The sequence below is a fragment of the Staphylococcus sp. GDY8P120P genome (assembly GCF_017892065.1).
GTDB lineage: Bacteria > Bacillota > Bacilli > Staphylococcales > Staphylococcaceae > Staphylococcus > Staphylococcus nepalensis.
Genome location: NZ_JAESKI010000002.1, coordinates 288,358 through 342,936, shown reverse-complemented (window position 1 = coordinate 342,936; position 54,579 = coordinate 288,358). Strand labels below are relative to the sequence as shown.

General features: G+C 33.8%; 79 protein-coding genes (1 of these 79 only partly in view). 6 read left to right on the top strand and 73 right to left on the bottom strand.

The annotated features are described in order from the left end of the window. Positions 1–43: 43 nt before the first annotated feature. Genes KA900_RS02175 through KA900_RS02165 form a run of 3 tightly spaced genes read right to left on the bottom strand, consistent with a single transcriptional unit; the run spans position 44 to position 2,240 of the window. The gene (locus tag KA900_RS02175; RefSeq protein WP_115342333.1) at positions 44–1,009 is read right to left on the bottom strand and encodes a 2-hydroxyacid dehydrogenase; all 966 of its coding nucleotides are present in this window, start codon (positions 1,007–1,009) and stop codon (positions 44–46) included. A gap of 10 nt (positions 1,010–1,019) precedes the next feature. Further along, positions 1,020–1,799: a TIGR01457 family HAD-type hydrolase gene (locus KA900_RS02170; protein WP_096811230.1), complete on the bottom strand. Its 780-nt coding sequence runs from the start codon at positions 1,797–1,799 to the stop codon at positions 1,020–1,022. A gap of 6 nt (positions 1,800–1,805) precedes the next feature. Then, complete coding sequence (locus tag KA900_RS02165) at positions 1,806–2,240, bottom strand: DUF86 domain-containing protein (protein WP_096810537.1); 435 nt, start codon at positions 2,238–2,240, stop codon at positions 1,806–1,808. Positions 2,241–2,383: 143 nt separating this feature from the next. Between KA900_RS02165 and KA900_RS02160 the strand changes: the two genes are divergently transcribed. Beyond that, a complete protein-coding gene (locus KA900_RS02160; RefSeq protein WP_096810538.1) occupies positions 2,384–2,650 on the top strand; it encodes a DUF3055 domain-containing protein in 267 nt (88 codons plus the stop codon). 253 nt (positions 2,651–2,903) lie between these two features. Here KA900_RS02160 and KA900_RS02155 read toward each other — a convergent pair whose 3' ends face one another. The 66 genes from KA900_RS02155 to KA900_RS01830 form a co-directional block, all read right to left on the bottom strand. Then, positions 2,904–3,287, bottom strand: a complete 384-nt coding sequence (locus KA900_RS02155; RefSeq protein ID WP_115342334.1) for a YutD family protein — start codon at positions 3,285–3,287, stop codon at positions 2,904–2,906. A 164-nt stretch (positions 3,288–3,451) separates the two neighbouring features. Next, positions 3,452–4,381 carry a lipoyl synthase gene (gene lipA / locus KA900_RS02150; protein WP_096810540.1) on the bottom strand — a complete coding sequence of 310 codons (930 nt, stop codon included), beginning with the start codon at positions 4,379–4,381 and terminating at the stop codon, positions 3,452–3,454. Positions 4,382–4,462: 81 nt separating this feature from the next. Further along, complete coding sequence (locus KA900_RS02145) at positions 4,463–5,782, bottom strand: bifunctional metallophosphatase/5'-nucleotidase (RefSeq protein WP_096811231.1); 1,320 nt, start codon at positions 5,780–5,782, stop codon at positions 4,463–4,465. Between the two features lie 20 nt (positions 5,783–5,802). Next, positions 5,803–6,627 (bottom strand): sulfite exporter TauE/SafE family protein, encoded by an 825-nt coding sequence (locus tag KA900_RS02140; protein WP_096810541.1) that lies wholly within the window; start codon positions 6,625–6,627, stop codon positions 5,803–5,805. Positions 6,628–6,639: 12 nt separating this feature from the next. Further along, positions 6,640–7,488 (bottom strand): DUF72 domain-containing protein, encoded by an 849-nt coding sequence (locus KA900_RS02135; protein WP_103373724.1) that lies wholly within the window; start codon positions 7,486–7,488, stop codon positions 6,640–6,642. Positions 7,489–7,681: 193 nt separating this feature from the next. Further along, positions 7,682–8,749: an NAD(P)H-dependent flavin oxidoreductase gene (locus KA900_RS02130; RefSeq protein ID WP_210139271.1), complete on the bottom strand. Its 1,068-nt coding sequence runs from the start codon at positions 8,747–8,749 to the stop codon at positions 7,682–7,684. Between the two features lie 70 nt (positions 8,750–8,819). Next, on the bottom strand, positions 8,820–9,842 hold the full coding sequence (locus tag KA900_RS02125) for a hemolysin family protein (RefSeq protein ID WP_096810543.1): 1,023 nt from the start codon (positions 9,840–9,842) through the stop codon (positions 8,820–8,822). Between the two features lie 1,805 nt (positions 9,843–11,647). After that, positions 11,648–13,375 (bottom strand): peptidoglycan recognition protein family protein, encoded by a 1,728-nt coding sequence (locus KA900_RS02120; protein WP_210139270.1) that lies wholly within the window; start codon positions 13,373–13,375, stop codon positions 11,648–11,650. Beyond that, on the bottom strand, positions 13,372–13,677 hold the full coding sequence (locus tag KA900_RS02115; protein WP_210139269.1) for a holin: 306 nt from the start codon (positions 13,675–13,677) through the stop codon (positions 13,372–13,374). The genes KA900_RS02120 and KA900_RS02115 overlap by 4 nt, the downstream gene beginning before the upstream one ends. A gap of 115 nt (positions 13,678–13,792) precedes the next feature. Next, positions 13,793–14,191 (bottom strand): hypothetical protein, encoded by a 399-nt coding sequence (locus KA900_RS02110; RefSeq protein WP_210139268.1) that lies wholly within the window; start codon positions 14,189–14,191, stop codon positions 13,793–13,795. Beyond that, complete coding sequence (locus KA900_RS02105; RefSeq protein WP_210139267.1) at positions 14,178–14,600, bottom strand: hypothetical protein; 423 nt, start codon at positions 14,598–14,600, stop codon at positions 14,178–14,180. Before KA900_RS02105 ends, KA900_RS02110 begins: the two co-directional genes overlap by 14 nt. Before the next feature lie 37 nt (positions 14,601–14,637). Beyond that, entirely contained in the window at positions 14,638–14,799 is a 162-nt protein-coding gene (locus tag KA900_RS02100) for an XkdX family protein (RefSeq protein WP_210139266.1), read from the bottom strand. A 1-nt stretch (position 14,800) separates the two neighbouring features. Beyond that, positions 14,801–15,184, bottom strand: coding sequence for a DUF2977 domain-containing protein (locus KA900_RS02095; RefSeq protein ID WP_210139265.1), 384 nt, complete (start codon positions 15,182–15,184; stop codon positions 14,801–14,803). Then, entirely contained in the window at positions 15,184–16,653 is a 1,470-nt protein-coding gene (locus KA900_RS02090) for a BppU family phage baseplate upper protein (RefSeq protein WP_210139264.1), read from the bottom strand. Before KA900_RS02090 ends, KA900_RS02095 begins: the two co-directional genes overlap by 1 nt. Then, positions 16,653–18,554 (bottom strand): phage baseplate protein, encoded by a 1,902-nt coding sequence (locus KA900_RS02085; protein ID WP_210139263.1) that lies wholly within the window; start codon positions 18,552–18,554, stop codon positions 16,653–16,655. Before KA900_RS02085 ends, KA900_RS02090 begins: the two co-directional genes overlap by 1 nt. Beyond that, entirely contained in the window at positions 18,541–18,756 is a 216-nt protein-coding gene (locus KA900_RS02080; protein WP_210139262.1) for a hypothetical protein, read from the bottom strand. Before KA900_RS02080 ends, KA900_RS02085 begins: the two co-directional genes overlap by 14 nt. Continuing rightward, complete coding sequence (locus tag KA900_RS02075) at positions 18,746–20,332, bottom strand: phage tail protein (RefSeq protein WP_210139261.1); 1,587 nt, start codon at positions 20,330–20,332, stop codon at positions 18,746–18,748. Before KA900_RS02075 ends, KA900_RS02080 begins: the two co-directional genes overlap by 11 nt. Before the next feature lie 8 nt (positions 20,333–20,340). Next, the gene (locus KA900_RS02070) at positions 20,341–21,168 is read right to left on the bottom strand and encodes a phage tail domain-containing protein (protein WP_210139260.1); all 828 of its coding nucleotides are present in this window, start codon (positions 21,166–21,168) and stop codon (positions 20,341–20,343) included. A gap of 1 nt (position 21,169) precedes the next feature. Then, positions 21,170–27,088, bottom strand: coding sequence for a peptidoglycan DD-metalloendopeptidase family protein (locus tag KA900_RS02065; RefSeq protein ID WP_210139259.1), 5,919 nt, complete (start codon positions 27,086–27,088; stop codon positions 21,170–21,172). A 28-nt stretch (positions 27,089–27,116) separates the two neighbouring features. Then, positions 27,117–27,635: a phage tail assembly chaperone GT gene (gene gpGT, locus KA900_RS02060; RefSeq protein ID WP_210139275.1), complete on the bottom strand. Its 519-nt coding sequence runs from the start codon at positions 27,633–27,635 to the stop codon at positions 27,117–27,119. A gap of 15 nt (positions 27,636–27,650) precedes the next feature. Continuing rightward, positions 27,651–28,013: a phage tail assembly chaperone G gene (gene gpG / locus KA900_RS02055; protein ID WP_210139258.1), complete on the bottom strand. Its 363-nt coding sequence runs from the start codon at positions 28,011–28,013 to the stop codon at positions 27,651–27,653. A gap of 146 nt (positions 28,014–28,159) precedes the next feature. Next, the gene (locus KA900_RS02050; RefSeq protein ID WP_210139257.1) at positions 28,160–28,771 is read right to left on the bottom strand and encodes a major tail protein; all 612 of its coding nucleotides are present in this window, start codon (positions 28,769–28,771) and stop codon (positions 28,160–28,162) included. 2 nt (positions 28,772–28,773) lie between these two features. Beyond that, positions 28,774–29,187 (bottom strand): hypothetical protein, encoded by a 414-nt coding sequence (locus KA900_RS02045; RefSeq protein WP_210139256.1) that lies wholly within the window; start codon positions 29,185–29,187, stop codon positions 28,774–28,776. Next, positions 29,187–29,579 (bottom strand): HK97 gp10 family phage protein, encoded by a 393-nt coding sequence (locus KA900_RS02040; RefSeq protein WP_210139255.1) that lies wholly within the window; start codon positions 29,577–29,579, stop codon positions 29,187–29,189. The genes KA900_RS02045 and KA900_RS02040 overlap by 1 nt, the downstream gene beginning before the upstream one ends. After that, entirely contained in the window at positions 29,570–29,902 is a 333-nt protein-coding gene (locus KA900_RS02035) for a head-tail adaptor protein (protein ID WP_210139254.1), read from the bottom strand. Before KA900_RS02035 ends, KA900_RS02040 begins: the two co-directional genes overlap by 10 nt. Then, entirely contained in the window at positions 29,892–30,191 is a 300-nt protein-coding gene (locus tag KA900_RS02030) for a head-tail connector protein (RefSeq protein WP_210139253.1), read from the bottom strand. The genes KA900_RS02035 and KA900_RS02030 overlap by 11 nt, the downstream gene beginning before the upstream one ends. 16 nt (positions 30,192–30,207) lie before the next feature. Then, positions 30,208–30,666 carry an Ig-like domain-containing protein gene (locus tag KA900_RS02025; protein ID WP_210139252.1) on the bottom strand — a complete coding sequence of 153 codons (459 nt, stop codon included), beginning with the start codon at positions 30,664–30,666 and terminating at the stop codon, positions 30,208–30,210. Between the two features lie 94 nt (positions 30,667–30,760). Continuing rightward, positions 30,761–31,987 (bottom strand): phage major capsid protein, encoded by a 1,227-nt coding sequence (locus tag KA900_RS02020; protein ID WP_210139251.1) that lies wholly within the window; start codon positions 31,985–31,987, stop codon positions 30,761–30,763. Positions 31,988–32,080: 93 nt separating this feature from the next. Then, complete coding sequence (locus tag KA900_RS02015) at positions 32,081–32,683, bottom strand: HK97 family phage prohead protease (RefSeq protein ID WP_210139250.1); 603 nt, start codon at positions 32,681–32,683, stop codon at positions 32,081–32,083. Continuing rightward, entirely contained in the window at positions 32,676–33,947 is a 1,272-nt protein-coding gene (locus KA900_RS02010) for a phage portal protein (RefSeq protein WP_210139249.1), read from the bottom strand. The genes KA900_RS02015 and KA900_RS02010 overlap by 8 nt, the downstream gene beginning before the upstream one ends. A gap of 15 nt (positions 33,948–33,962) precedes the next feature. Further along, positions 33,963–34,169, bottom strand: a complete 207-nt coding sequence (locus KA900_RS02005) for a hypothetical protein (protein WP_210139248.1) — start codon at positions 34,167–34,169, stop codon at positions 33,963–33,965. Positions 34,170–34,179: 10 nt separating this feature from the next. Next, a complete protein-coding gene (locus KA900_RS02000; protein ID WP_210139247.1) occupies positions 34,180–35,886 on the bottom strand; it encodes a terminase large subunit in 1,707 nt (568 codons plus the stop codon). Further along, entirely contained in the window at positions 35,879–36,343 is a 465-nt protein-coding gene (locus KA900_RS01995) for a phage terminase small subunit P27 family (RefSeq protein ID WP_210139246.1), read from the bottom strand. Before KA900_RS01995 ends, KA900_RS02000 begins: the two co-directional genes overlap by 8 nt. A 309-nt stretch (positions 36,344–36,652) precedes the next feature. Then, positions 36,653–37,051, bottom strand: coding sequence for an HNH endonuclease (locus KA900_RS14915; protein ID WP_210139245.1), 399 nt, complete (start codon positions 37,049–37,051; stop codon positions 36,653–36,655). A gap of 90 nt (positions 37,052–37,141) precedes the next feature. After that, positions 37,142–37,351, bottom strand: coding sequence for a hypothetical protein (locus KA900_RS01985; RefSeq protein ID WP_210139244.1), 210 nt, complete (start codon positions 37,349–37,351; stop codon positions 37,142–37,144). Between the two features lie 327 nt (positions 37,352–37,678). After that, positions 37,679–38,092, bottom strand: a complete 414-nt coding sequence (locus KA900_RS01980; protein ID WP_210139243.1) for a hypothetical protein — start codon at positions 38,090–38,092, stop codon at positions 37,679–37,681. Positions 38,093–38,105: 13 nt separating this feature from the next. After that, entirely contained in the window at positions 38,106–38,333 is a 228-nt protein-coding gene (locus KA900_RS01975) for a hypothetical protein (protein ID WP_210139242.1), read from the bottom strand. A gap of 13 nt (positions 38,334–38,346) precedes the next feature. Then, entirely contained in the window at positions 38,347–38,520 is a 174-nt protein-coding gene (locus tag KA900_RS01970; RefSeq protein WP_210139241.1) for a hypothetical protein, read from the bottom strand. A gap of 163 nt (positions 38,521–38,683) precedes the next feature. Then, entirely contained in the window at positions 38,684–39,028 is a 345-nt protein-coding gene (locus KA900_RS01965; RefSeq protein WP_210139240.1) for a hypothetical protein, read from the bottom strand. Beyond that, positions 39,025–39,159, bottom strand: a complete 135-nt coding sequence (gene rinB / locus KA900_RS01960; protein WP_210139239.1) for a transcriptional activator RinB — start codon at positions 39,157–39,159, stop codon at positions 39,025–39,027. The genes KA900_RS01965 and rinB overlap by 4 nt, the downstream gene beginning before the upstream one ends. Next, positions 39,156–39,308: a DUF1381 domain-containing protein gene (locus tag KA900_RS01955; RefSeq protein ID WP_210139238.1), complete on the bottom strand. Its 153-nt coding sequence runs from the start codon at positions 39,306–39,308 to the stop codon at positions 39,156–39,158. Before KA900_RS01955 ends, rinB begins: the two co-directional genes overlap by 4 nt. A gap of 36 nt (positions 39,309–39,344) precedes the next feature. Beyond that, positions 39,345–39,581 carry a hypothetical protein gene (locus tag KA900_RS01950; protein WP_210139237.1) on the bottom strand — a complete coding sequence of 79 codons (237 nt, stop codon included), beginning with the start codon at positions 39,579–39,581 and terminating at the stop codon, positions 39,345–39,347. Beyond that, complete coding sequence (locus tag KA900_RS01945; protein WP_210139236.1) at positions 39,578–39,721, bottom strand: hypothetical protein; 144 nt, start codon at positions 39,719–39,721, stop codon at positions 39,578–39,580. Before KA900_RS01945 ends, KA900_RS01950 begins: the two co-directional genes overlap by 4 nt. A gap of 51 nt (positions 39,722–39,772) precedes the next feature. Then, positions 39,773–40,309 (bottom strand): dUTPase, encoded by a 537-nt coding sequence (locus tag KA900_RS01940; RefSeq protein ID WP_210139235.1) that lies wholly within the window; start codon positions 40,307–40,309, stop codon positions 39,773–39,775. Beyond that, on the bottom strand, positions 40,310–40,513 hold the full coding sequence (locus KA900_RS01935) for a hypothetical protein (RefSeq protein ID WP_210139234.1): 204 nt from the start codon (positions 40,511–40,513) through the stop codon (positions 40,310–40,312). Next, positions 40,514–40,759 carry a hypothetical protein gene (locus KA900_RS01930; protein ID WP_210139233.1) on the bottom strand — a complete coding sequence of 82 codons (246 nt, stop codon included), beginning with the start codon at positions 40,757–40,759 and terminating at the stop codon, positions 40,514–40,516. It abuts the gene before it with no gap. Further along, complete coding sequence (locus KA900_RS01925; RefSeq protein ID WP_210139232.1) at positions 40,759–40,980, bottom strand: hypothetical protein; 222 nt, start codon at positions 40,978–40,980, stop codon at positions 40,759–40,761. Before KA900_RS01925 ends, KA900_RS01930 begins: the two co-directional genes overlap by 1 nt. A gap of 112 nt (positions 40,981–41,092) precedes the next feature. Further along, a complete protein-coding gene (locus KA900_RS01920) occupies positions 41,093–41,305 on the bottom strand; it encodes a hypothetical protein (RefSeq protein ID WP_210139231.1) in 213 nt (70 codons plus the stop codon). Between the two features lie 105 nt (positions 41,306–41,410). Then, positions 41,411–41,617 carry a hypothetical protein gene (locus KA900_RS01915; RefSeq protein WP_210139230.1) on the bottom strand — a complete coding sequence of 69 codons (207 nt, stop codon included), beginning with the start codon at positions 41,615–41,617 and terminating at the stop codon, positions 41,411–41,413. Further along, positions 41,614–41,823 carry a hypothetical protein gene (locus KA900_RS01910; protein WP_245337180.1) on the bottom strand — a complete coding sequence of 70 codons (210 nt, stop codon included), beginning with the start codon at positions 41,821–41,823 and terminating at the stop codon, positions 41,614–41,616. Before KA900_RS01910 ends, KA900_RS01915 begins: the two co-directional genes overlap by 4 nt. 5 nt (positions 41,824–41,828) lie before the next feature. After that, positions 41,829–42,509 (bottom strand): hypothetical protein, encoded by a 681-nt coding sequence (locus tag KA900_RS01905; RefSeq protein ID WP_210139229.1) that lies wholly within the window; start codon positions 42,507–42,509, stop codon positions 41,829–41,831. Beyond that, positions 42,510–42,860 carry an SA1788 family PVL leukocidin-associated protein gene (locus tag KA900_RS01900; protein WP_210139228.1) on the bottom strand — a complete coding sequence of 117 codons (351 nt, stop codon included), beginning with the start codon at positions 42,858–42,860 and terminating at the stop codon, positions 42,510–42,512. It abuts the gene before it with no gap. Between the two features lies 1 nt (position 42,861). Then, a complete protein-coding gene (locus tag KA900_RS01895) occupies positions 42,862–43,050 on the bottom strand; it encodes a hypothetical protein (RefSeq protein ID WP_210139227.1) in 189 nt (62 codons plus the stop codon). Positions 43,051–43,055: 5 nt separating this feature from the next. Further along, a complete protein-coding gene (locus KA900_RS01890; protein WP_210139226.1) occupies positions 43,056–43,457 on the bottom strand; it encodes a DUF1064 domain-containing protein in 402 nt (133 codons plus the stop codon). Positions 43,458–43,468: 11 nt separating this feature from the next. Further along, entirely contained in the window at positions 43,469–43,687 is a 219-nt protein-coding gene (locus tag KA900_RS01885; protein WP_096810583.1) for a hypothetical protein, read from the bottom strand. Beyond that, positions 43,688–43,849, bottom strand: a complete 162-nt coding sequence (locus tag KA900_RS01880; protein ID WP_096810584.1) for a hypothetical protein — start codon at positions 43,847–43,849, stop codon at positions 43,688–43,690. Then, entirely contained in the window at positions 43,843–44,616 is a 774-nt protein-coding gene (locus KA900_RS01875) for an ATP-binding protein (protein ID WP_210139225.1), read from the bottom strand. Before KA900_RS01875 ends, KA900_RS01880 begins: the two co-directional genes overlap by 7 nt. Before the next feature lie 10 nt (positions 44,617–44,626). Continuing rightward, positions 44,627–45,394, bottom strand: coding sequence for a DnaD domain protein (locus tag KA900_RS01870; protein ID WP_096810586.1), 768 nt, complete (start codon positions 45,392–45,394; stop codon positions 44,627–44,629). Further along, positions 45,381–46,061 carry a putative HNHc nuclease gene (locus tag KA900_RS01865; RefSeq protein ID WP_210139224.1) on the bottom strand — a complete coding sequence of 227 codons (681 nt, stop codon included), beginning with the start codon at positions 46,059–46,061 and terminating at the stop codon, positions 45,381–45,383. The genes KA900_RS01870 and KA900_RS01865 overlap by 14 nt, the downstream gene beginning before the upstream one ends. After that, positions 46,062–46,613 carry an NUMOD4 domain-containing protein gene (locus KA900_RS01860; RefSeq protein WP_210139223.1) on the bottom strand — a complete coding sequence of 184 codons (552 nt, stop codon included), beginning with the start codon at positions 46,611–46,613 and terminating at the stop codon, positions 46,062–46,064. It abuts the gene before it with no gap. A 12-nt stretch (positions 46,614–46,625) separates the two neighbouring features. Beyond that, positions 46,626–47,066 (bottom strand): single-stranded DNA-binding protein, encoded by a 441-nt coding sequence (gene ssb / locus KA900_RS01855; RefSeq protein WP_210139222.1) that lies wholly within the window; start codon positions 47,064–47,066, stop codon positions 46,626–46,628. Then, positions 47,056–47,685 carry a Sak single strand annealing protein gene (locus KA900_RS01850; RefSeq protein ID WP_103372543.1) on the bottom strand — a complete coding sequence of 210 codons (630 nt, stop codon included), beginning with the start codon at positions 47,683–47,685 and terminating at the stop codon, positions 47,056–47,058. The genes ssb and KA900_RS01850 overlap by 11 nt, the downstream gene beginning before the upstream one ends. Further along, positions 47,678–47,911: a DUF2483 family protein gene (locus KA900_RS01845; RefSeq protein ID WP_210139221.1), complete on the bottom strand. Its 234-nt coding sequence runs from the start codon at positions 47,909–47,911 to the stop codon at positions 47,678–47,680. Before KA900_RS01845 ends, KA900_RS01850 begins: the two co-directional genes overlap by 8 nt. Before the next feature lie 66 nt (positions 47,912–47,977). Beyond that, the gene (locus KA900_RS01840) at positions 47,978–48,433 is read right to left on the bottom strand and encodes a hypothetical protein (RefSeq protein ID WP_210139220.1); all 456 of its coding nucleotides are present in this window, start codon (positions 48,431–48,433) and stop codon (positions 47,978–47,980) included. Between the two features lie 3 nt (positions 48,434–48,436). Further along, the gene (locus tag KA900_RS01835) at positions 48,437–48,604 is read right to left on the bottom strand and encodes a hypothetical protein (protein ID WP_210139219.1); all 168 of its coding nucleotides are present in this window, start codon (positions 48,602–48,604) and stop codon (positions 48,437–48,439) included. A 1-nt stretch (position 48,605) separates the two neighbouring features. Continuing rightward, positions 48,606–48,815 carry a hypothetical protein gene (locus KA900_RS01830; RefSeq protein WP_108909486.1) on the bottom strand — a complete coding sequence of 70 codons (210 nt, stop codon included), beginning with the start codon at positions 48,813–48,815 and terminating at the stop codon, positions 48,606–48,608. Between the two features lie 65 nt (positions 48,816–48,880). On the opposite strand from KA900_RS01830, the gene KA900_RS01825 reads away from it, so the two are divergent. Continuing rightward, positions 48,881–49,108 carry a hypothetical protein gene (locus KA900_RS01825; protein ID WP_210139218.1) on the top strand — a complete coding sequence of 76 codons (228 nt, stop codon included), beginning with the start codon at positions 48,881–48,883 and terminating at the stop codon, positions 49,106–49,108. A 13-nt stretch (positions 49,109–49,121) separates the two neighbouring features. Here the strand turns inward: KA900_RS01825 and KA900_RS01820 are convergent, their stop codons facing one another. The 3 genes from KA900_RS01820 to KA900_RS01810 are packed head-to-tail and all read right to left on the bottom strand — an operon-like array spanning position 49,122 to position 50,337. Beyond that, the gene (locus tag KA900_RS01820) at positions 49,122–49,376 is read right to left on the bottom strand and encodes a hypothetical protein (protein ID WP_210139217.1); all 255 of its coding nucleotides are present in this window, start codon (positions 49,374–49,376) and stop codon (positions 49,122–49,124) included. Further along, complete coding sequence (locus KA900_RS01815) at positions 49,373–50,098, bottom strand: BRO family protein (RefSeq protein WP_210139216.1); 726 nt, start codon at positions 50,096–50,098, stop codon at positions 49,373–49,375. Before KA900_RS01815 ends, KA900_RS01820 begins: the two co-directional genes overlap by 4 nt. Positions 50,099–50,112: 14 nt before the next feature. Next, positions 50,113–50,337, bottom strand: a complete 225-nt coding sequence (locus KA900_RS01810; protein WP_245339142.1) for a helix-turn-helix domain-containing protein — start codon at positions 50,335–50,337, stop codon at positions 50,113–50,115. A 179-nt stretch (positions 50,338–50,516) separates the two neighbouring features. Here KA900_RS01810 and KA900_RS01805 point away from each other — a divergent pair, with 179 nt between their 5' ends. The 4 genes from KA900_RS01805 (at position 50,517) to KA900_RS01790 (ending at position 53,288) form a co-directional block, all read left to right on the top strand. Then, positions 50,517–50,870 carry a helix-turn-helix domain-containing protein gene (locus tag KA900_RS01805; protein WP_210139215.1) on the top strand — a complete coding sequence of 118 codons (354 nt, stop codon included), beginning with the start codon at positions 50,517–50,519 and terminating at the stop codon, positions 50,868–50,870. Positions 50,871–50,884: 14 nt separating this feature from the next. After that, entirely contained in the window at positions 50,885–51,379 is a 495-nt protein-coding gene (locus KA900_RS01800; protein WP_210139214.1) for a hypothetical protein, read from the top strand. 123 nt (positions 51,380–51,502) lie between these two features. Further along, complete coding sequence (locus tag KA900_RS01795; protein WP_210139213.1) at positions 51,503–52,174, top strand: DUF4352 domain-containing protein; 672 nt, start codon at positions 51,503–51,505, stop codon at positions 52,172–52,174. Positions 52,175–52,238: 64 nt separating this feature from the next. Then, the gene (locus KA900_RS01790) at positions 52,239–53,288 is read left to right on the top strand and encodes a site-specific integrase (protein WP_210139212.1); all 1,050 of its coding nucleotides are present in this window, start codon (positions 52,239–52,241) and stop codon (positions 53,286–53,288) included. 73 nt (positions 53,289–53,361) lie between these two features. Here the strand turns inward: KA900_RS01790 and sufB are convergent, their stop codons facing one another. Then, positions 53,362–54,579, bottom strand: the 3' portion of a protein-coding gene (gene sufB / locus KA900_RS01785; protein ID WP_096810600.1) for a Fe-S cluster assembly protein SufB. Its footprint extends 180 nt past the window's final position; the window shows 1,218 of its 1,398 coding nt (coding positions 181–1,398); its start codon lies beyond the right edge, outside the window; it ends in the stop codon at positions 53,362–53,364.

The window sequence follows — 54,579 nt, the reverse complement described above, 5'->3', positions numbered from 1 at the left end:
ATTTTAAGGGTTCAGTGCCATAATTCGATAACTGCTTTTTTAATTAATTTATGGTTACTGGTGTTTTAGGCTGTTTCTCATTTAATACTAACTGAATATTATCTACACAAAGTTGTACCATACGATCTCTTGTAATCACTGATGCACTCCCTATATGAGGGAGTATAGTTGCATTTTTCATTGATAATAAGGGATGCGTCGTATCAATAGGTTCTTCTCTCAAAACATCTAAACCACATGCTTTTATTTCTTCATTTTGTAATGCTGATACTAACGCTTCTTCATCAACTATTGCACCTCTACCAATATTAATGAAAACGGCGTCATTTTTCATCATTTTAAATGCTTTTTCATCAAATTTGTCTCGTGTTTCTGCTGTAAGCGGCGCGGTACAAACGATAAAGTCACTCTCTTTTAATAAGGTTTCAAATGGAACGTATAAGGCACCAAGTGCTTCTTCATCATCTGGGCGTCTTGTTCTATTATGATACATAATATTAGTGTTAAAACCTTTTAATCGTCTCGCAAATGCTTTACCAATATCCCCCATACCATAAATACCGACGTTCGCATGGAATAAATCCTTGCCCGCAAATAAATACGGACCCCAACTTTGCCATTCACCATTTTGAACGTACGATTCCGCTTCAACTACACGTCTTGCTACTGCAAGCATTAAAGTGAATCCTAATTCTGCTGTTGTTTCTGTCAAAACGCCTGGTGTATTAGTAACCACAATATCTTTGCTTTGCATTAGTTGCACATCAATATTGTCATAGCCAACTGCCATATTTGCTATGACTTTAAGATTAGGTGCAGCTTCAATAACTTCTTCATCCATTTTTTCACTCAATGTGACAAAGCATGCTGTTGCATCTTTTAAAGCAGTTAAAAATTTATCCCGCGGCATAGGCTTATATGATGCATCCCACACTTCTACTTCACCTATAGTTTCTAATTGCTTAATGAATTTTTCTGGAATCTTTCTACTCACTACAATTTTTTGCATTCAATCACTCCTATATTTCGAGTTCTTTGATTACCTCATTTAAATCTTTAAAACTGTATGTCGGTGGAACGTCTTTAAGTTTTACTTCATCTAACGAAGAAACGCCAGTTTGGACATGAATTGTATCCATATTAACGTTGATGCCAGAAAGTATATCAGTATCATATAAATCGCCCACCATTGCCACTTCAGAACAATCTAAACCTAAAATCTCCATCGCCTTATTCATAATAATAGGTTCTGGTTTACCAATAAATGTAGGTTGAACGCCTGTCGATGTGGATACAACGCTTGTAATAGCGCCATTTCCCGGTAAAAATCCACGTTCTTTCGGTATAGAAACATCTTTATTAGTTGATATAAATGTCGCCCCATTACGCACGCCTAATGTAGCAGTTGCCAATTTCTCATAAGTTACAGCTTCGTCTAAGCCAATAACTACGTAATCTACGAACTCATCATTTTTAATGACTAAACCATGATTCGTTAACGCTTGTTCTAAACCAGAGCCACCCAACATATAAATTGAAGCTCCTGGGTGTGCTTCAGCAATATATTCTGCGGTAGCTATCGCTGAAGTTACTACTTCATCTGGCTTAGCTGTCACGCCCATTGCTTTTAATTTTTCTACTACTTCGGCAGGTTCTTTTGTTGAATTATTCGTTACAAATAAATGTGGAATCTCATGTTTATTTAAATACTCAATAAACTGTGTTGCACCATCAATTTGTTCGTTACCTTTGTACATCGTACCATCTAAATCGATAAGGTACGCTTTATAATGTTTCATCAAAGCTTATTTCTCTCCTTTTTGGCCAAATGCTGTAATCGGGACATTTTCATTTTTTAAAAACTGGATAACTTCATCAATAAATTGTTGATAATAATCAAGCGTTCTATCAAAAAGTGGTACTAACTGTGTCGTTTCAAGTTCATCATAATAATGTACGAATTGTTTTCTTTCATCAACGGTTTGATTGATATTACTTTGTGTATCTTTAGAAATAACATTTTCTAATTCTAAAATATCTATAACATCTTTGTAATTTCCTGGATCTCTTAAAATAAAACCATCTATAATCATATTACCAATATCTACAGATGATTCTATCAACATTTGTGAAATTCTTTCGAATGCGTAATGGTTATCTTTATGGTTAGGATAATCATTAACTAATTCTTGTAAGTAATTTAACTTTTTATCTAACTTATCTTTATTAACAAAATACATCTACGTCACTCCTATCATTCTCATCATACCATACCTTTGCAGTCAAATTCATTTATGGTTATACTGTAAATCAAGACTTTTTGATATAGAATTGTCCTTAATAATTAAATAATCTCATAGCTCAATTGTGAAAGGATGTTTATATGATAGATATGTATCTTTATGATGATAATGAATCATCACAGGTGCAATTTGTAGGATTTGTTGGAGAATTTAGCCGTTATGATTTAATGCTTGTACAAACCGATCGCCATTTTGGTAAAACAATCGTTTTAAATATGCAGACAAATAAATTCGGCATTATTGGTACAGATGATTTAGAAGAGGAAGGTTATATTGCACATATCTTAGGGGTGACAGAAGATGAAGGCAATGAAATCACAGAATATCTTAACCAAGTTATACAATAATTAAAATAAAAATTAAACGCGTTATATGTTAAATACCAAATAAACCAAAACTATCAGATTAAAAACACAAAAAGACTACAANNNNTGTAGTCTTTTTGTGTTTTTGGTTTATCGTCCGTATTTTAAAATTCAATCATACACAGCTTTATGGGTCTAGTATACTATGATCTATTTATTTTTATAGTTACTGAATTAATCTATGATGCTAACTTAGCTATGTTGAGATTGTCATATACTTGAATATAACATCCTATTATTTTTCTGTATCTTGAATCGTCGGCTGGATTTTTACATCTTGTAATTTATTTTTTTCAAATGTTAATTTAACGTCATCATCATCTTCAATTTGAGATGGCACTTCATCCTCTGGAATTTTTTTCAAAATAAAATATGGACAACCAAAATTGCAATATTCTAATAAATAATCTTGAATCGTTGAGAATCGTTTACTCAATTCTGCCTTTTTATTTGAATCTTTATAGAAGCCTTTTAATCTTAATTGGTCATATCCAAAATCTCCGACGATATAATCATATTTATCTAAAATATCTGCGTACCGTTGCGCAAATAATTCTTCATCAAAACATTCTCGGTATTCTTCTATAATTTCAAAATAGAAACTATTCACTTTTATCATTATATTCACCCTAATTGTTATTTTTAATAAAACCATACTAAACTTACATACGAGAAGTCAGTAAAATAACTTTTCTATTGCTAATAAAGACTTAGTCCATCATTTAATTAACGGGCATCGCTAATTTCCAAAATGAACTAAGTCTTTGTATTTAATATCTATATTTAAATATTAGAATCTACACCAAGTTTTTCTTCACCTAAACGATGTCTTTCTTTTGCAGCTTCGTTAACTTGTTCATCTGCATGATAAGAACTTCTCACAAGTGGTCCTGCTTGGCAATGTTTGAATCCTTTATCCATGGCTACTTTTCTTAATTTACCAAATTCTAAAGGTGTATAATATTTTTCAACTTTTAAATGTTTACGTGAAGGTTGCAAATATTGACCAATGGTTAAGATATCAACATCATTTGCACGTAAATCATCCATTGTTTCATAAATTTCTTCGTGAGTTTCACCTAAGCCCACCATTAAACTAGATTTTGTTGGTATATCAGGTTGTAATGCTTTAGAACGTCTTAAAAATTCTAAAGTACGGTCATAAGTCGCTCTAGCACGAACTCTAGGTGTTAAACGACGAACTGTTTCAATATTATGGTTTAAAATATCTGGCTTTGAAGCCATTAAGGTTTCTAATGCTTCGTAATCGCCACCCATATCAGACGGTAATATTTCTATCGACGTATAAGGGTTACGCTCGCGCACTTTACGAACTGTTTCAGCATAAACATTGGAACCGGCATCTCTTAAATCATCTCGCGCAACTGCTGTAATTACAACATGCTTTAAATTCATTAATTCAACAGATTCTGCCACGCGTTCTGGCTCATCTAAATCTAACTCATTTGGTAATCCTGTTTTAACGGCACAAAAACGACATGCACGTGTACAAACTGCGCCTAAAATCATAAATGTAGCAGTTCGACGTTCACCCCAACATTCGTGTATATTAGGACATTTTGCTTCTTCACACACTGTATTTAAATTCTTTTCTCTCATCATTTTCTTGAGACCAGTGTAGTTTTCGTTAGTATTCAGTTTTATTTTTAACCAATCGGGTTTACGTAAAATTTCTTCATTTTTAGTAGCCATAACCGCACAATTCCTCCTGATTTGAAATCTGTAATCATTATAACGAAAATCGGATTAAATTAAAACGTAAAATGTAATATTTTAATAACCAAGTAATTTTTCTTTGTAAATATCTCTTAAAAACTCTGGCATTAAATAATCGATAGATTGTTCTTTTAAAGTCGGAAAATAACGACCGAATGTATACATATCCACTGTGCCAAGCACATAAGTTTTGTCGTCTTCAATTTCTTCACCGTTAATAAAGTATCTTGATTCAGATTCAATCAGCCCTAAATTATATAGAACGTAACCACCAAATATATCTCCTCTGAAGCCTAGGCCTTGCGCGTGTTCATGAAGGTACTCTTGCTTTTGACTTTTAATAATAACATTTTTTAATTCTAAACCATTTAATCGAATACGTACTGCATTGATAGGGTGAGGTAACATTTGATGAATATCAAATTCCGTGACTTGGTTGGCTGAAATACCTTTTACAATTAAACCCGCATTGATGATTGTGCAGTCTGCATTTGTAAATTCAAATACACTTTCAGCTAACATATAAGACGTTTGGGTTATGACATCTGTTCTTCTTGGTAAGTTAATCGGATGATCAATGACCGCGTCGCTTAATAAAGCTTTACCTTCTGCTTCGAAGTGTGTCACTACTTCTGGTAATGTTTCTACTGGATAAATCACTGCATGTTTATCTACAACTGTATCGTGTTCAATTTCTAATGTTACTTCACCTATAAAACGGCCATATTTACCTGCAGCTGCCATTAAAACACCATTATTGATTTCACCTTTTTCAAAATAATGATGCGTATGACTACCTAATATTAAATCAATTTCTGGAATTTCTTGGCATAATTTCTCATCAAAGAACACACCTACGTGACTCATAATGATTAATAAGTCATAAGCATCTTCATTAGCGCTAATTTCATCTTTAATTGCTTCTAATGGATCAGTAACGACCCAGTCTAGTGCTCTATAGAATGGTGTGAATGGTGCTGTTGCTGCAACAAATAATATACGCACACCGTTTATTTCTTTAATTATAGATGAGGTGATATTACGCGGTAATTGGCCTTGCTCATCAAAAACATTCGCACACGTCACATCAAATTTTGCATTGTCATAAAGTGTATTTAAAGCTTCATGCGAAATAGTCATACCTTCATTATTCCCAATTGTCGCTATATCACAATGTGCTTTATTTAAAAGTTCAACATTCTTTATGCCCATCGTAGCTTCTGTAACAGGGGCTGATAAATCAACATGGTCTCCAATATCTAAATAGAGCGAGGGATGATCTAATTTGGGTCTCTCTTGAGCTAAATATTCGGAAATACGTTCGTACTCATGCAAATGACTGTGAATATCATTTGTATGGTAAATAGTTAATTTCACCATGGGTCCCTCCTCTTAGTTTATAAAAATGATTTTATGATTAAATATAGTCCCATTATTAGCATAACTGTTCTTAGTAACATAACGACAGTATTTGATTTTATAGATTGATTCACTTTCACGCCTATTTTAGCGCCGATATAACTAGAGATAATTAAGACAATCGAATAAACCCAAGCTACGTGTCCTTGTGCAATGTGCCCAACAGAGCTCATCACACTTGAAAAGAAAATCATCATCATACTTGTACCGACCGCCACATGGGGAGGAAATCTGAAAACGATAAGCATTAATGGCGTCATTAACGCCCCCCCTCCGATACCAAATAAACCAGTCAGTATACCGATAAATAGTGTTGCTATAAATGCTAAAACTGGCGGTACGCTATAATGATATGTTCGACCATAACCGTCAACATATGTACGTTCATATTTAGGTTTATTAAACATCTTCATTGGTTCTATATTATTTCTAATCATGAGTAAAACAGCTACAAATATCAAGAAGACACCAAAGTATAAATTAAAGGAATCTAATGTTAAAAAACGGCTTAGTATAGAACCAATTAATGAGCCTGGTAATAAGCCGAATAAAAAGATTGAGCCATTTTTAACGTCTACTTGTTTTGTTTTCAAATAGCCTAATGTTGATGATAATCCTGTAATAATCAAAATCAATGAAGATGTACCAATTGCAATTTGAGGTGTGATACCTTGTAATAGATCATTTTCTACACCTAAATAAACTAATGTAGGGACGATAATGATGCCCCCGCCAATACCAACAAGAGATCCTAGGATGGCTGATAAACCACCAATTAAAATCAATATGATTATTGTTAACATGTTTTATCGCTCCTAAAATAATTTTAATTGTTGTGGTGCTAAGCCTTCATAATCAATACCTAATAACTTTTGGTATGTTTTTGCATTTTGAGCAGCATGACCACCAGAATTATTATTAAACACTACGTAAATATTTTTAGCTTTTTGTTCTAATAGTTTAACTTTTTGCGCTAAATCTGTAAGTTCTTGCTTGTTGTAATCATATAGATATCTTACATCTCTCCACGCTTCATCTGTCATATCTTTTTTAGTCCAACCATATATATTCCGACCGTGATAACGAACGAATGCTGTTTCATTCGTAATGCGATTAATTAGTGGTATGGAACCTTGACCAGCTTGTGGTTCATCGCATACTGCATGAATAATGTCATGGTCTGTTAAAAAACCTAAAGTTTCTTCTTTATATGTTTGATTAAACCAAGATTGATGCCTAAATTCCACACATACTGGAAAATCTTTCAACTGTTCTCGTACATAACGAATATATGTGATGTTTTGTGCAGTACAATCAAACCAAGGCGGAAATTGTACTAATACCATTGCTAATTTATGTTCTGATTTTAACGGTTCCAACATCGCTTTAAACTGATTAAACAGTGTCTGTCTCGTTTCAGCAAAATCATGATAATCTGCATGTAATGTTAACGCTTGATGAATTTTAACAATGAATTCAAATCTTTCTGGTGTTTCTCTTATCCATTTTCTAATATTTCTTTCAGGTTGTATAGCATAATAAGACGCATCTAATTCCACGATAGGAAAATGGCTCGCATATGTAATCAATTTATCTGATTTACGTTGCAAATCTTCATATAAAGTATCATGGTCACCCCAACCCGTTAATCCAATATTTATCATAGTATCACCAGTTACATGATACCATAGATCTTTTAAGAGATTCACTAGATTAAATTTATTCCTCCAATGTTTCAATCAATTTCTAGCAAGCGTAATAAAATCTCAAAAAACATGATTATTTCAATATAAAAATAAAAACAGTTGCTATACTTTTTAGAAATAGCAACTGTGCATTCAATCATATTTAAACTAATTATTTATTGAGAATACTACGTGTTTCTTTAACAATATTGTCAATCAGCACAGACGCTGATACAAATTGTGACAACCTAGGACTTTGGCCGCTCCACAAATGTGTCCATTGTGCATTACCCTTTTGAGCTGCAGCTTTACGAATACCATTCGTCAATTGATTTTGAATAGGATAATCTGGGATGTCATCGTCATAATAATCCATTTTATGTATGAACTCATTATCTATACCTCTAGCCGGTTTGCCTGTAAAAACATTAGTAATCACGGTATCTGTTTCTTTACTATGTTGTATCGCATTTTTATATAATGTAGATGCGCCACTTTCCTCTGAAGTTAAAAAGGCCGTACCCATTTGTACAGCTTCAGCGCCTAAGACCATACTTGCAACTATGCCACGCCCATCCATAATTCCACCTGCAGCTATCACTGGAATACTTACATTATCGACAACCTGAGGTATAAGTGACATTGTGCCAATTAACGGCGTATGATCACCAGAAGTCACAGTGAATGACCCTCTATGGCCACCCGCTTCACTACCTTGTGCGATAACGGCATCCATACCAGCACTTTCATTAGCAATCGCTTCTTCAACAGACGTCGCAGTACCTACAAGCGTGATTTGACGCGCATTCAACTTTTCAATGACGCTCTGCTTAGGTATGCCAAAAGTAAATGAAACCACTGGAATCCCTTTTTCAATTACAACATTAATCGCTTCATTAAATTGCTGCTCTTCACTAATATCAATGACTGGTTCTTCAAGGTTTAGTGCTCTTCTATAAGGTTTTAACCAAGCGTTCATACGTTCTACATTTTCTGGCACATATAATTGCTCACTGGGTACAAATAAATTGACAGCAAAGGGTAAATCCGTTAATTCTTGAACGTATGTTATTTCTGAATCTAATCTATTTGCAGTAAAATAACCTGCGCCAATCGTACCGAGGCCACCGCTATTGCTCACAGTTGCTACTAATTCTGGTGTCGTGCTCCCTGCCATCCCTGCTTGGATGATTGGCAACTTAATACCTAATACTTCTGTAACCTTTGAAGAAAAGTGCATATCAAACACCCCTTTATTTAAAATCAACATCTCAAATAGCACTTTAAGTTTATTAATTATTTCCTGTAATTTATGGTTTGTTATTGTACGCTTGCATCTGTGCTTCTAATTTTTCTTTTTCTTGTTCATCCATCTCATCTTCGATCTCCATACCGAGCATTTCTTCAATTAAATCTTCATGAGAGACGATAGCATCGGTGCCTCCAAATTCATCTAGTACAATGGCTAAATGTTTACGAGAAACAGTCATTTTCCTTAACACCCACTCTGCCCTATTATGTTCATTTACAAATAAAGGTTCAGAAGCGTATTGTAGAATATTATTAGACTGTGCTTTGCTCCATGCTAACAAATATTTCGAGTGAAAAATACCTATAATATGATCTATATCACCATCATAAACAGGATAACGTGTATATGGGTTAGTCAACACAGTATCATAAGCTTCTTCATACGAAATATCGGATGAAAATGCAGTCACATTGATACGCGGTGTTGTATCGATATTTGTTATTTTTAATTGTTCAAAATCCATGACACCTTGAATTCGGTTACGTTCCATTTCGTTAAAAGCACCTTCACTTCCCGCAATTGTAACCATCTGCCTTATTTCTTCTTTAGATAATCGTTGTTGATCTTCTTGCCCTTTTGAAAGCAGACTATTGATCATATCAGTTAACCAGTTTAATAATTTAGTAATTGGTTTAAATATTATGACAAAAAATGAGATTGGGGTATAAACCAGTCTAGACATACGATCTGGGTAAGTTGCAGCGATAGACTTAGGTATCACTTCTGAAATGATGATAATGGCAACAGTCGTAATTGCTGTAGCAACTCCGACATTCACACCTATATTCACGGCTAAAACAGTAACTAAAGTTGGCAGAATAATATTCGCAATGTTATTTCCTATTAATATAGTAGTGATAAATTCACTAGGTTTTGTAAGTAACTTTGATAATTTTGCAGATTTTTTATCTCCATTCTCTGCTTCAGTTTGTATTTTCATTCTATTCGCCGCAGTTAAAGCGGTTTCACTTCCCGAAAAGAAAAATGAAGCAAATAAAAGTATGATTATGGCTATAATCATATAAGCATAACTCCCTTTATATATTATGTAAAAATTTAAACGATATTTATTATTTCCCTTATTTTTTATGAAATAAACGCTATTTTAAAATTTTGAAAACGTTTTATATACTTATCAATATAAAAAAACACGAAGTGATGTACATTTGATTATACCGAAAAATACGGCACCAAAATGGCATCACTCGTGTTTTTAAATTTGATTATAGATTGCATTAGCAACTATTTAAAATTAGCCGATAGAACCTTCCATTTCAATTAAATTTAGGTTATTTCATATTTTTAGTATATTCAAAACGCCTTTAAATCAACGTTTTACATGGTTTAAATTTTATAAAAAATACGTTTCGAGATAAAATGGTATCAAAAATGGTATCAATAAATTAAAACACCCACCTTAATTGGTGGGTTTATTTATGTAAAAACCACCCAGTGACTAGTTGGGTGGCTATAATTCGTTATAGAGTAAGGAAAAATAGGAAATACTCTGACTATATGATTGATAAACTTGTCAATCACCTGGATAAATATAATAAAACCCCACTTCCCGCAGTGGGTAAATTGTTGGATTTACTGTTGTTTAATAGAAGAAGTAGGACGGGTTCCTACTCCTATCTACACACTAACACTAATCTATATTATTACAAGTTAATACTCTTATAAATATTTTGTTATATAAATAACCACCCATGGACATGCTTGAGTGGTTGACGAAATAAATATAAGGGCTGCATGTATTACATATTATACCATAAAAAAATAGGGCAGACACATCTATGTGCCTACCCTAGTATGATAACGTGTTGCCAAGATATCATAGTAATCACTTATTAACTATAGTTATAACGTAGAAAAGACAGCTCCGAAAGTCCGCCTAATCTATTGTATGGTTAATAATAATTGTGCCTATAATACACAATAAAAAAGCGCCTCGTAAAGAGACGCTGAATATATTATAAGGTCAATCACAGTGGATTGCGTGGCTTTAAAGCCTATTTATAATTTAACATATTTTTCCGTTTAATCAAATAAAAAAAGAGCAGACACGGGACAATGTGCCTACTCAGTGTGAACTATAAATACAATCATTGAAAGCGCATTTATATAATAATATAAAAAATACACCCCGTAAAGGGGTGTTGTGAAAACTCATTTTTAAAATGAGACGATAAATACAGTTGGTATTATATCAACGTATTTATTATATTAGCATAAATTTTTAATTATGCAAGTTAATAAAAAAGACAAGCACAAAGGCCTGTCTCTTCATACTCGCATGTTTTAATAAAAATAAAGGAACGTGAATATATGTCTATCTATAAACTATCACTTTCTAATGACTCGGTCAAATAAAATAAAAAATAGGCGAACTTGAAAGTCCACCTATTCATTCGACGATTAATTATTTTAAGTTACATAGAAAGGAGTCTAAGCTCTCTGCAATTAATTTACCATTTTTTATAAACTTAATCAAGTTAAAATAAGAAGGCACCCCTAAAGGATGCCTGAAGATATAAAGGAATATAAATTTGAAAAGTGCTATGACCATAGCACTACTAATAGTTTAACATAAAATTAAAGAGTAAGCACGGGACAGTGTGCCTACTCTTTTTTATAGTAATGGTATCGGTATTGGTTAGCAATAGTAATATATTGCTCAAGACATTTATACCATAAAAAAGACACTCCGTAAAGAGTGCCTAATGCGTAAAAAAATAGAATTGGTGAGTCACAATAAATATTCATTGCCTCTATTTGTAATATAACATATGAAAATTAGTTTAGCTAATAGACATTTCAAATTTTTTAATATACTTCTACTATTCTTAATCTTTCGTGCCATACCCAACCATTGTTGTTATGAGAGTATACTCGGCACCATCCGTCTAATACTTCAAAAATATAAAAATCATCATAACCTGCACGGTAAGTTTCATTAGTGAGTGACCATTGATAATTACCTTTTTTGCCACTACGTTTCGCTACAGTTGCACCGTAATGATCTACTTTACCTCTGAATTTACATTTCTTACTCCAACCAACTTTACTAGGTGGAATACTTCCTACCTTCAAACCACTTGTTTTTTTAGCGTTCGTTTTTTGATTAACAGTTTGTTTATCTGGTTTATTTTTTAACTCTTGTCCGCCGCCTGGTTTATAAACTTCTGTTATTCTTAATCTTTCATACCAAACAAAGCCATCATTTGAAGGAGAATAAACTCTAGCCCAGCCATCACGTATTTCATAAACATAGAACACATCACCTTGTCCATACACTTCATTTGTAAGTACCATTACGTTATTGTGATTAGGTCTACAAATTGTGGCACCTGCATTATCTGCTACTGCTTTGAAATATGGTTGGTTAGACCAAGTTAATTTCTTAGGTGGAACGCTGTTTAATTTCAATGATTGTCCTTTTGATGGTGCTTTAGGTTTTACATTTCCAATTGTGGTTAAATCAACACTGTCATCTGCAAAGTCTGGTACGATAAAGTGTGTTAAGCCACTATAATCATCTTCTCTTAATTTAGCAGGAGTATTTGCATTACTATCATAGTTTTGCTCTAATATAGTGAATGTGTTTGTCCCACCACTGTTATCCCAAACTAAACCAGTGTGACCCCATTGTTTATAAATGCCTTCTGTATATACTGCTATAGAAGCGATAGGTGGAATATAGCTAGGTGTATTTTTAACTAACTTCCATCCTCTAGGTAAAGCTACCCAAGTTAAATCTTTCGCATCACCCCACAATCTAAATCCGTTCGTTACATGGTGCGCAAAATCTACAACAAGATCCATACATTGGTAAGCTGCGAAATTATCGAAATCAATAAATTGGCCTTTTAAGCTATGCATGTATTCAATTGCTTCTTTATATTGAACATTACTTTGGGGTGATGGTGTAGGTTTCTTTTTAGTTGGTTGTGATAATTCTTTTGATGGTGTTTTAGAACTTTCTTCTTTAACCCCATTGATATATTTAGCTACCAGTTTATCCAAATTACTCACATTTCTACTATAACCAGCTGCTTGAAGTAAATTACCTGGGTCTACTTTGTCTGACTGTATATCTTGGTGACCTGGCATTTCAGTTTTGTAATCTATCTTCCAGTATTTAACTAAATAAGCTAACACTTTCGCTGTATTTTCAAGTGACTTTTTACTACGGGCTTTATCATCAAAATAACACCCTTCTACGCCAAATGCGCCATCGTTTGCATCTATTCCATACCAGTTATTATCAATAGGTGTATTATATAATACGTGCCACGCTTTCTCTGTAACTGGTATACAAACGATACACTCTTTATCGTCTACGAATATATGAGCAGATGCGACAAGCGACCAATCAATATTATAACTGTTTTTATAGTAATTCACATTATCTTGTGCTGTTGTGTTTGGGTTACCTGTGTCATGAGCAACTGCAAAAACTGGATTACCACTTGTTAATTGCTGTCCACTTCTACGTGTTCCTATAGGCAACCAATCATATTTAACTGGAACGCCATTCCATTTCTCTGTCATTTCACATTACCTCCACCTATTTTATTACTGTTGTTTTCAGATGTCCCTTTCTTATCCTTAAAAGTTTCCCAAATACCAGTTGCCATTAGCCCACTAATGAGACCAGCTAGTAATCGACCAGCAATAGATAGTTCAGAAACAATTTCTGGTATAAAAGCAGTTAACCCACCTACTATCACACCAATGAATATTGAAATAATTGGTATAATATTTTTCGGAATTGCTTTCGTTCTTTTTATTACTTCCGTTAATGCAATAGTTATTACAGAGATAATCCCTGCAAATGCTATAATTTGTTCCATTTATAAAAACCTCCATTTATAATAAAAACAGGACGCTGAGAAACGCCCTGTGTTGCATCGAGAAATGTATTTACCTGTTGTTGTGTATAATAAAAAGCCGACACAATGTGCCGACCTATTTAAAAAAGATATTTGCTACTAAAGTGATGAGTGGTACTAATACTACACCTGCAAATCCTAACCAGTAGCCAATTACTTCTCTGTTTCCTTTTGCTTCTGCTTCTACAGTTCCTTGCAAACTTTTAATTTCTTTCTCGTGACTTTTTGTTTCATATTCTAAATCAGTAACTCTAGTCCCTACTGTTGATAATGATTCACTCATTTTTTCTAAATGTTTCTCCGACCTAGCTTGTGATTCAAATGCTTTTTCTTGTAGTAGTGTCTGTCTATCTACTTTATTAAGCAAACTATTAAAATTGTCTGTGTGTTTGTTATCTACTTCGTTTATGCGTTCGTGTATCTTGCCCCTTGACCTTTCCCATTCATGTCTTAGAACGTATCTATCTTCGTCCATAAATACCTAAGCCACCTAAGAAACCAACAAACCCAAGCCATGCAGTCATAGCTACAAATTGTGCTGGTGTTAGCCAATTGAGTGAATTATATATACCTGCCGAGGCCATTAAGAAGTGGATAATTGCACTCCCTGTGCCACCTATTAACATAAAATAGTTCGAAGTATTGTTTACAGACCGTTTACCAAAGAATAGACTTGCTAGAATTAGACAAGTACCAAATACAATCAGAAGTAATCCCCATACCCATATAGGCATAACTTCATGTAGTGCTTGGTAGAATTCACTTTCATTAAGTACATCTTCTTGTCTTACAAACCAGTAGAAACCACGTATATCTACAAACACACCTAAACCAAAAAGTGATAAAGTTGCCAATCTGTCGTGTATCGTAAAGTTTTCACTCATGCGTTCACCTACTTCCATCTAAATAAAAACCACAAGCCTAAGCCTGTGGTTGTTCTGGATATTTTTCTCCAGTAATTAATGCGTATTCCTCTTTATCAATAACTTCCATATCTACAAACCATTTTATTTGTTCGTTGGTATAGCAACCCCAACCGTACATTGTTTTTATATCTTCGTAAGTTGGAAATAGTAATTTCATATTATTTATCCCCTTTCATATCTTCTAATTCTTTTTGTAGTCTTACTAATTCTTGAGCTAATTTTGCGTTTTGTTGCGAAAATTGTGAAACCATCATATTCCCTTGCACTATTTGTATTTGCATACTAGCAAACATGTTTCTAAGTTCTTTATCCAATCCTTTAGTATTTTTGTCTAAATCTATTTCTGGCTGTTCATACACTTCATCTGTTTTTTCTTTATAATTTTTATTTACTTTTACTGCATTATCACTGAATACATAATATCTAGGTTTGAAATTATTTATAAAATAGTTTGGATAGCTTTCTATTTCTATTCCATCTTCAAAACCACCAACAATAGCATAGTTGGTGATTTCTCTTTCGTCATTTAATAGTATTTGCATCATTTCCACCCCTCAACTTTAGTGATTGTGAACGCATTATTGTCTTTACCAGAAGGTTTTAAGTTTTTATAGTCAAACGCAACGTCATGTCTTATAAATGGTTTAATCCCGTTTTTCACATTAACAGACGATTCATAAAACTCGACAAGTTGTCCTTCGGCATCAGTTAAATTAAAACGTTGTATTGTTATGTTATCTATCACATTTGAAACCAATACTGGTTCATTAAATGTTCCTCCAGGGAATTTTCCTGATATCATAATTAAACTGTAATTATAAATACTATCCGTTAAGTTAAACTCTGTATTTACACCGTTAGCAGAACCTTCAAATAAAACAGTATGCTGTTTAGAAAGCTGTTCATCAGTATATTGATTAGCATCTGCTAGAGTTTCGTTAGCACGCGATTCTGCTGAGTTTTGAGTTTCGATTTCTTCGTCTAGGGGTAGTGTAGGAATTTCTCTCCATTCAGACCACTCGTTATAAAACCATTTTTCAAATATTCTGTTAGAATTGTAAGGTCTAAAAGTTAACCTTTTTACTGTTGTCCACTGTCTTATTTTCATCTCTGAAAATCCAGCTGTTGAAACTCCACTAATACCATGAGGTGTATTAGTAGTATAATAAACACCCGTTTTTAAACCATAGTAGTTTTCAGCTTTGTTTTGTAAATCTATAAACGGGTAATTTCCATCATCATTAGTTAATTTATACTTCTGCCACTCCTTAGATTCCCCTTGAGTAACAACTTCACTATTCAGAACACTCTCTTTAAACGCTTGATGTTTATCATCCATATATTGTTTATCGTCATCAAACTTACTAGAATACACACTTGCCTTGTTGTTTATTTCTTCTAGTCGTTTGTCTGCTAACTCATTTAAAACTTTAACACTATCAGCTTTTGCAATCTCAATATCGCTTAAACCTTTTTCTCTGGCTTGTTTTAATTGTGAAACATAATCTTCCGCATTTGCCATCTTATCTTCAATATCAGTGATACGATTAGCAATAATAGCCTGTAACTCATCATATTCAATGATATATTGAAGTTTAGTTTCTGCACTGATTTGGCTAACAATTGATTTTTCAATATCGAATGTTACAATTCGTTCAGCTACAGTCACATTAGAATCACCTTTTTCAGATATAAAGACTTGCATTGTAACCGTACCCTCACGTTTTAACAGTTCATTAGGAATGTAGTATTCAAAACGCCCATTGATATTTGGCTCAGTAAAATGCAAGGTATCTTTTACAAATGACCCATCATTGTGTTTTAGTGCAATATGTCCAGTGACGTTTTCCGTACTCAATAATAAAGGCTTATTACCTTTTGTTACATTAAATACAAAAACCGCAGAATCTCTATCAGCGGTTGAAAAGGTAACATTTAATTTTGAACGAGGTTGATATCTTGCAGTGTTTTCCATATTGATAATTGAACTTTTATCTAAATTACTCACCATTATTTAACCACCTCACTATTAATGATAAACCAATCTGTTTTATCATCACTGTTTTTATAATTTCTGTACAATATCTCTAAATTATAATCAGATACATTTCTAACAACCCTATGCATATATCCGTTATTTTCTCCTTGTTCGACATGTATTATCCAACCCGCAACTCCTTTTTTACTATTTGGAAAGTCTATCATACGTTTGGAATCTTCAGTCGTCATGTAATAGGTTAGCCCTACAATATTTAAATCAGCTATCCGGTTAATATGTGTAGGTACTCTTTCCCAAAACCCTGCAGTTTTCTGGGTGTAATTCCACGGTCCTATGCCGTTTCTATCTCCTTTACGAGAAACAAAACGTTCGAAAGTTAGCATATTTCTACCGTAACTATTTCTTATCAATCTCTGTAATACATCGCCATTGGCTTGAGATGGTTCAACTTGGAAAAACCAGCCAGCATCTCTTTGTTTTTTATCTAACGGAAAGTCATCGATATTTTTAGTATGGTCAGTATAAAGATAATAATAACCAGGTGTCGTAATCTTCGAAAGTAATCTCATATTATACGGGTCTACTGGTAATGGCTTTGTACGCCCTCCCGTATCTGTTAAAGGGGTGGGAATGCCACGTGAATGTAATTGATCTAGTACACCACGCTGAGCAACACCATAAATTTTATGAGTTCTATTGCCTGAACCACCTACTGAAAAACCTATTAACAGTGCTTTTCTATTTTCATCATCGTAATATATTTGTAAACCTTCTGGTTCTGAAAAATCACCTGGTACAATACCACCATCACCACCGTAATTTATTTTAACTTGATATTTTTGTTTACCTGTTTCTAAATCATAAGTTGTTAAATAATTATCAGTTTTAATACTCGATGTACCAGTTGTCCAGTATAATGTATCTTCATCAAACCCAACACCTTGCATAGGTTGGGTTGGGTTAGTTAAATTTAATGGTAAATCTATTTTATATAACACCTTGTTAATTCTCTTATCGATATCATCTAAGTCTCTAATCTCTACATAATTTCGAGATTGCCTAGTTTCCCATTCACTACTAGGATATTCAATTCTGTATAAAATTTTGTTTTCCACTTCGTTTATAACTGGTGTGATATAGGGTAACTCTGGGTGGCCCGTGAATACTTCTTCCATACCATATGTGCCATAAGCCATTTCTACATTAGGTGTATATTTAAATCGTACAACTTTATGTTTACCTTCATTATCAACAATGTGAGAATATATCCATAATTCATCATTTATATATCGATAACCATTATGCGTTCCATGTCCTCCATTTAAAATCAAACTACTATCAATGTATTCTCCGTTAGGTTTTAACCGAGTTAACATATAATCTGCACCTTGTGCTTGAGTCATATAAATAATACCTGTTCGTTTATCAAACCAAAAATGTTGCATAACCGCGTTTGTTAAAGGGCTTAAATCAGTGACATATAAAAACTCTTGTTTGTTCGGTTCAAATCTATATTCAGCATCAAGTATCGTTTTTTTAGCTTTTTCTACTTCTTCTATTGTTTCTTCTTTATCAATTTTTGTTCTTTCTTCCCATTTGATTAGGTGCTCTTTTAAAGTAGGGAAATGATTACCAAAAATATCCACTCTCGCTTGTACAATTTCATTTGCACTGTTGTTTCTGGGTGCTAAGACTAATCTGTTTATTTGACTTTGTAAATCATCAAAAACATCTTTTGACGTTCTAGCGCCATGTTTGATTTGTGAAGAAGTATGAGCGTTATTCTCATCTGTACGATGATAGTGAAAATCATCTTTGATGTAATTTAAACGTTCAACAATATATTTAAAATTACTAATCATCATACGTCTATATTCTTGGCCTAAGTCAATTGGAAAATTAAGATAATACATTGTCATCCCCCTTTTCTAAGTTTTCTATTTTTTGATCTAATTCATACACTCTATTCAATAAATAATAGTTGTCATTTTCTAATTGTGTTATTCTATCGTTCAAATTTTCCGGTAAACCTATAACATAATCAGCGTGGGCTACAGGTATAAAAGTATTTCCTTCTTTATCTTCTAAATATCTAACTTCTGCTTCATTCGCCAATAAGAACACTCCCCACAGAATCTGAATAATTACTCGTAGATACAATTTGATTTGTTCTTCTTGCTCGTTCACTTATAACAAAATTATTCATGTTTTTGATTTTCATACTTTCTTGTAATTGAATTTTTAATATATCTTTGCTAGCATTGCTAAATTCAACTTCAACTGGTTTAGGAACAATCGGATGTGACTCAGTTATTTTGACCACTTTCAACTCCACGTTGTAACCCATCGGTTTGTGAATAAAACGAACTAAACTATTTTCTTTGATATCACCACTCTGGATATAGTGTTTATCTTCAACGCTGCCTAAATAATTAGTAGCGATTTCCACGACTGGTTCATCTTGTAATTCATTTACCAACGTATTCATTAAATCATCGTAATTTAATGCTTCATCATCATAAACTGTAGCTGCTTCTAAATGCCCAAAGGATTCATAATTAGGTGATTTATAAGTCGCTTTAGTGTGATACACATCTTCACCTTTTAAAACAGCTGTTAAATTCAATACAGTGGATTTACTTGTCCCAACATACATACAAGGCGCTGACTTTTTATAGTCAACGCCACTTTTAGCTTTTTTAAATACTGCTTTAAATGTATGCTTACCTTTACTTAAACCACTTGCTATAATTATTTTTTCTGTTTCCGCATTTTTGCTATAACATTCAAATTCGCCCTTGCTTTGGTTGTCAATGAATACTTCTAATACGCCACCTTTAGACATTTTCTTTAAAGTCCATTCAAGACGTTCATTTCCCCATTTACACTCAAATTCTTTAGTATAACTTGCACCTATCTTTTCGGTTCTCCAAGTGCCTTCTTTGATGAAGGGTCCAGAATAACTTAAATCATTAGGCTTTATTGGATTATAGTTTTTTGTTTCTGATTTAGTTTTCTTTTTACCAAAACCTCGAATAATGGTTTTTAGATCAACTGTGTTTATCGTTACTTGTGCATCGTCATTATTATACTTATATATAATAGGCTCATCTGAACGTTCATAAAACGTTTCTTCATCATAAATATAAATTGTTTTGTTGTCTGCAAAGTAAATATAACCGAATAATTCAGCACCTTCCACAAGTGCCTCTAAACCATTCTTTCCGCCTAATTCATCTAAAGGCATACGTTTGTTAAATGTACCAACGAGTTTGTACTTAAAGCCTATTTTATTTCCTTTGAAAATGTGGTTAATATATTCCTCTACTGTATAATTAGGTTTATTTTTTTCATCTTCATCAGTATTCAATTCTTCGTTTTCTAAATCTTTATCTATATAATGATGTTGAAAGTCCATAAATATATGTTTGGCTTCTATTTCGTTCTTTAATACAACTCCATCATAAATAGGTTTTGTACTTTTAATAACATAGTATTGATCCTTCCATAACAACAACATTTCATTTGTAATCGTGTCGAAGATATCTGCATTTTCGGTAGATTTAAAAATAGTGAAACTAATTGATCTATCGTTATTTTTTTCATACTCATATTTAAAAGATTCATAATCTAAATCTGTAAGTATTTCTCCGAATTGTTGCTTTCTATTTGTCAAAATTAATGAGTCCACTTAATCACCTACCTATAAATAAAGTTGAAACTCCATTTAGTTTCAACCGAAATAATACTATCGTCTTCAATTTTGATGGTGTTATATCCTGGTGCTAGTGTAATCCATTGCCAATTTGTATCAATGCCAACTCTGTTACCATCTAACAAAGGATGAACACCTTGTATTGTTAATGTTTTACTTGGCGTTAGTGGCTTCTTATAAACAAATTCATCTTCTGTTGTTAGATTCCGAATAGTAATACCGTTTGGTGCATCGGCTTTAATTTGAATTTGTAATTTATGCCTTAACAAAGGGTCTATCGTATCTGACGAGCCATTGTATATATCAAAATAATCGCTAGTGTGTGTATACTTAATAGAATCATCAGCTCGAGCAACTGCTTCAAATTGCCAATCACCACTTGATAAACTAAATTGACTTGTATCTTTTAATGATTCTGAATAACCTTTATAGACAACAAAGGTAACTTCGAATTCACCAAAACGTGTTCCAATATCTTCTACAGAATTTTCATTAGTATATACTGCATATTTTTTACCTGGCATGTCAGAATGCCAAATATAAAAAGGCTCCCTTCTGAAAAGGAACCCTCTCATTTTTTGTTTTAATAAATGGTAATCGTGTTTGTCCGTTCCTGAGAAAAAGAATCTTAAAACCAAATTAAAAGGACCGAACGTAGTCGGCCCCATTAGTACACCATCAGTACCATTAATTTCAGTTGTATTTGCGTTAACTTCCACGCCTTCCTCGTTGTAGTCGAGAAACTTTAAACGTGGTATATCAGTAATGACTTCGCTAAAATCATCATTAAACATCTTTACTTCTTTTTCCAAATTAGAAAGCACCTCCCATATTGTATGACATCATTTGTGCACGTTTGCCCTGGTCTCGTGAAACATCTTTTTCATTATAACCTTTAGGCTGTTTTTCTATATTTTGACTGACACCTAGAATTTTCATTAACAATTGATTTTGTTCTCTTGTCGCTTCTAGTTGTTGAGCCATTAATTCTAATTCTCTATCGTTACTAGATGAATACGTTTTTCCATATTTACTTGGTACTTGATTAGGACGTTTATTCTTATCCTTACCTTTTAACTTACTTTGAACGTACCCCATAAGTTTCATAGTATCTGTAGCGCGTTTAGGGTCTAATGACAATACTGCTTCTGGGTGTCCGTCTTCTGCTAGTTGGTATAAACCATCAGTTCCGATAATTCCGCCAGTAGCAAAACGTCTGCTACCAGTAGGGCCCCAACCAGTAGAACCTGCTGCCATACGTCGTTTCCAAGAACTTAAGTTACTACGCCAAGAGCTATTGTTAAAGAATGCTAATAGTTGATGATAACCATTCATAATGTTTTTCTTGCCCTTAGCTGCATAGCTAGCAAATGTACTAGGCGTATATTGTAATAGACCACGAGCCGCATTTTTACCACTATTCACGTCATGAACTTGTTGCATAACTGAAGGATTTCCACCTGATTCTGTACCAATCAATTTAGCGATATCGTTCAATTCTCCACCAGACAAATTAACTTTCATCTGTTTAGCAGCTTTCTTAATGTCTGATTTCCACTTATTCGCAGATTTCTTGCCACCGCCTAAATTTTTCAACCAATCTAACACGGTACTTTGGGCGGTAGCGTTTGATGGATATCCTTTCATGCGTTGGATGTGTAAGTGAGGTGTAGTAGAGTTACCAGTACTACCAGATAAACCAATTACATCACCTGTTTTAACGTTATCTCCTTTTTTAGCTAAAAGCTTGCTCATGTGCATATACCATTGGAAATATTTACCGCCAGGCTCTCTAAGGGTGATTTGGTTACCTCCACCTCCAGATACTGCACCGGATTGAGTTATCCTACCATCTGTTAATGCTCTGATTTTAGTGCCTGTAGGCATACCAAAGTCAACGCCGTAATGATTACCACCATTAAACATTAAGCCGCCAGTATATTTACCAAATCTTTGTAGTATTGGATGTTTTAATAGCCATGCAGCATCACCGTCGCCACCAGATTCAGCTTCAGTGAACCAATCTTTAATTTGTTCAACTAAACCGTTTTTAAGTCTGCCGAATGCTCCTCTAGTTATCTTACCTATATGACCTGTCATAGATTTAAATCCATCTACACCAAATGCATCTAACATTTTATCTAATAATTCTTTAGGTTTCTTAACCCAATCCATTATGTCTCCAATTTGGTCTTTAAACCAATCTGCACCTTTACCGGCTATTCCTTTCAAGCCGTCCCAACCTTTTTTCAAGAAACTACCTACAGAAAATCTAGGTACGTTAGATTGGGTAGTGCCATTACTGAATTTAGGGTTAGAAGTGCCAAACATATTACTTAAGAAATCGTGAGTAGATTTTCCATTATGAACTTTGTAGTCTTCTTTTAAAGGCACTAATGTGTCTTTGTTAGGTGTTAAAGATAGATTACCTTTATTGTCTTCTATCATTTCATGACGGAAACCTCTAGGCCCATTTCCTTTGCCTTTATCGCCAACAATAGCCATCGTGTCTTGGTTAAGGGAACCATTAGTTACAAAGTCTTGTGTATGAGTTGAATGTGTACCTGTACTTAGTGTAGGTATGTCTGCTTTTATACCAATAAAGCTACCAATTTTGTTCATACCTTTAACTACACCATTTAATCCGTTTTTAACTGATCCAGTCATTTTTTCAATGAAATCTTGAACGCCGCCAAGTATATTTTGAACGACTTCTTTCATTTTACGGAACGGTGCTGTTACACCAGCTCTTACTTTTTCTGCTAATCCAGTTACTTTATCACGAATAGTTTCCCAAGCACCAACAACCCAACCACGTAAAGTGCCTGTGATTGATTTCACAGAACCCCATAATCGTTTGAATTTATCTCGTGTTCCAGTCCATAGGCTAGTAGCTTTTTTAACAACACTATTTCTAATATTTTGCCAAGTTGTGTTCAACCAACCTTTTAATGTACTGAAAATTGATTTGGTATTTTTCCATAAATTTGAAAACGCACCACTAACGCCTTTCCACAAACTCTTAGCTTTATTAACGACAGAAGTTCTGAGGCCAGTCCAAAGTCCATTTAGCCATCCTCGTAATGTACCAAAAATAGACTTAGTCGAGCCCCATAAATTACGGAAATTTTTACTTACACCATCCCAAATTCCCTTAGCTTTATTTACCACTGTGGTTCTTAGCCCTGACCATAATCCGGATAACCAACCTCTTAAGGTTCCAAATATTGTCCTAGTAGAACCCCACAAATTACTAAAGGCTCCTGTAGTACCTTTCCAAATACTTCTAGCTTTACCAACTACAAATCCAGATAACCCAGTCCAAAGTCCTTGCAACCAACCACGCAAGATTCCAAATGTTCTTTGTGCAGAACCCCAAATGGATTGGAAAGCACCAGCAATTCCAGCGCCCATACCTTTTACTATGTTGACTACAGTCCCGGAAATTCCTTGCCACAATCCAATTAGCACACCTCTTACGGTGCCCATTCCAATTTGGATAGTCTGCCATAAATTACCAAAGAACGAGCCTACATTAGTCATAGTTGAGTTCCAACCACGTTTTAATGCGCCACCCATTTTTTGTCCTAATCCACTAAAGAAACCTTTGGTAGTTTCCCACCATTCACCTAGTTTACCTACTAGACCTAATAAGATGTTTCCAGTATTAGTTAAAGCTATATTCCAACCTTGTTTAATACTTGACCACAATCTACTTCCGAATTGTGTAAATCCTTGTTTAGTAGTTTCCCAAGTTTCATTAAGTTTTGTTGTAAGCGTAGTCCATAGGTTTCCACCTACTTCAATGGCAGCCAACCATCCGAATTTCAAGGAATTCCATAAGTTGCCACCTTTTTGTACAAACCAACCGCCAATGTTTCCACTAGACCGTTGAATCCAATCCCAGAGGTTACCACCAGCTTCAGTTGCTATATTCCAGCCCTGTTGGAATTGTTTCGCAAAATCAGTGCCTTGTTCAGAAAACCATTGTCCTAATCCAGCAGAACCCTTTTTAATTCCTTCCCAGATACTATCATCAGATAAGAATTTTTTTGTTTTATTCCACCATTTCTCGGCGTTATTGTATACTTTGCCGTTAGATAAATCCATTTCTTCTTCGATGTTTTTATTATTCTTAAGTACTCCGTCTTTGATGTCTTTATGTCTACCTTCGGCTGTTTTTACTTCTTCATTGTATTTATCTTTGGCTATTTGTATATAATCTTCTTTTTCAGATTCAGAAAGACCTTTCATATTTTCAATTTCTTCTAGTCTTTGATCTAATCTATCTTGCGCTGTTTTTTTAGCTGCTTTAAGTGATTCGTTAGATTTCTTAATAATCTCAGAAGCTTCTTCTACTGACATGGCTTTTCTGTTAACAGACATTCTTCTTAGAATTTTTTCTTGTTCTTTTTCACCCTTAGATAGTTCTCTTACACCGACTTCGTTTTGCTTTTTAAGTAGGTTTTCATATTCTTTAATATCTTTTTGGCTTAATTCTCCATCTTTTCGACGTTTAAGAATTTCAACCATTTTTTGAGTATACTCTGAAGCTTTTTTCTTTTGTTTTTCGTAGTGATCATTAGTGGCTTTTTCTACTTGTTCGTATTGTTCCTGTGTAAGCAAACCATCTTTTAAACTTTTTTTAGCTATCTTAATTTCTTTTTGTTTTCGTTTTTCGAATTGGTCTACTAATTCATCGTGCATCTTCTTATTCTTACTAATTAAGTCATTAGCTTGTTTATCAGTGATTTTATTATGACTATTTTTTATATTTTCCATGATCCCTGTAGATTCTTCAGAATAATTAACATAGTCACCTAAAGCTTTTTTGGTTTCTTTAGATACACCTTTACCTAACACCTTTACAGTATCTGATGCTTTTTTAGTTGAATTAGATATACCTTTTGCTACACCTTCAAATGCTTCTTTTAAACTCTTAAGACCATTACCAGTTTGTTTGAGTAGGTCATCGTCTGGTAGATTGTCATACCATTTCTTTAATGCACCATTAACATTATCGTTTATAGTATTATCTAAATCTTTGAACCAGCCATTAAGTTTTTTTAATGACCCTACGACAGTATTAATAATCCCGCCGCCAAATACTTTAAAGATATTTAATAGTCCATTTATAGCATTTCTAAATTTTTCAGACTTAGCATAGGCTACTCCAAACACACCAACTAAGGCACCAACACCTAAGGTAATCCAACCAACCGGGTTAGAAAGCAATCCTATAGCAGTACCCAATTTAGGCACGATGTTAGTTAACCCACCAAGTAAAGAACCTGCAGCTTTCGCTTCGGGTCCTAATTTACCAAAGAATTTTAGCAACTTACCAAATGGTCCAAATACGCCAGATATAACCATTCCTAGTTTGCTGAATACTTTTAATAAAGGGCCAACTGCTACAAGTGATATAGCTGAATATTTAGCTATATTCCCAAGTGTCTTTTGAGTAGAACTATCTAGTCCATTCCACCATTTAAGCACGCCTTTTATACCATTACTCATAGTAGTAAATGCGTTTGCTAATTTTGCGCCGGTATCTTTTGCCCATTTTTGAGCTGCGTCTGATCTAAGTAATTTCTCAAATTCATGCAACGACCCTTTAGCTTGTTGGAATACACCACTTAGTAAACTTTCTCCAATTTGGCCTATATAAGCCTTAGTATTCTGAACCATACCTTGCCAAGACTTACTATAAGATTTAGCCATGCCGCCTGCGAAGTCATCCATTACTGTTAAGAATTCTTCTGAACTTACTTTACCTTCAGTTACCATTTCTCTAAATGCTTCATATGACACGCCTAAGTGTTTTGCCATTGCTTTAGAGAACCCAGGCATACCTTCTTCAATCATATTCAGTTCTTGGGTCATGAGCTTACCTTGACCTTGTACACGGTTAAATATCATAGCCATATCAGATACTGGTCGGTTAGCACCAACTGCTGCATCACCTACAAGCTTGATGTATTTCTCTAGTTCCTTACCTTCTTTAACACCAGATGCCAATGCTCCTGCTGCAACGTCAGTACCTTCTGCCATTGTGGTCATACCACCATCAATAGCTTTAGTTACTTGGTCTGTTATCCTGCCCACTTCTTTAGTGGAATAACCTAGTCCTTCCAACTTAGCTTTAGCACTGTCTAAACCGACTAATCTATCAAACCCTAACTTTGCCGTGATACCAGCCATAGCAGTACCAGCTACTAAAGCAGGTTTGGTAATCTTGTTAGTTAATGATGTACCTACTTCGCCCATTCTTTGAGAAACGTTTCTTATGCTAGAACCCATACTTTCAAAAGTTTTTCCAATTTTAGTAAATTTAGAATTATCTATAGCTTGGTTCTTTTGAAATTCTTTTAAACCTTTATTAGCTTGGTCTAATTCTCTAGTTAAGAAATGTAGTTCTTTTTCTTGTTCAGAAATACTCCGTTGTAGTGTTAAAGCTTGGTCACTTGCATAACCTTGTTTTTCTCCTACTTCATGATATTTTCTAGTTAAGTCATCTAAGTTCTTTTGAGAAGCACTCTGAGCACTACTTAGCTCGCTTATGTGCTTTTTGTAAGAGTCTACGCTCTTTTCTCCATAATTGAACATTTTGTTAGATGAACTAACTTCTGACTTAAGCGTACTAAAAGACTTTCTAATATTAGCTACAGTTCTTTCAATACCAACATCTTGCATACTAAGTTGTATACGCATACTTCTAATGTCTTCTGCCAATACTTTCACCTGCCTTTCATATCAACAGCTACATACCAAAAGCTTCAAACATACTAGACACTTGTTTTTTCTTCTTGGATTCGCCGTTAAGTTCGTCAAAGACAAAATAAAAAGGCATATCAAGTACAGTGTTAACTGATTGATTGCCATCTTTAGTCATGTCTTTAATTGTTGCTTTGAGATTGTTTTTATAATCTTCCCAACTTTTTACAGATGTTCCTTTTACTTCTGAACTCACTTCTTCGTCAATATGCTTGCCACTTGCTACAAACAGTATTTGCTCATAAAGTTCAATAATTGCATTTTGTCTATCTAAACCATTCATTATTTGAGTTTTGGTAAATTGGTTATCATAAATCCTAATAACTAGGTCAACCATTTGATGCATCTCATTGTTATTAGGATTGGTTTTTAGCGAAGCTAGGAATGATACACATTCGTATACTAGGAAGAATTTAATAGTAGGACGTGTCACAAATGTTTGTGTGCCTATAGGAACGCCTATGCTATCAAACTCGGTTACCAGTTCAATGCTATTGCTTTTCATCCCTTACACACCCTTTTATTTAGTAACTTTTTCTAGGTTTGCTTTTTGTTCATTAGTTTCGTTTTCTGCTTCGATTCCTTGCATTATATATCCAATGTTTTCTTCAAATACTTTGCCGGATTTTGCAATATCAATACCATCCAATAATTCTTCTACTGTAAATTGGTTGTTATACAAGTAAACGATTACTTCTGCAGTTTGTTTCATAGCTTCAAAGTCTGATTTAACTTTTTCTATCCCTTGTATCTTTTTATCGATAATTTCCATCTTAGATAAAGGCGTGAAACTAGGTCTGTAGAATGTTTTTGTTTCAACTTCTCCGTTATCCTTAACGTTAGTTACTAATTCGATACTCATTAATTTATTGTTTTTAGTCATTTATAATTACTCCTTAAATTTGGTTTTATAGTTTTTATTTGCAAATAAAAAGAGGGCGTAAAGCCCTCATATAATAAAAAATCCCCTATTCAGCTGAAATGTTAGCCGATTTACTGTTCGGCGCTACTTCAACATTTTGGGGGTTACTAGGGTGTATTGCTTTCTTCTGTTTTGTCTGCGTCTGGGTGTGCTACTCCGAATAATGCATTCCATACTGCATCACGTTTATCAGTTGAACCATCTTCATCAGCACCTAAGAAGTAAGATTTTTTCTTCTCAAATCCTGGCACTTCTACTGGCATGAATGTACCTGTTACTGAATCTTGAGAGAACTCAACGCCATCCTCTTTAGTTTGTCCTTCTGTGTCTCCCATTGATAGAACACCTTTAGGTAAAGCTACATATTCAACGCCGCCTTGTTCAGTTGTTTTAGCAAATAAAATACTTACATATGGTGCGTTCGCTTCTCCGATACCTACTAGGCCATCTTCGTTTTGCTCTAACCCGAACAATTTAACTCTGTCCTCGATAGGTAATTTATGGAACGCTGCTTCTACTTCAACTGGTGAAGATGCTTGCGCTACTTCTGCTACTTCGTTATCTCCGTATGCAGATTCTAAGGAAGTTTCATTCGATACTGAAATCTCTTGTAAGTACTTGATACGTTCTGGGTCTGTACCACCTTGTACTGTGTCTTCTCCGTGCACTTTGTAATAAAATCCAGTTAAACCTGTAAATGATTTGTAGTTTTTAGCCATATTTATTGCTCCATTTCTTTAATGTATTTTCGTCCTCTGAATTGTTTTGATTGTCTATATAAATTAAAATTTTCTTCATAAGTAGGATTAAATGACTGGAATTCTCCAAACCCTAAATCCCACATGATTCTTGCTACACGTAAAATAAGCTCCCTACTGAGTAAGGAGCCATTCACATTGCTTTTATTTTGTTTAACGAATATATCTACTTGAAAAATGTATTCATAAGTTAATGGATCATCGTCTGCAAAATCGCTCATTTTAGGAGAAATGAGTTCATCTATAACGATTACTGTGTTTTGGATGTCGTTTGCATTAGGATAACTATAGAATTTAATACTATCGGCTTTAACATGCTTAGAAATAAGTTGGTCGTCTAAGAAAGTGTCATACAAGTACATCATGATATCTTGCATTACTTGTTCAACTCCCTTTTTAAGAGCGAATAATATAAGTCTGCATTGATTTTTACGGTTGTATCTACTTTCTGATAACCTTTAGGTTTAATGAAGTTACCTGCTCTATCGTGATAGCCATTATTAACTAAGTGTGCTAAAGAGGAGTGTTCCCCACGCCAATAAAGATACGCAACATATTCATTACCTAATTTCTTAGCTTCTTTTAGGTCTGTACCTATAGCTAACTTACCTGTATCTCTATCACTGTATAACTGAGTAGCAACTTTATTACGCATCATATTACCACCAGCTTTTAAAGCCCTTTGTTCTGCTTCATCTATAGACTTTCTACTATATTTCTTAGTAATTTCTTTTTCTATAGATTCCAGCCCTAAAATATCTACTCCCATATCTTCTCACCTACAATCTTTAAGGTGTTTTCTTCTTTAGGCGCGATATTCTTAATATTAAATTCTGAATCCTTGTACATACCTGTTTTAACCTCAAATGTGTGTCCTACAGTTGGTAAGAACTCCGGATAAACATTCCTAATTACAACCGTCACATTAACTTTTTCTGTTTCTAGTGAAGATATTTGAAAATCTTTTGTAGATGGTTCGTATATCTCGCACCACGACTCATAGATATTTTCCTTACCACCCATACCTGGATATGGACTAGTATTAGTAACTGCATAGAATATAATGTAGTCTTTCATCGCACTAACTCTCATATGGGTATGCACCCCTTAACTTTTGAATGGCACCTAAAACGCCGTTTGGCATTGCTACATATTGCGTATCTGAATATGCAATTCTACTTTCAAAATAAAAGGAAGTGAGCAAGTATAAGGCTTTCTCATAATTTTTGTTGTTTTCAAAAAATGATTCATCACGCTTATTATTATCTGGATAGACAGCATCTTTGATATCGGATTCTGCCCATTCCATATAACGTTTGATATTGTCATCTTCCATGTTATGAGTGACATGCATATGAACTTTAAGAGCTTCTAAATCCATTTACATCACTCCTTTATCATTCTGTAGCTGCATTGACAGTCACTGCTGATGTAGCTGTTTTATTTCCATCTTCCGTTGTGACAGTTATTGTTGCTTCACCTTCTGAAACGCCTGTTACTGTACCACTATTTGTTACAGTAGCTACTGCTTCATCAGATGTAGAATAACTAACTTTCTTATTAGTTGCTGTTGATGGTACTACCGAATTTGATATCTTAGTTGTACCACCAACTTCAACAGTGGCAGTTTCAGGAGTAACGGTTACGCCTGTTACCGCGATAGGTTTCGTTTTAAAGGCGGGAACATCAACTTTAGAAGATTCACCGTTTTCATTTTTACGAGATACTTGGTAAGCACCTTTTGAATAATTAGTGTTTGCTTCTAAACCATCAATAGTGATCGTTACTTTACCATCAACATAATCTTCACTTTTGATTAGTTCACCATCTTTATAAACATTTAAAGTATCTGCCATGCTTTCACCTTCCTTTGTGCAATATAAAAACCCCTATTCTGCAGAAATAGTAGCTGATTTGCTATTTTCACTAACTTCTACATTTTGGGGAGTTTTAGGGTGTGTCTTCTGTTGAGTCGTCGCTTAAATCAACAACTACTGCTGCTTTGTGGTCTAACAAACGGCAATCTTGACGTAAAGCTACCATTAGACATTCACCAAAGTGCATGTAGTCTGTCCAATCAGCTTCATATTGAGAACGTTGGAACAACGTAATAGCATCTTTAAGGTTACCGAAGATTAATGTGTTAGCTCCTTTATCACCTAACATTTCGTCTGGTAACACGACTACTTTTGCTCCTAATAATCGTTTTTGTGACGCTTCCTTAACGTCTGGTTGGATTAAATAACGGTCTTCTTTATCCGCTAATTTATCTAAAGTGTTAAACCCAGTTTGAGAAACAATTGCTACGTTATTTTCATAGTTAGGAATAATGTGTTTGTTAATAACGTCTTTTAGTCCATCTACTTTATCTTTTGACGTATCTCCACTAACTGTTTCTTGTGGGATTCTTGTATTGTCGCCATCTTCTCCTGGTCCACCATTTTTTAATACATTAATAATCGCAGCATTTCGAGTTGCAGCAATTGTGCGTGCCATCCATTGTTTTAATTCTCCTAGCACGTCAACTTTTGCATCTTCGATTGCTTCACGTGAGATACGGAAATAACCACGGTGTGTCTTGATATCGTATGCTAATTGGAAGAATGGTCTTACTGCTAATTCTGGGTTTTCGTCTAATTCATCAACGATTGGTAGCGCTGCTACTTCTGATTGACGAACAACTGGGTATCTACCCATACCGTTATCAACAGATTTAACTGTTACATATTGATCTAAATTGAATTCTACTTCTTTTAATTTAAGAATATCGTTTACAATTTCTTCTGGAATAACTACGAATCCAGAGTTTGTTTTTAATGAACCACCCGGAATATCTGCACGTGTTTCAATATATTCTTTAAAATCTCTTACCTCTTGTGAATCTTCTTCTGTACGATTTTCAAAATCGATAGGGTCTGCTACATAATTTGAGTTGCCCATACTTCTATCCTCCGTCTCTTGTGTTTGCTTATTCTTGTCGTCATCTTTGTTTTTGTCGTCACCTTCGTCTTCATTAACTTTGGTTTCGACTTCTTTTAAACGTTTATCAATTTCTTCGATTTTTTCTGCTAGTTCCATTGCTTCTTCCGGTTTTTCTTGATTCAAAGCCTCGTCTGCTCTTTTTTCTAATTGAGCTCGTTCTGCTCTCAATCTGATTAATTCAGTCTTGTTAGCCATTTATATCGCTCCTTTTTTAGGTATAAAAAATAAGCATCGTCCGGAGACATGCTTTATGGATGTATTATTTATGGCGTTCACCTTCGCCAAGTATTATTTTTTAAGCTTTAACAACTTCATTTTCGCTTTTGCTAGTTCCATTGACTTGTTAAGCATGATTTGCTTTTCTTCATCTTCTTGTATCGCTTCAATACTTCTTAATGCAGGCGCTACGTCTGTGTCCTTATAAGCAGGATATGTTACAACACTCACATCTCTAATAGTTTTGATTTTATTTACTGTACGCTTAAATAAACCGTCACTACGTTTTTCAAATGTGTCTCCGTCTTTATCAACCGCAAACCCAAAAGAGCATTGGTTGACGTTGCCTAACTTTACGTTTTCGTATAAATCTTTTGCATAAGAAGTGTTAGGCAATTGGCAACGGAAATGTAATCCCTCATTATCTACTTTTAAATCAAGTGTATTTGCAGTAGTACGACCCAACACATAACTAGAATTATGATCTATTAAACAACGTACATCGGATAAATCAGCATCTTTAAGTGAATTTGGTGTTACGGTTTCAACAAACTTTGTTTGCTTACCTAAAGGATTACTTTCAGTGTTAAAGCGTAATGCGTAGCCCTCAATAATCATCTTGTCGTCATCTTTAGCAACTATTTTATCTGCTGTTCTGAACTCCATTTCATTCATTAATATCACCCCTTTCTGAGGTTATAGGTTTAGGTGCTGAATGGTTGGTAGATGGCTTTCTTAATTGATAGTCATCTGCAACATCAGCAGAGATGTGGTTAAGGTCAAATCTAGGTTTAGCGCCAATACCATTAGGATATGGTTCTCGTCCTGTAAGTCCTCTGTATTCATCATGCGTGATAGCACCTTTATCGAGTTCAGCTCTTAGGTTTTCTGTGTAAGCTTCCCAATCAATCTTACGGAAAGTACTTGTATCAAATGTAAATTCTTTGTTGTATTGATCTTTACCATTAATCAATTTAAAGTCCAATTCTGCTTCCCACGTTTTCATATAACCATGCAAACAACTGTTTAAGTAATCGTTATTTGTGTCTTTTATAGATGTATTAGGTTGTTCTACACCAAACTTACTTAATGGTATATTAAACGCTTTTGCTATAGCCTTTGTTGGTGTCTGATTATTGTTAATAACATCAAGTAATGAACTATCAATTTCTAACTGCTCATATTCTAAAGAACTGTCTAATACAAGAACCTTACCAGCGTTATTTTCGCCAGAATTCTCTTTTGTAAATTCTTCACGCAACTTGTTTCTAGCTTGAGGGCTTAACGTTGCATCTTTGGCTTTTAACAAACCAGAATGTTGTCCACCGTTAGCGAAAAACTTACTATAAAAGTTTTTGGTGAACCTTTGAGTATTCAAATCATCTTCTAATGCATCTAACACTCTTAAAGCGTTAATACCATCTAACGTAAATGGTTTAATATCAATAATATCTTCAAATGGTACTTGAATATATTTCCCATCGTTAGTATTAACGTCATATATAAAGTTACCATCAGGTTTCTTTCTAAGATGAACACTAGACGTCTTGAGGTAATATAACTCGTACACATGGCCTACTGGATTACGGTCAATCTTGATATAACCATGACCGGTTAACAATGCGTTCATCATTACTGCATATTTCATTGTATAAGCATTCATATAAGGGTTAGGTTTTTTATTAAGCAGAAATTCTAACCTGTCACTTTCCTTGTATACGCCATTCTCTTTAACTTTTATATCTAGTTTAGAGATATCGCGTGATAGCAAGTTTACGGCAGTCCATAAATCACTGTTCCTTAAAGCCTTATGCTCGTTATAACTCAATTTACTTAGTGGTATTGAGCCAAATGAAAAAGTAGTTAACAAATCACCGTTATCTGGTTCGTTTACATAGTCGTTACTACTTCGAGTTTCGTAAAAGATACCCATTTTCATTTTTCACCCCTTTCGTTACTTTTTGGTTGGTTTGGTTGCTGAATTCTGTTCCACCACTAATATAATAGAAACAACAACCAACGTTACACCGGTGGTAATTAAACCACCCACCATACCGAAACCAAAATAACTAGCGACGTTAATTAATATCAAACCTAATAAAAAAAGGATAGGTACAAGATATTTACTTAGTACCGACCCTATCAGTTTTAATGTGTTCATTTTTATCCTCCTAGAATCCGAATTCATCGGATAGTATCCAATCTTCGAGATCACGTTTGAACTCGTGGTTCATTGCTACTGAATATCCACTAGTCAACGCAACTAAAGCATCAATTTTGCTTCTATTAATTTGTTTATCTAATATAATGTTTCCGTTGTTATCTGTTTTAGTAATAGCATTATTTATGGCTAACCCTAAGTTAGGATTACCATTGTGTTGTATTTTCTTCTCAAACACATCTAGTTTGAATTGCTTCAATGCAGGTGAAAGGTTTCTAAAGTTTTGAGCTACTTCGATTAATGGGTAGTTAGTTTCATTCTCTAACTTAGAAATGACCGCCTGTGCGTTCCACGGGTCATACATAATACCTTTAACTACTAACTCGTTAGATTCTATGTAATCTATTAACCAATTACATACCTGTTCGTAGTTGATAATTCCTGAATGTGTATTTGTTAATGTTGCCATGTCTGTTTGTACTAAATACATGTAATCAATCTTATCTCGTTTAGATTTTTCTTCGATTGGGTTCTTAGTACCGACAAATACGTGTGAATCAACGAAATAATTCTTGTCTTCTAACGGGAATATCATTCCTACGGCTGTTAAGTCATCACTACGGCTTAAATCTAACGAAAGGTAAACATTACGTCCTGTTATATCTAATTTATCCTCTTTATAGCAGTTATCCCAATCTTGTTGAGCGATATAGGTCTCTTTGCTAGATTGTCTCCATAAATTAAAGTTCTTAACCAACGTTCCGTTAATATCTTGCTTTTGTATTGCTTCATTTAAATCATTTTTTAGGTTTTTCATTAACGTTGGTTTTAATTTTCTGTTTGCTAATAATGGATTAGATTTTTCCCAGGTTGTATCATCGTATATTTCTTTTTCGTTATCTTGTTCTGCTATGAACGTGAAATATGTGTCGTTATCTTCCTTGCCTTCCAATACTTTGGTTAAATAATCATACTCCGTCTTCATTGGTCCGTTTAGGTTAAACCCTGCTGTACTGATAATGATGTTCATAGGATTATCTAGTAACACTTGAGAACTTTTTACAACGTCGTACACTTTAGTATCAGAGGATGCATGAAACTCATCTAATAACGAGAAACTAATTTGATAACCATCTAAGTTGTTAGCTTCTTTAGATAAAGGTTTTATTTTACTTCTATCTTTCAAGTTAATGATTTCATTTTTACTCGGTATAATCTTAACTCTCTTGTTAATCTTCTCTGATTGCTTTGTGATAGCTTCTAATTGTGTTTTCATCATATTCCATGTAATAGAAGCTTGTTCTCTACTTTGTGCTGAACTCGTAATCAAACGTTCATTCTTAGGATTAGTGCCATATAGGAAGTCGTATAACCCCAAGCCAGATATTAAAATAGATTTACCATTCTTACGGCTCATTGATATATATGCTTTAGTAAATCGTCTGTTACCTTCTTGTGTTTTCCAAGCCATAATTGAGCCAACAATAAATCTTTGGAAGTCTTCAAGCTCCATTGTTTCTCCAGTAGTTGGGTTAGGTAGCATTTCTAAGAACTTGATTACCCTGTTAGATTCTTTAACATCAAAATAGTATTCATCACTTTCATGTAAGAACTTTAAATGTCTTTCACATTCTTTTTTAACTTTTTTACTTGCTATAATATCTCCTTTATAAACGGATCTAGCATAATCAGTTACTGGGTCTCTCATTTTAGTCATTCAACATCTCTCCAAATTCATCTTTAGTTTTTTCTTCTTTTTTAGGTGTAATAACCTTCATACGTGCATCAATGTTTAAACCTAGCTTGTTTGAAAGAGATATTAACCTGTCTGTTGAATCACGTTGAGCTGTATAGTAACTTGATAACTTCGTACCTCTTTCTGTTTCGATTACCATGCCTTCTTCGTTAACGCGTTGAGTAGCATATATATAATTACTGTACGTTTGGCAATAAGCAACGACTAGAGATAGGTCTAAGTCTGCTATTGGCAATTCTTCAAGTAATTTAGTAATTCTTTTGTATTCTTTCTTTGCTGTACTATCTAAGTAAGCAGGCGGTGTCTTTTGTAATGGCGTTAATTGATGCAATTGTTCTTCGGCTGCCTTCAATTCTTCCTGTACTTCAGTTGTTCTCCTGCTTTTTTGTTGTTCTAATAGTTTTTTAGGTCTAGCCAACCATTTTTCACCCCTTTACAAAGTAGTTATGTAAGTAAATCAATATTGTATTTCTCTGATATGTATATGTATTTCTTTGTATTACCTTTTCTTGTGAATGATTTCACGAATATTTACCTTTATAAATCAACATTTTCTCGAAGATAGGTTTCGGGTCGGTATTCGTCCCAGTTGAGACTCGGCCGTCAAAACTTCTTGCCCCTTTTTATTTTTCGAAAATTATTTTGAAAATATTTTTTAAATTTTAATTTGAAATTATCTGCCAATAAAAAAAGAGCCCCGATATATTTTCGAGAACTCCATACACTTTTAATATTTATTTTTATTTCTGTTTTCTTTTTCAATAATTGTTTTCTTATTGTGACACTTATGGCATAAAGGTTCTAAGTTGGATTGGTCTAACCTTTTCTCCCAATCGTCCCTCAGCTCTACTATATGGTCTACTACGTCTGCCTTAGTGTATAAGCCATTGCGTAAGCACTCTTGGCATAAGCTATCATGACGTAACATACTTATATGTCTTGCATCCTTCCATGACTTCTTGTTATAGAATTGTCTATACAATGAATCTCTTTCATATCTAAATGAATCATAATTAACTTTAGATTCTGTTTGTAAATGTTTATGTTCATCACAATAAGTTTCTTTAAAGTCAATTAGATTATTACAATTAACTTTGTTACATTTCTTTAATGGAATTGTTATCACATTCTTTCCACCACATAATCTCTACTCATTAGTAACTAACATCATATAATTAGTAACATCACTTCTCACATTAATTAATATCTATTGTGATTAGTCTGAATAGTCATCACGATCATACACAACTATAACCTTCTGCTCATTGATTACCTTAATGTCTTTGAAGGTATTAACGCCTTCATTCAGTGGTTGACCATTCGCTATAAATGGCTCGCGACTTAGTTCTTCTAACACTCTATTGATTTGTTCTTCAAATGTATTGTCATTACTTCTATCGTATTTAACTATCTTAGTTTGTATCATTATCTTTTCCTCCTGTAAGAGTTCTATGTATAGTACTTGCCTTACCCTCGTAGCTATATGTCATTAGTATTGGTAAGCTATCTGTACCCTCATGTGTTAAGTGTTAGCATATAAGGGTTAGGCGTTAGACCATACAAAAGACGCACCACTAAGGATGCGCCCGGTATAATATAGTATTCGTTTCACACACCCCTACATATCTCAACCTCAAAAGCCTAGGGGTTATGACCTTCCAAATTACCTATGGGTATATTATATAATATATTGGTATTAAATACCTAACCCCGTTCGATGCGTTCGATTGGTTCGATGTGTTCGATGCGTACACTAGTCGTAATGTCCTTGCTGTGCATCCATGTATACATTCACTATCTCATTCAGACAACCATAGAATGTTGACTTACTTTTTATCTCCATTAAATCCATGACAGTCTTATGTTGCGTACCTAACTTAATCATCTGTAGTATGTGATAATTCATCTCGTTAGTTATGTACTCCTCGTACTTATCAATGAACTCAATCTTCTCTATCAGTTTTATATTACGTCTCCATGCTTTGTTTCTATTCATAACCTTCAGCAGCACCTTATCTCCTGATTGACCTTTAGCTTTAGGCATAACTGATTCAATACCATACTGTGCAACTGACGTACTGTCTACATCATAAACTTGTGATGCTACAACATTGTTCATCCATTTATAATTGTCTATCATTTCTCTTACTTCTTCTCGTGTATACATGCACTACCTCCAGTTACTTATAAGCTATTCGAACGCTAACTATTTTAGATGTATCTACAATTAACGTTTCATTATTGTTTGTATCTATTTCAAAAACTTTATAATCACTTGAATTTATGTGGTGTTGGATAGACCGTGCAAAGTAGTCTAAGTCATCAATATAACTTTCATCATAATCTTCATAATGTAAAAGGTAATCTACCCTTACACTTTTTACTTTGCTATCAGATTTATAATTCATAATCACTTCCACCTCACTGTTTAAATCTTTCCCACTCATCTAACGCTTTCTTAACATCCTCATCACTACTTGCCATGTATATAATTGTATAGTTCAACTGAGCTATCTTCTCGCTCTTTTGTGCATTAGATATCAACGTCAGTATTGTAATCAATCCCAATATAATACTTACTGCTATCCAGAACATTACCTCACATCCCTTAACAATTTCTCTCTATGTTCAACTGGTATTTTTTCTAGAACACTTTTGATTCCATACCACACATTAGATACCTTATCTCTCACACGTAACCACATGTACAGTATGTACAATGTATTGAGATAACTTATATGTGCTTTACTGAATAACATTACTCGTCCTCCTTATTTAATTCGTGTTTTAATTTAGTTGCTAATTCAATACTGAATTGTTTTTGATTTACATCGAACGTCTTGTCTAAGACTACTGCGTAATATCCTTTTTCTTTAAGATCTTGGAAATCATTGCTCATGCTTTTAATCAAACTAGGTGTTAATTCTCCATCTTCCACATGAAGTACCATTATTTTATTTGTATTATCCACAACAAACTCATTAACTTTTTTGTGCTTATAATCTAATTGATATTTAAGGCTTTTTATTTCTGACCTTTGCATTATTTTTGTTGCAACTAGATACAATACAAAGCAAGAAAGTATAACTATGTGTATGTTCATTCACTCACCTCATAATCCCTCGGCACATCCACCATATCGTTTGCTTGTTTCCTAACAATGACCTCGTATGTGATTGCTTTACTTAGTTCGTATAAGAATATAATTAATAATAGTTTGAGTATGTGTTTCATTCGTCGTCCTCCTTACTGACTCTCTCCTTAGCTTCTTCTGCACTCTCTGCATCCACCACAACAAACGTTTCATTATCCTTAGCCTTAGTTGCATCCAGGAACACTTCATCTGTTGTGTGGTGTATTTTGCGTATTAGGTAGTGGGTCATTTACGTAACACCTCTTTATTTTTTTAAATGTTTTTACTACCCTGCATCATAGTGATTATCTTCTAAGTCGTAATCTGCATCTACAGGTCTAACTCTATCCCAGTTTATACTTGCTTTAAACTTAGGTTGAAAGTCTCCATCTCCATCAGCATAAATAGAAACATTTCTAGAAGCTCCTAAATTACCTAAATACTCCATCTTGTCTAACATTGACATAAAATAATCAATCCATCTTTCTTCCATTTCAGCTTCAATTGTAAATTTCTTTTTCATTTCCATTCACTCCTATTAGTTATTTTTTTAATCAATATACCTATAAGTGCACCCGCCATAATCAGTGGTAATTTTTCTACTAAAATAAGTCCACCTTCTTTAGAAAACAACACAGTAATAATTTCTGATACGGTATTCAAATTACTCACTCCTTGCCTAAGATTATTCGTACACGTTCAAGTATGTCTTTATCAGATATATCCTTTGTCTTTGTCTGCTGTTCCATCTTGTCTTGCATGATTACGCTCCATTTTCTGTTTATATGCTGTAATTAGTTGGTCGATAGTGTAGTATTGAACGGCGTATGCAAAAGGTGTGCATATAACAAGTAATGACGTTTCTTCTTCATTTCCCAATACTGCTAGTGGGAAAAATCTAATTATATTCTTTGAAACTTCTTTATCTGACAAATTATATTCGTCTCCTGTATCACCTGTTTTAATCGATTCAACTAATGCATTTAGCATATCGTTGTTAATCTCTAACTGATTAGCAATACTTAGTCCAAACGCTAATAAATCAGATAGTTCATCAAGTTGTACATCTAATGGCTTACCTGGATTCTTCTTCCAGTTCTTAAACGTTTCTAATGTGTTAAACCATTCAAAGAACTCAACCACATATGCTACTTTGCTATCCTGTAAATTAAGTGTGGGTATTCTATCGTCAAAGTCCTTTTGTATTTGTAATAATTCTTTTAATTGATCTACTGTAATTGTGTTAGTCATCTACTCGTCCTCCTTAATAAACCTAACTTGATATGGTTCAACTACTCTTAATTCGTTCTCATATTCAATAACTGCTACTGGAAATGAAATTTGTCCTGATTGACCTTCAACAGACAAAGGTGTATAGGGTTTTGCCGATTGAAACACACCATGAAATTTATCTCTACTTATATCGTAAATACGTTTTGTTTCTACCTCGCCCATCTATTCGTCCTCACTTTCGTATAATTCGTTAAAAATATCATTGTCAGTTTCTAAATACGTTAGTTTTCCACCTGTTACGTGAACACCTAATGTTTTTTCGCCATTATCGTCATCTTCAAAACCAATTTTTATATATGCACTAGGTGTTTGTAATACGTATGTTTCGTTCGCTAAATCTAAATCGCGTCCTAATTGTTCTTTAATTTCATTTGTAACTTGTTTTAAACTACCTTCAAATGTGTTCATTATAAGTTCTCCCATTTAATTTCTTTTGAGCTTTCAACTGACAAATCATCATCAGTCATTACTTTTAAAATATGATAATCGTTCTTTTCCAAGCGTGTGACAGCCTCTTGCAGCATTGCTTTACCTTTTGTATCAGTAGCGTTGTCCTGTTCCAAATTGCCCGTATTTTGTTTGTTTAAATAGTAGTTTGCTTGTGTGATTAATTCTTGTACTGTAGACATTGTTATTCCTCCTATTTTTTGTATTTCTCTTTTGCATGACCCATATACTCAGCAATGCATAAATACGCTATAGCTAGTAAACCATATATTGTTACTAAAATTTTTAATATAATCACTCGCCATCACTCCATTTATCAAGTTGTAATATTTCTGCATGCTCGTTATAATCCCTTTTGTATTCATCGTCACAAATATGTTTATATCCTTTGTTCTCTAAATGCTTAATTACTTCATCTTTATTCGTGTGATAAACACCATCTGAATAGGTGTTATAACAATCTGCAAGTTCAAATTCAGAGTATAATATGATGTAAATATCAATCACTCGCCATCACTCCTCTAGTAAATAATTGTAATATTCTTCATCTAGTTTTATAATCGCATCTCCAAATCTTTGTTCAGAATACAACCACCCAATTAGACTAATCATCTACTCCACCAGCCCTTTCAACTCATCTAAAACTTTCCTGTTATGTGCTTTATCCTCTGGCAACACTGCCATGACAATGCTGTGTGCATTTACGGATATCAAAAATCCTTTAACTCCATAATCTTTTAGTAGCTTTGCCATTTCGACAGTATTTCTGCCTTTAGTATCAAGTTTGTATTTAGTTTTGATAGTGTCAGAAAGTATCATAGCGACAACTCTGCTTCTATTTCTGCAATACTTACTTTTTCACCGTAATACCAATTTTCCTTTGCATGCTTTTTGTAGCTGTCTGATGAAATCTTAGTTATAGTTTCAGGATTTATACCTAATTTTTCTGCACACTCTATCCTAGAACCACCACATACAACTTCTTCACCACGATATATAACGTATTCATATTTAGGTTTTGGCATAGAAATCACTCCCAATGTTTAAATGCTTTGTTAAGTAAATCTCTAGCATTATCTATTTCGTTTTCTCTTAAATTATCAATTGATTTTCCAACATAATAAGCAACTATCGGATTGTAATTCTTAACTATTTCTTCAATGAAATCATTATTCTCTTTGCATTTTATTTGTTTATTCAAATAACCTATTACGTCCGATTTTTCATCTTGTAATATATAGTCCGGAATATCCAGTTCATAACTTGACTGTACCTCTAAGTTTCCATTATCTTTCCATCGAACAGTTTTGTTACTATTTGGTATTTTTACATTATCAAAACCGAGGTTACGCTTACGTTGTTGTACGTCGTTGGATTGGCTATGAGATATAATTTCTTCATTAGGACCAACTGTTGAATTACTGTAACTATATATCTTACCTGGGTTAGGCGTGCTCACGCTCTCCGTCTTACTCTCTATATAGTTACTCCACAAATCAAAGTAGTTGTCGTCTGTGATTACATATTCAATGTCTGGTATTGATTCAATCACTGCAACAGTATAACCATCTTCTTCGTTTTCATTTTCTGCCACTACATAATTTCTAAGTCTTGCTACTCTCCCCACTACCGTCATTCCTTCGCTATGCTCACTCTTGCCTAAGTCATACACAATAACGTAATCATTTATATTCAAGTCTCTTATCTTCATCTAACGCACCACCTTAGGAAATATACTCGTGTTCATTAAGTATTCGCACCACTTACCTCTGTTATGGTTCTGCGGTGTACCGTCATACAACCAAGGGCGTTCTTCTCTTTGCTTTTCGTCATGATAGTTTTGTTTTGCTTCTTCGTTATCTTCTTCTTCATTCCAAAACGCCTGCATCAATCTATAATCTTTAACTCTCATTCCTATAGGTACCTTGCACGCTTCGTTTATTGCCCATCCGTTTAGCAATCTAACTCTTAATTGCTTATCAGTAATGCCGTTCTTTTCCAACGACTTTAGATTTTCACCTAATATGTCGTATTCCATTCCGAATATAGTTATTGTTTTCATGTTAATAACCCCTATCTATAATTTTTACATCTTCGAACTCTAATGGTTCAGCGTCCATGTACTCGTCTCTTAATGTCCACATTTGATTGTGTATTCGTTCTATTTCATCATTGTCACTTTCGCCTTGGTTCACATACACTTTCTTCTCAACATATACTTTGTAGCGAATAGTCGCTGTTTCTTCGTTCACTTAGATCACTTCGCTTTCTTGCGTTCTCTTTTGACCTTTTGTAGTTCTTCGTATGTTATCCATTGCTTACCTGTATAATTTGGTGCTTTACATATCCATACAAGCTCAACATCTGGGTATAAGTATCTAAATATCTTAGCTTTCAATTTAGCTGTTTCTGTAGCCATACCTTTAACGTCTATAACTTCGATTAGTATGCTATCTTTCCACAATGCAAAGTCTGCTACATACTCTGCTTTACGTTGTTTCTTCGTCTTAGGTATCAACTCATATTTAGGTTGCAGCTCAATGTAGTCAAACTTTCCTGTATTGAGTTGGCTCTCTAAATATTTGTAGTAGTCACATTCAACTTTGCTATCGAATACAACTCCTTGATACTCAACTTTTCTAGCATTATATTTACTCACGTTATTCACTCCTACAGATAATCAAAAATGTTATTCTGATGCGCTCGTTCTACTTTGTAGTTTTTTATAAATGTTTCTAATTCTTCATTATCCAAATACCAACGTTGACCTTCATAAAACGTTCTAATTACGCCACTCACTCTATGTCTGCCGTCCTTATTGTTAGGTATGACAGTAAACATTTTGTTACCTTTTGAATCGAATAGACCAAATCTTTCTCTTAACCCCATCTATCCCACCTCGCAAATAGCTTGACGTGTACGTCTTTCATTTAATTTTTGGATAAATAGGTCATATAACACTTTCTCGTCTCCTTGTGCGTAGTTAATTAGTTTCTGAGCGTATATATCTGAACACTCAAGGTTTTGTTTAATAAATTGTTTAGTTACCATGCGTCTCTCTCCCTGTAGTCATCACCAAGTACTCTCACTTGGCGTGAATTATGTTTCATTCTTGAATTAATACGTTGCCAATTCATATTTTGATTTAATTCTTTATCGCTAAAGTTAGTAGTGAATATGTTATTTTTACCTACTCTGTTATCTACAATGCTGAATAGTTTGTTTAATGTATGTTCAGTGTTCTCTACACCTATATCATCTAGCACAAGTAAATCTATGCTACTTAGTAACTTAACGAGTTCGTCTGTCGTTTCATCTGCGTTTTTATTGTAAGTAGCTTTGATACGATCCATTAACATTGGTATGTGCATAAATGCTACAGAATAACCTTGTGCCTTAATTGCTTTCGCTATAGCATAGGCTAGATGCGATTTACCAGTACCGTATGAGCCTTGCATGATTAATGACTTAGGTTTATCTATAGAAAACGTTTTGACGTACTCTATAGCTGTTTGTTTAGCATCTGTTTGTGATTGGTTCTGTGGTTGATAGTTATTTACTGTGGCATCCTGTAATGAGTAATTAACATTAGATTGATTAAATATGTTATTGATTGCTTTCTGCTTACGCTTTTTCTCTGCTTCTATTCCTGCTGCAATCATGCTACATTCACAACCGTCTCGGTATTTGTAACCACTACCAAACTTGTGCAAGTCATACTTGTTACCGCACTTCTCACAATACAGACCTCTTTCTATCTCATTAGCTTCATATTGCTTAAGTGTTTCCGTTATTTTAGGGCTTAACATTTGTTTCATTTAATCACTCCTAATCCCAATAACTAGGGTCATGTTTCATTCGTTCAAGCATATCTTGCCCTGTCAAAACCTTATCTTTATTTGAACGCTTATTATTTCGTGCTTTAACATCTTCTAGGTTTTTCACACCATCGTTGTACCAAGCTTTTAATATCGTGTTCACATAATTCCAATTAGTAACGTTATTGTTAACTGCTTCTTTCATAGCTTCGTTAACTATTTCATTGCCATTCTCTTCAAAATCATCTATCCAATAATTAATTTGTTCTGCTACATAAGGTTTGAGCATTCCAAATCCATTTTCTTGATAGAAATCAAATGGCGATGGCTGTGTACTACTACTGTCATTATCAGTATTGTTATTATTAGTTAATTCATTATTGGTAAAGTCATTATTAGTAGGGACGGGTTTTCCTACGTTGGATAATCCTGTGTTGGTTTTCCCTACGTTGGATAAACCTACGTTGGATAATCCGTTCTGGGTAGGTTGTTCATAAACAGAGTATTCATATTCTCTTAAACGCCCTTTGTCATCACGTTTACGTGTTCTAACAATATAACCAGTCGTCTCTAATTCTTTAATTCCATTCTTCAAACTATCTCTACCATCAAGACTGTGCTTTTCCAATTCTTTCTCATATACTTGCCAGTCATCTGGTCTACTAAGTAAATAAAGTAATATACCTTTAGCTTTCCAACTTATATTAGGGTCGTGTATAAAGTTTTTATGAACCGTTACAAAGTTCCCGCTCTCTTTATAAACTCTAAATGTTGCCATCTACTTGCTCTCCTTTCAGCATCTTGTTTAGTTTCTCGTCCACATCCACCCAAGCATTTTCTAAATGATGTAGTTTATTAAAACTATCCATTCCTATATTGTGTTGTTGATTGTGGTGGAATCTACATAATGCTAATACTTTGTTTCCGTAGTGATTTATCTTGTTTCTGTTACGTCCTCTGCCTACTGCTTGATAGTGTGCTAAATCTGCATTTTTAGCGCCACAGACAACGCATATTCTGCTTATAGTAGATTTATATATAAAATAGTTATCGTTGCTCATAAGGTCGCTAGTAGCCTTATTCATAGGTATGTCATGAGTGAATACAAAGTCTAAAATTAACTCTATTAATTCACTGGCTTGTCTTCTGCTACAGTTGCTTAATGAAATAGGTTCGTAACCATGTAGAAACTCTAATTGTTTTTGAAACATGTAACGTAGATAATCCATTGGTTGACCGTAATGATTGAATATATCTCTTACCATTGCGAATACTTTTCTGCGTTGCTTATCTGTTATCTTGTATGGATCATTCACGATTACATCGCACTCTACTTCTAGTCCGTTATCTAACAGTAAGAAGTCTTTGTTTTCTAAAGTTACACCCTTGATGACAGCAGTTATTGTGCCGTCATCTTGCTGGATGTAGTTTTTAATAATTGGCATTTATATCAACTTCTCTACTTTATACTCATTGCCATCTTTTGCATTTAAAATGTTGTAACCCTTTTTTAAACGCCCACTTGTATATCCTGTAGCTCTTTCCAACCATTTATCAGCTCTAGCCATACTTATAAATTCTAGTTGTATACCTGTTTTTATTTGAATCAACTTAACTTTTAGGTTCGTGCGCATTAAATCATTTTCAAAAGCATGATTTTGATTTTCTTTATAAGTGCACCATTCCAAATTATCTACATGATTGTTTTTTGGGTTCCCGTCAATATGATTGACACAATTCTTATCTTTAACAGTAGGTATAAAAGTAAAGGCTACTAATCTATGGACTAGATAACTTTTCGGTGTTTTATCTTTCCAAAGTGTTACTCTTACATCTCTTCCATTTGGAGTTTTATCTTTCAACATTCTTTGTTTCCACTTTCGCAACCCATGTTTAACACTGTGTGTAGTCTTGTCTTTGTGTGTTCTCACTCGTCCATGATCACTTATTTCGTAAATACCTTCATAGCCGACAACATCTTTCCAAATCTCTTTCATGTAATCACCTCTTTAAAACGGTAATGTTGAATCATCCACATCTACACCGTTTGCAAATGGGTTGTCATTGCTTGGCTGTTGCTTATTAGTACTTGACTGTTGCCCTTTTGAAACATTTTGTTGATTGTTGTTCCCTTTAGGTTCTAAAAATTGAACACTGTCCGCTATTACTTCTGTAACGAATACTCGTTTCCCTTCATTATTTTCATAACTACGTGACTGTATACGGCCATCAACGCCTGCTAAGCTGCCTTTGAATAAGTAATTGTTTACATTTTCTGCTTGTTTTTTAAAAACAACTACATTGATAAAGTCTGCTTCACGTTCTCCTTGAGCATTTGTAAACGTTCTGTTAACAGCTAAGGTAAAATTCGCCACATTCACTCCAGATGGTGTTGTTCTGAACTCTGGGTCTTTAGTTAAACGACCAACTAACACTACTCTATTTATCATTTTCATCATCCTTGTCTAATTGTTTTAGTCCTGCGTCTAATTTTGCATGTGCATTTGCAATTTCTTTTTGCGATACTTTGTTGATATTAGAAATACCTAACCAACGCATTGTTTTATCTAATGTGGCATCTCGTCCCTTTTCTTGTGAGATACTGACAAATTGATTTATCTTTTCTTCTAACTCTGTTATGTCATTGTCACTTGCACTCGGCACTTCTTCACCGTTATAGATATATAAACCTAATCCGTGTAGTGCTGCTGCTTTAACGAAGCATCTTTTCATTGCTTTGTTTATATCAAATGGTGTTGCGCTACCTTTGGATAACGCTTTGTTTCTAAAGTCTAATACTGGCAGCCATTCAGTTTCAGTTTGTCCTTTTACAGTTACTGACGTTTGTATAAAGTAACCTTCTGGTGTAGCAAGAAACGGTACAAAATAATCATCTCTGTTTACATCTGGATGTGGGAATTCGTGATATTTTGTTGTATATGTTGGATCAATTCGTTTTAATTCTTGATGTGCATATGACCAAGCTAAGTACGTTAAGCCATTTTTCTTCTCTACATGGTCATTCACATTCTTTGAATTAAGTTGATTGAATAATGTTTGTTCAGTCATTGTATTCCTCCGTATCTACAAAATATGATGCTGGATATACTTTCTTTATCGCTTTATGTCTTGTCATGTCTATTGAAGATTTTTCTGTCCCATCAAACTCACGTGCATCGCCAATATAGTTTGAATATTTAATAGTTGATTTTTTATCAATTGGTTTATTACTTATATATAAGTCGTCAAAGTCTGTCCTTGCTTTAATAACGTAAGTTATAATATCCTTCGCCATTTGACGAAACACCTCTATTCCGTGTATATTTAAGTTATAAATTTCTTAAATAACTTACTTTGACTGTTAGCAATTGCCCTTGCTTTCAGTCTTTTTTGTTAAATTTCGTTCGAGATGTTTTTCGTAAAGTTCTAAAAACTTGTCCTTTAATTCTTTGTAGCATTCTTCTGCAAATTCATAATCTTCTTTATATATTTCAGTGTTTCTGTTAGCTCCTAAAGCGCGTTGTGTCAAAATTCTTAAGTTGTCATGAATCATAAAGCTATTGCTTTTGTTAGAAGAGACATTAACCTGTTTATTAAATTTCCAAATTGAAAGTGTATTATATAAATCTATTGACATATTCGTTGGGGAAATAGGTATAAAAAACTTTTGATTCACTTCTTTTAGTTCATCTGGTTTAATCTCAACATCAGTAAATATTTGTTTTGGCCCTTTACTTTTTACGTTATCTAACCTTTTACTTACAGCTTTTTCTACTAATTCAAGTAATTCTTCTTTTGTAACTGTTATTTGTTCCATTGGTTAAACCTCCTCTTTTTTTATTGTGTCGAAAAACGCGTCCCAGAACATGTAAATGCCGTAACTTGCAAGTACAGAAAGTACCATACCGATAAAAAAGTCATTTGTTATTAGTGCTATTGGTAAAGTTATAAATGGTATTGTAAGAAATGTCATTATTGTTTTCTTCATGCTACCCCTCCTTTCCTTTTAATACTTCTTCTGGTATCTCGTGATACGGGAATTTTTCCTGGAACATTTTAACTGGCACTCTACCTGAAATAGTGAAGTAACCTTGTTTTTCCATTTCTTCGTTCATTCGTTTGATATATTTACATGCAGTAGATGCAGAAACCTCCAATACATTCGCTACATCTTTTGAAGTTAGTACATTTTTAATCATTGCAATGACTCCTTTCTGGTATAATTGATTTATCGCTACTGCGATAGTGGGTGGTGAAAATAACTATGCGTCAAGAAAAGTACCAATTAAAATTTGATGAAATAGACCAAATTTTAAAAGATAACGGTGTTGACAACACGAATCTCGCTTCAGCACTGAGCGAACTGTTCTCCCTATATACCGAAGATGAAAGAGTTAAAAGAAGAGTCATCAGAGATATAGATAGAGTCCAGAATGATTTCAAAGATGAACAAAACCGTTTAACTAACGCACGTTTGAATAGCGATTTGTAATCATCGTTGCGTGTTACTTCTTAATTGGAGTAGCACGCATTTTTTGTTCTAAAATAACAAGAGCTAATTCGTAAATTGGAAGAAAATCTACTAGTTCTGGTTCCTGTTTAACTTTAAATTCGATGCCTTCAATTATCTTGTAAGCCTCTCCGTATGTTTCTGCACTATCAATAGAATCTTTATAAATTTCTAATGCGTGTTTATACAAAATATCTTTATATTCTTGATGACTCTCTATTATTTCTTTGTTTAATTTAAATTCGTTCATTCCGTTTCCTCCTCTAAATCCATTTCTAATTGTCTAATCACATACATTGTCGATTGAGACGGGAACCAGTTAGCTACCATATCCAATACATCATCAAAGTACTTCTGCTTGATTTGCGATCTAGTTTTAGAACCTGTCATTGTATTAACATTATTGTTTATCTCTTTGTATAAAGGTGTGTTAACTTCTTTACTGTAAGGTAATCCGTGTATTTGTCTGATGTATGCCACGCGCTGATGAATTGTTCTAGTGATTAGGTTGTACTCTCCTGTATCAAGCTTCTGTTTGTCTTTTAAATCAATTACATCTGATTTAACACTTTGTATTTCTTCTTTAGTTTGCTCAGTAGCTTCAAACATTAATTTAAGTGCATCCATTGGGTCGGTAGGTACTTGGTAACCTCCAGTTTTTCTTAATGTTGGTAAAACATCTTCGAATACCCATTCTTCAAATTGTTCTGCTTGTGGTAATTTTGATTTAGTGATTAACCTGTATAAATTACCTTCGTCAATGAATTTTTTATCTTGGTATCTTCCTAGTGAGTCGATGACTGAACGAATCGTTACCCCACGTTCTTTCGTATGATCTCTTACTGCTTTGTGAGGATTTGTATATCCTAATACTTCTGCTACTTTAACTGCTGGAAACCATTCCTTGCCTTCAATAGTTAAAATTTCTAAATCTCCAAATTGAGAGTTTTGGAATACTTGTAAATCTTGCATTTGTTTTCCCCCTTTTAACTTTCTCTTAATTTCCGAATAAATTCGGACTCAACTCCAAAAAAAATATGGTCTGCATCTGTTTTATATAGGTCTTGCATTTTAACAATAATATCTCTTCCAATTTTAGAATTATCTTTTTCATATCTAACAAGAGTATCAGTGTTAATACCTAATTCATTAGAGGCTTGACCTTGCGTATAACCAGCATTAACCCTTGCGGCTCGCATAGTAATTTGCATTTGTTTAATCACCTCTTTCTTTAACTATTTACAAGTTTATCCGAATTACCTCGGAATGTCAAACGATATTTTTCGTATTTTTTATAAAAATTCCGAAACAATCCGAAATTTTACTTGCTTTACCGTTTTTCTACCTATATACTGTAGTTAACAAATAATTAAATTAAGAGGTAATGATTATGGACAGAAATCAAGAGTTGAAAGCACAAATTTCAAAGAATATTAAAAACTTAATGAAACAACAAGGGTTAACACAACTGAAATTAGCAGACAAAACTGGTATTTCCAAAAGTACAATCTCTGATTATTTAAATAATAAAACTTTAATAAACCCAGATAATGTCCAAAAAGTAGCAGATGTATTAAATGTAAATAAGTCTGATATAGACCCAACATTTAAAAAAGACAGCAAAAAGGACATTTCAGAAGTTATTGCTGCTCATATAGATGATGATGCTTCAGAAGAAGAGATTGAAGAAATACTTGCTTATATAGAAGCTAGAAGAATGATGAGAAGAAACAAAAAGAAGTAAGGGGTTAATGTTTTATGCAGTTAAGAGAAGAATTATTAGAGGAATACTCTAAAGTTGCATTAGAAATTGATTATAATTTACCTAGAAAAGCTGGCGGGTACTATTTAAGAGACGATATAGACCCCGATGGGTTAATTACTATAACAGGTAAAGCTAATCATTATATACAGAATGGATTTATTGCAGAAGAATTAGGACATCACGAAACATCTTATGGTAATATTCTAAGCGCTTATACTAATTCTACTCAGTCTCATGTTGATAGCCTAAGACAAGAATTGAAAGCTAGACGTTTCGGTTTTAAATTAGCTGTACCTTTAGAAAAATTAATTAAATGTTATAAACAAGGTGTATGGGGCGACGTTTATGATATGTGTTTAACCATGCAAATAGATAGATCGTATTTCTATGCAGCGATAGAAGATTATAAAAAACAATTTGGGACTTATGTAAAATATGAGGGTTATTACATTCAATTTGAACCATTAGATATTGTAGAAATAAAGTAATAACATTTTGTTTATTATATTTTTAATAAAAGAAATACTTTTTGATATAAGCTATAGCTTTATATATATTGTTTTTATATAATAGAAATATTGTGTTTTTTAAAATTTATTAGGAGGGTTTTTATGGGGAATTTGTTATTTATACTATGGGTTGGCTTTTCTTTAGCTTTTATAATCATGTTAATTATCACTATAGTTAAAGCAGTTACTAAACAAAAAGTAAAAACTTCACTGATTAGTACCGGGGTACTTTTTGGTGCTGGATTGCTTTGTTTTATAGGTGGAATTGCTTCGGTTCCAAGTAACGACGATGATTATACAGTAGAGAAAAATAACAGCACTGAAATAAGTGAGGCAGATACTACTGGTGAAGACAGTGACGAAAATAGTAATGAAAAGAAAGAATTAAGTCTAGGAGAAACGCTTAAAGTTGGTGGTGCAGAGGTTACAGTTACTAATGCAGAATTTGTCCAATCTGACAACGAGTATTCAACACCAGAGAAAGGGAATATCTTAAAAGTTTCATACAAGTTTAAGAATAATGGTGAAGAACGTTTCTTAGCTACTGATGACGTATTCAATCTCACAGTAGATAATGAAACTCAGAAAAATTTCTTCGGTATGGACGATACTAATGACGGGTTCAGTGAATTCTTAAACACTAATAACACAGTAAGTGGATACACATACTTTGATGTACCAGATGCAGAAGAATATAAAGCTGAAATGAACTTTGACCCTCATCTAGAAACTTATAAAGCTGATTGGATAATTAAAAAATCTGACATTTCATAACATACAAGGGCATTTTAATCATGCCCTATATATTTTTATCTTTTTTAGGAGGAATGACTAAAATATGCCAATTTATAAAGATGAAATTACTAATAAATACTATTTTTCCACTCGTTATAAAGATGTATACGGTAATAATAAGCGAAAAGTAAAACGCGGATTCAGAACGAAACGAGAAGCTAAAGCAGCAGAAGCTAGCTTTTTAACAGAAATAGAAACGGGTTACAGTGATTCTAATACATTTGATTATATATTTAATCACTATTTAGATAACACTGATTTAAGAGAGAAAACAAGACGAAGAAAAGAAAATGAATACAAGTTGCACATAAAAGAAAGGTTCGGCCATATTAAAATGAACCAAATCAAGCAAAATCAGTGCCAAGAGTTTAGAAGTTATCTAATGAAAAATATGCCTAGCCCTAACTCAGCACGTACTATTTGGTCTGGTTTTAAAGTTGTAATAAATCACGCTAAAAAACATTTTGGTTTGCGAATTGATCCAACTATTTCTATTACGCCGATACCACGTGTTAAACCAAAACCCAAATATATGTTAAGAGAAGAATTCGAAGATAAAATCGATAATATAGATAACCAAGATTATAGAGAGTTGTTAAAATTAATGTTCTACACTGGATTACGCGTAGGAGAAGCAATGGCACTAACATGGAATGATTACAACAAATATAAAAAAGAACTATCTATAAGTAAAACAATGGATGTAACTAATAGGAAAATTTATAATCGCGCTAAAACTGAATCATCTGAAGATATTGTACCTTTGCCAATTTTTATAAATGATATTTTAATTGAAAGATATAGCTTAATGTCTAATAATTACAAATACTTTGATGATAACTATTTTATATTTGGTGGAATGGAACCTAAACACTATAGCCATTTACACAAGAAATATAAACAAGTCTTTCCTAACTATGACATTCACACATTAAGACATTCTTATGCGTCTTATTTAGCTAACAATGGTGTAGATATTTTTGTATTACAATCACTTATGCGTCATTCACAAATAACCGAAACAATGCAAACGTATAGTCACTTATATACACAAAAAAAGCACGACGCAATACGCATATTCGACAACATTTAAAAGTAAATGGTATCAAATTGGTATCAGTCGTGCTTATTGATTGTTCAAAAAGGCTTTATATCAGCGTTTCAAACTAACCAATACTGCCTTCCATTTCGAATTTAATTAGACGGTTCATTTCTACTGCGTATTCCATTGGAAGCTCTTTTGTAAATGGTTCGATGAAGCCCATTACAATCATTTCAGTTGCTTCTTCTTCAGAAATACCGCGACTCATTAAATAGAATAATTGTTCTTCAGAAACTTTAGATACTTTAGCTTCGTGTTCTAATGAAATATTGTCATTAAATACTTCGTTATAAGGAATTGTATCTGAAGTAGATTCATTATCTAAGATTAAAGTATCGCATTCGATATTAGAACGCGCGCCTTTAGCTTTACGGCCAAAGTGAACAATACCACGATAAATAACTTTACCGCCATCTTTAGAAATTGATTTAGATACAATCGTTGATGATGTGTTAGGTGCTTTATGCATCATCTTCGCCCCAGCATCTTGTACTTGTCCTTTACCAGCAAATGCGATAGATAGTGTACTACCTTTAGCGCCTTCACCAATAAGCACACAGTTTGGATATTTCATTGTTAGTTTAGAGCCTAGGTTACCATCAACCCATTCCATATTACCGTTTTCATGAACTAATGTACGTTTTGTAACTAAGTTATATACGTTATTAGCCCAGTTTTGAATTGTAGTGTAACGGACATGCGCATCCTTGTGTACGATAATTTCAACTACAGCTGAGTGTAAAGAACTTGTTGTATATACTGGTGCTGTACAACCTTCAACATAGTTAACTGAAGCACCTTCATCAGCAATGATTAATGTACGTTCAAATTGCCCCATATTTTCAGAGTTGATACGGAAATAAGCTTGTAAAGGCGTATCTAATTTGATATTTTTTGGTATATAAATGAATGAACCACCAGACCAAACAGCTGAATTTAATGCTGCGAATTTGTTATCTGCAGCAGGTACAACTGTTGAGAAATACTGTCTAAATAGCTCTTCATTTTCTTTTAATGCACTGTCAGTATCTTTAAAGACGATACCTTTATCTTCAAGTTCTTTTTCCATGTTGTGATAAACAACTTCTGATTCATATTGAGCTGAAACACCAGCAAGGTATTTTTGTTCAGCTTCAGGGATACCTAATTTATCAAATGTACGTTTGATTTCTTCAGGAACTTCATCCCATGAACGCTCTGTTTGCTCAGAAGGCTTAACATAATAAGTGATATCATCAAAATTCAATTCAGATAAATCTCCACCCCATTGTGGCATTGGCAT

Excerpts from the sequence above, each read along its gene's own strand:
- KA900_RS01860 (WP_210139223.1), bottom strand. The coding sequence starts at position 46,613 with ATGAAAGAGATTTGGAAAGATGTTGTCGGCTATGAAGGTATTTACGAA.
- KA900_RS02175 (WP_115342333.1), bottom strand. The coding sequence starts at position 1,009 with ATGCAAAAAATTGTAGTGAGTAGAAAGATTCCAGAAAAATTCATTAAG.
- KA900_RS01965 (WP_210139240.1), bottom strand. The coding sequence starts at position 39,028 with ATGAACATACACATAGTTATACTTTCTTGCTTTGTATTGTATCTAGTT.
- KA900_RS01885 (WP_096810583.1), bottom strand. The coding sequence starts at position 43,687 with ATGGGGTTAAGAGAAAGATTTGGTCTATTCGATTCAAAAGGTAACAAA.
- KA900_RS01985 (WP_210139244.1), bottom strand. The coding sequence starts at position 37,351 with ATGATACAAACTAAGATAGTTAAATACGATAGAAGTAATGACAATACA.
- KA900_RS02040 (WP_210139255.1), bottom strand. The coding sequence starts at position 29,579 with ATGGGAGTAGATATTTTAGGGCTGGAATCTATAGAAAAAGAAATTACT.
- KA900_RS01930 (WP_210139233.1), bottom strand. The coding sequence starts at position 40,759 with ATGAACACATTTGAAGGTAGTTTAAAACAAGTTACAAATGAAATTAAA.
- KA900_RS01805 (WP_210139215.1), top strand. The coding sequence starts at position 50,517 with ATGGACAGAAATCAAGAGTTGAAAGCACAAATTTCAAAGAATATTAAA.
- KA900_RS02160 (WP_096810538.1), top strand. The coding sequence starts at position 2,384 with ATGATAGATATGTATCTTTATGATGATAATGAATCATCACAGGTGCAA.
- KA900_RS01910 (WP_245337180.1), bottom strand. The coding sequence starts at position 41,823 with ATGCCAAAACCTAAATATGAATACGTTATATATCGTGGTGAAGAAGTT.
- KA900_RS02115 (WP_210139269.1), bottom strand. The coding sequence starts at position 13,677 with ATGGAACAAATTATAGCATTTGCAGGGATTATCTCTGTAATAACTATT.
- KA900_RS01850 (WP_103372543.1), bottom strand. The coding sequence starts at position 47,685 with ATGACTGAACAAACATTATTCAATCAACTTAATTCAAAGAATGTGAAT.
- KA900_RS02110 (WP_210139268.1), bottom strand. The coding sequence starts at position 14,191 with ATGGACGAAGATAGATACGTTCTAAGACATGAATGGGAAAGGTCAAGG.
- KA900_RS02140 (WP_096810541.1), bottom strand. The coding sequence starts at position 6,627 with ATGTTAACAATAATCATATTGATTTTAATTGGTGGTTTATCAGCCATC.
- KA900_RS02050 (WP_210139257.1), bottom strand. The coding sequence starts at position 28,771 with ATGGCTAAAAACTACAAATCATTTACAGGTTTAACTGGATTTTATTAC.
- KA900_RS01820 (WP_210139217.1), bottom strand. The coding sequence starts at position 49,376 with ATGAACGAATTTAAATTAAACAAAGAAATAATAGAGAGTCATCAAGAA.
- KA900_RS01830 (WP_108909486.1), bottom strand. The coding sequence starts at position 48,815 with ATGATTAAAAATGTACTAACTTCAAAAGATGTAGCGAATGTATTGGAG.
- KA900_RS02010 (WP_210139249.1), bottom strand. The coding sequence starts at position 33,947 with ATGAAAATGGGTATCTTTTACGAAACTCGAAGTAGTAACGACTATGTA.
- KA900_RS02015 (WP_210139250.1), bottom strand. The coding sequence starts at position 32,683 with ATGAATGAAATGGAGTTCAGAACAGCAGATAAAATAGTTGCTAAAGAT.
- KA900_RS01915 (WP_210139230.1), bottom strand. The coding sequence starts at position 41,617 with ATGATACTTTCTGACACTATCAAAACTAAATACAAACTTGATACTAAA.
- KA900_RS01955 (WP_210139238.1), bottom strand. The coding sequence starts at position 39,308 with ATGACCCACTACCTAATACGCAAAATACACCACACAACAGATGAAGTG.
- KA900_RS02025 (WP_210139252.1), bottom strand. The coding sequence starts at position 30,666 with ATGGCAGATACTTTAAATGTTTATAAAGATGGTGAACTAATCAAAAGT.
- KA900_RS01795 (WP_210139213.1), top strand. The coding sequence starts at position 51,503 with ATGGGGAATTTGTTATTTATACTATGGGTTGGCTTTTCTTTAGCTTTT.
- rinB (WP_210139239.1), bottom strand. The coding sequence starts at position 39,159 with ATGAAACACATACTCAAACTATTATTAATTATATTCTTATACGAACTA.
- KA900_RS02035 (WP_210139254.1), bottom strand. The coding sequence starts at position 29,902 with ATGAGAGTTAGTGCGATGAAAGACTACATTATATTCTATGCAGTTACT.
- KA900_RS01870 (WP_096810586.1), bottom strand. The coding sequence starts at position 45,394 with ATGGCAACATTTAGAGTTTATAAAGAGAGCGGGAACTTTGTAACGGTT.
- KA900_RS02125 (WP_096810543.1), bottom strand. The coding sequence starts at position 9,842 with ATGATTATAGCCATAATCATACTTTTATTTGCTTCATTTTTCTTTTCG.
- KA900_RS01880 (WP_096810584.1), bottom strand. The coding sequence starts at position 43,849 with ATGGTAACTAAACAATTTATTAAACAAAACCTTGAGTGTTCAGATATA.
- KA900_RS01825 (WP_210139218.1), top strand. The coding sequence starts at position 48,881 with ATGCGTCAAGAAAAGTACCAATTAAAATTTGATGAAATAGACCAAATT.
- KA900_RS01790 (WP_210139212.1), top strand. The coding sequence starts at position 52,239 with ATGCCAATTTATAAAGATGAAATTACTAATAAATACTATTTTTCCACT.
- KA900_RS01845 (WP_210139221.1), bottom strand. The coding sequence starts at position 47,911 with ATGGCGAAGGATATTATAACTTACGTTATTAAAGCAAGGACAGACTTT.
- KA900_RS02165 (WP_096810537.1), bottom strand. The coding sequence starts at position 2,240 with ATGTATTTTGTTAATAAAGATAAGTTAGATAAAAAGTTAAATTACTTA.
- KA900_RS01810 (WP_245339142.1), bottom strand. The coding sequence starts at position 50,337 with ATGCAAATTACTATGCGAGCCGCAAGGGTTAATGCTGGTTATACGCAA.
- ssb (WP_210139222.1), bottom strand. The coding sequence starts at position 47,066 with ATGATAAATAGAGTAGTGTTAGTTGGTCGTTTAACTAAAGACCCAGAG.
- KA900_RS01950 (WP_210139237.1), bottom strand. The coding sequence starts at position 39,581 with ATGAAAAAGAAATTTACAATTGAAGCTGAAATGGAAGAAAGATGGATT.
- KA900_RS01975 (WP_210139242.1), bottom strand. The coding sequence starts at position 38,333 with ATGAATTATAAATCTGATAGCAAAGTAAAAAGTGTAAGGGTAGATTAC.
- KA900_RS02135 (WP_103373724.1), bottom strand. The coding sequence starts at position 7,488 with ATGATAAATATTGGATTAACGGGTTGGGGTGACCATGATACTTTATAT.
- KA900_RS02005 (WP_210139248.1), bottom strand. The coding sequence starts at position 34,169 with ATGAACACATTAAAACTGATAGGGTCGGTACTAAGTAAATATCTTGTA.
- KA900_RS02170 (WP_096811230.1), bottom strand. The coding sequence starts at position 1,799 with ATGAAACATTATAAAGCGTACCTTATCGATTTAGATGGTACGATGTAC.
- KA900_RS01905 (WP_210139229.1), bottom strand. The coding sequence starts at position 42,509 with ATGAAGATAAGAGACTTGAATATAAATGATTACGTTATTGTGTATGAC.
- KA900_RS01800 (WP_210139214.1), top strand. The coding sequence starts at position 50,885 with ATGCAGTTAAGAGAAGAATTATTAGAGGAATACTCTAAAGTTGCATTA.
- KA900_RS01925 (WP_210139232.1), bottom strand. The coding sequence starts at position 40,980 with ATGTCTACAGTACAAGAATTAATCACACAAGCAAACTACTATTTAAAC.
- KA900_RS02105 (WP_210139267.1), bottom strand. The coding sequence starts at position 14,600 with ATGAGTGAAAACTTTACGATACACGACAGATTGGCAACTTTATCACTT.
- KA900_RS02030 (WP_210139253.1), bottom strand. The coding sequence starts at position 30,191 with ATGGATTTAGAAGCTCTTAAAGTTCATATGCATGTCACTCATAACATG.
- KA900_RS02000 (WP_210139247.1), bottom strand. The coding sequence starts at position 35,886 with ATGACTAAAATGAGAGACCCAGTAACTGATTATGCTAGATCCGTTTAT.
- KA900_RS02045 (WP_210139256.1), bottom strand. The coding sequence starts at position 29,187 with ATGCAAGATATCATGATGTACTTGTATGACACTTTCTTAGACGACCAA.
- KA900_RS02085 (WP_210139263.1), bottom strand. The coding sequence starts at position 18,554 with ATGTATTATCTTAATTTTCCAATTGACTTAGGCCAAGAATATAGACGT.
- KA900_RS01940 (WP_210139235.1), bottom strand. The coding sequence starts at position 40,309 with ATGACTAACACAATTACAGTAGATCAATTAAAAGAATTATTACAAATA.
- KA900_RS01980 (WP_210139243.1), bottom strand. The coding sequence starts at position 38,092 with ATGTATACACGAGAAGAAGTAAGAGAAATGATAGACAATTATAAATGG.
- KA900_RS01935 (WP_210139234.1), bottom strand. The coding sequence starts at position 40,513 with ATGGGCGAGGTAGAAACAAAACGTATTTACGATATAAGTAGAGATAAA.
- KA900_RS01840 (WP_210139220.1), bottom strand. The coding sequence starts at position 48,433 with ATGGAACAAATAACAGTTACAAAAGAAGAATTACTTGAATTAGTAGAA.
- KA900_RS02095 (WP_210139265.1), bottom strand. The coding sequence starts at position 15,184 with ATGCAAATACTATTAAATGACGAAAGAGAAATCACCAACTATGCTATT.
- KA900_RS02020 (WP_210139251.1), bottom strand. The coding sequence starts at position 31,987 with ATGGCTAACAAGACTGAATTAATCAGATTGAGAGCAGAACGAGCTCAA.
- KA900_RS02100 (WP_210139266.1), bottom strand. The coding sequence starts at position 14,799 with ATGAAATTACTATTTCCAACTTACGAAGATATAAAAACAATGTACGGT.
- KA900_RS01865 (WP_210139224.1), bottom strand. The coding sequence starts at position 46,061 with ATGCCAATTATTAAAAACTACATCCAGCAAGATGACGGCACAATAACT.
- KA900_RS01815 (WP_210139216.1), bottom strand. The coding sequence starts at position 50,098 with ATGCAAGATTTACAAGTATTCCAAAACTCTCAATTTGGAGATTTAGAA.
- KA900_RS02120 (WP_210139270.1), bottom strand. The coding sequence starts at position 13,375 with ATGACAGAGAAATGGAATGGCGTTCCAGTTAAATATGATTGGTTGCCT.
- KA900_RS02090 (WP_210139264.1), bottom strand. The coding sequence starts at position 16,653 with ATGGTGAGTAATTTAGATAAAAGTTCAATTATCAATATGGAAAACACT.
- lipA (WP_096810540.1), bottom strand. The coding sequence starts at position 4,381 with ATGGCTACTAAAAATGAAGAAATTTTACGTAAACCCGATTGGTTAAAA.
- KA900_RS02130 (WP_210139271.1), bottom strand. The coding sequence starts at position 8,749 with ATGCACTTTTCTTCAAAGGTTACAGAAGTATTAGGTATTAAGTTGCCA.
- gpG (WP_210139258.1), bottom strand. The coding sequence starts at position 28,013 with ATGACTAAAAACAATAAATTAATGAGTATCGAATTAGTAACTAACGTT.
- KA900_RS01875 (WP_210139225.1), bottom strand. The coding sequence starts at position 44,616 with ATGAAACAAATGTTAAGCCCTAAAATAACGGAAACACTTAAGCAATAT.
- KA900_RS01835 (WP_210139219.1), bottom strand. The coding sequence starts at position 48,604 with ATGAAGAAAACAATAATGACATTTCTTACAATACCATTTATAACTTTA.
- KA900_RS02155 (WP_115342334.1), bottom strand. The coding sequence starts at position 3,287 with ATGATAAAAGTGAATAGTTTCTATTTTGAAATTATAGAAGAATACCGA.
- KA900_RS01970 (WP_210139241.1), bottom strand. The coding sequence starts at position 38,520 with ATGTTCTGGATAGCAGTAAGTATTATATTGGGATTGATTACAATACTG.
- gpGT (WP_210139275.1), bottom strand. The coding sequence starts at position 27,635 with ATGAAAAGCAATAGCATTGAACTGGTAACCGAGTTTGATAGCATAGGC.
- KA900_RS01900 (WP_210139228.1), bottom strand. The coding sequence starts at position 42,860 with ATGAAAACAATAACTATATTCGGAATGGAATACGACATATTAGGTGAA.